At 55.0% G+C, this 57,671-nt stretch carries 48 protein-coding genes (2 of these 48 cut by a window edge); 7 read left to right on the top strand and 41 right to left on the bottom strand.

What is annotated here, in order from left to right; all coding sequences use genetic code 11:
• From Thiofri_RS23615 to Thiofri_RS23440, 37 genes are all read right to left on the bottom strand, one after another.
• On the bottom strand, nt 1-1,776 hold the 5' portion of the coding sequence (locus Thiofri_RS23615; RefSeq protein ID WP_009149062.1) for a B12-binding domain-containing radical SAM protein. Its footprint begins 63 nt before the window's first position; the window shows 1,776 of its 1,839 coding nt (coding positions 1-1,776); it begins with the start codon at nt 1,774-1,776; the stop codon falls past the left edge of the window.
• Complete coding sequence (locus Thiofri_RS23610) at nt 1,773-2,771, bottom strand: NAD-dependent epimerase/dehydratase family protein (RefSeq protein WP_009149061.1); 999 nt, start codon at nt 2,769-2,771, stop codon at nt 1,773-1,775. Before Thiofri_RS23610 ends, Thiofri_RS23615 begins: the two co-directional genes overlap by 4 nt.
• Nucleotides 2,768-4,102, bottom strand: coding sequence for a nucleotide sugar dehydrogenase (locus tag Thiofri_RS23605; RefSeq protein ID WP_009149059.1), 1,335 nt, complete (start codon nt 4,100-4,102; stop codon nt 2,768-2,770). Before Thiofri_RS23605 ends, Thiofri_RS23610 begins: the two co-directional genes overlap by 4 nt.
• Nucleotides 4,103-4,441: 339 nt before the next feature.
• Nucleotides 4,442-4,819: a nucleoside-diphosphate sugar epimerase/dehydratase gene (locus Thiofri_RS23600; RefSeq protein ID WP_009149058.1), complete on the bottom strand. Its 378-nt coding sequence runs from the start codon at nt 4,817-4,819 to the stop codon at nt 4,442-4,444.
• Nucleotides 4,820-4,990: 171 nt separating this feature from the next.
• Nucleotides 4,991-5,893 (bottom strand): glycosyltransferase, encoded by a 903-nt coding sequence (locus Thiofri_RS24905; RefSeq protein WP_009149056.1) that lies wholly within the window; start codon nt 5,891-5,893, stop codon nt 4,991-4,993.
• A gap of 83 nt (nt 5,894-5,976) precedes the next feature.
• Nucleotides 5,977-7,983 (bottom strand): TIGR04326 family surface carbohydrate biosynthesis protein, encoded by a 2,007-nt coding sequence (locus Thiofri_RS23595; RefSeq protein WP_190275813.1) that lies wholly within the window; start codon nt 7,981-7,983, stop codon nt 5,977-5,979.
• 226 nt (nt 7,984-8,209) lie between these two features.
• Nucleotides 8,210-8,959 (bottom strand): 3-deoxy-manno-octulosonate cytidylyltransferase, encoded by a 750-nt coding sequence (locus Thiofri_RS23590; protein ID WP_009149050.1) that lies wholly within the window; start codon nt 8,957-8,959, stop codon nt 8,210-8,212.
• On the bottom strand, nt 8,956-9,933 hold the full coding sequence (locus Thiofri_RS23585) for a class I SAM-dependent methyltransferase (protein WP_009149048.1): 978 nt from the start codon (nt 9,931-9,933) through the stop codon (nt 8,956-8,958). Before Thiofri_RS23585 ends, Thiofri_RS23590 begins: the two co-directional genes overlap by 4 nt.
• Nucleotides 9,930-10,709 (bottom strand): HpcH/HpaI aldolase family protein, encoded by a 780-nt coding sequence (locus Thiofri_RS23580; protein ID WP_009149047.1) that lies wholly within the window; start codon nt 10,707-10,709, stop codon nt 9,930-9,932. Before Thiofri_RS23580 ends, Thiofri_RS23585 begins: the two co-directional genes overlap by 4 nt.
• A 3-nt stretch (nt 10,710-10,712) precedes the next feature.
• On the bottom strand, nt 10,713-11,342 hold the full coding sequence (locus tag Thiofri_RS23575; protein ID WP_051023865.1) for an HAD family hydrolase: 630 nt from the start codon (nt 11,340-11,342) through the stop codon (nt 10,713-10,715).
• A 57-nt stretch (nt 11,343-11,399) separates the two neighbouring features.
• Entirely contained in the window at nt 11,400-12,149 is a 750-nt protein-coding gene (locus Thiofri_RS23570; protein WP_009149043.1) for a class I SAM-dependent methyltransferase, read from the bottom strand.
• Nucleotides 12,150-12,177: 28 nt separating this feature from the next.
• Nucleotides 12,178-13,059: an NAD-dependent epimerase/dehydratase family protein gene (locus Thiofri_RS23565; RefSeq protein ID WP_009149040.1), complete on the bottom strand. Its 882-nt coding sequence runs from the start codon at nt 13,057-13,059 to the stop codon at nt 12,178-12,180.
• Entirely contained in the window at nt 13,060-13,980 is a 921-nt protein-coding gene (locus Thiofri_RS23560; protein WP_255324722.1) for a phosphoglycerate dehydrogenase, read from the bottom strand. It abuts the gene before it with no gap.
• A gap of 179 nt (nt 13,981-14,159) precedes the next feature.
• Nucleotides 14,160-15,824, bottom strand: coding sequence for an LIC12162 family transferase (locus Thiofri_RS23555; protein ID WP_009149038.1), 1,665 nt, complete (start codon nt 15,822-15,824; stop codon nt 14,160-14,162).
• Between the two features lie 356 nt (nt 15,825-16,180).
• Nucleotides 16,181-17,254, bottom strand: coding sequence for a radical SAM/SPASM domain-containing protein (locus Thiofri_RS23550; protein WP_009149037.1), 1,074 nt, complete (start codon nt 17,252-17,254; stop codon nt 16,181-16,183).
• Nucleotides 17,251-17,910, bottom strand: a complete 660-nt coding sequence (locus Thiofri_RS23545) for a class I SAM-dependent methyltransferase (RefSeq protein WP_323705743.1) — start codon at nt 17,908-17,910, stop codon at nt 17,251-17,253. The genes Thiofri_RS23550 and Thiofri_RS23545 overlap by 4 nt, the downstream gene beginning before the upstream one ends.
• Nucleotides 17,900-18,886 carry a hypothetical protein gene (locus Thiofri_RS23540; protein WP_009149035.1) on the bottom strand — a complete coding sequence of 329 codons (987 nt, stop codon included), beginning with the start codon at nt 18,884-18,886 and terminating at the stop codon, nt 17,900-17,902. Before Thiofri_RS23540 ends, Thiofri_RS23545 begins: the two co-directional genes overlap by 11 nt.
• Nucleotides 18,883-20,190 carry a DUF4910 domain-containing protein gene (locus tag Thiofri_RS23535; protein WP_009149034.1) on the bottom strand — a complete coding sequence of 436 codons (1,308 nt, stop codon included), beginning with the start codon at nt 20,188-20,190 and terminating at the stop codon, nt 18,883-18,885. Before Thiofri_RS23535 ends, Thiofri_RS23540 begins: the two co-directional genes overlap by 4 nt.
• Nucleotides 20,183-21,244, bottom strand: a complete 1,062-nt coding sequence (locus Thiofri_RS23530) for an N-acetylneuraminate synthase family protein (protein WP_009149033.1) — start codon at nt 21,242-21,244, stop codon at nt 20,183-20,185. The genes Thiofri_RS23535 and Thiofri_RS23530 overlap by 8 nt, the downstream gene beginning before the upstream one ends.
• Before the next feature lie 65 nt (nt 21,245-21,309).
• On the bottom strand, nt 21,310-22,029 hold the full coding sequence (locus Thiofri_RS23525; RefSeq protein ID WP_009149032.1) for a cytidylyltransferase domain-containing protein: 720 nt from the start codon (nt 22,027-22,029) through the stop codon (nt 21,310-21,312).
• Nucleotides 22,026-23,072: a hypothetical protein gene (locus tag Thiofri_RS23520; protein WP_009149031.1), complete on the bottom strand. Its 1,047-nt coding sequence runs from the start codon at nt 23,070-23,072 to the stop codon at nt 22,026-22,028. The genes Thiofri_RS23525 and Thiofri_RS23520 overlap by 4 nt, the downstream gene beginning before the upstream one ends.
• Nucleotides 23,069-24,766: a hypothetical protein gene (locus Thiofri_RS23515; RefSeq protein WP_143741892.1), complete on the bottom strand. Its 1,698-nt coding sequence runs from the start codon at nt 24,764-24,766 to the stop codon at nt 23,069-23,071. The genes Thiofri_RS23520 and Thiofri_RS23515 overlap by 4 nt, the downstream gene beginning before the upstream one ends.
• Nucleotides 24,720-25,901: a DegT/DnrJ/EryC1/StrS family aminotransferase gene (locus Thiofri_RS23510; protein WP_009149029.1), complete on the bottom strand. Its 1,182-nt coding sequence runs from the start codon at nt 25,899-25,901 to the stop codon at nt 24,720-24,722. The genes Thiofri_RS23515 and Thiofri_RS23510 overlap by 47 nt, the downstream gene beginning before the upstream one ends.
• Nucleotides 25,902-27,008 carry an iron-containing alcohol dehydrogenase family protein gene (locus Thiofri_RS23505; protein ID WP_009149021.1) on the bottom strand — a complete coding sequence of 369 codons (1,107 nt, stop codon included), beginning with the start codon at nt 27,006-27,008 and terminating at the stop codon, nt 25,902-25,904. It lies immediately after the preceding gene.
• The gene (locus Thiofri_RS23500; RefSeq protein ID WP_009149019.1) at nt 27,005-27,502 is read right to left on the bottom strand and encodes a hypothetical protein; all 498 of its coding nucleotides are present in this window, start codon (nt 27,500-27,502) and stop codon (nt 27,005-27,007) included. Before Thiofri_RS23500 ends, Thiofri_RS23505 begins: the two co-directional genes overlap by 4 nt.
• Nucleotides 27,499-29,892, bottom strand: coding sequence for a tetratricopeptide repeat protein (locus tag Thiofri_RS23495; protein WP_009149017.1), 2,394 nt, complete (start codon nt 29,890-29,892; stop codon nt 27,499-27,501). The genes Thiofri_RS23500 and Thiofri_RS23495 overlap by 4 nt, the downstream gene beginning before the upstream one ends.
• A 393-nt stretch (nt 29,893-30,285) precedes the next feature.
• The gene (locus Thiofri_RS23490) at nt 30,286-31,248 is read right to left on the bottom strand and encodes an Rpn family recombination-promoting nuclease/putative transposase (protein ID WP_223296738.1); all 963 of its coding nucleotides are present in this window, start codon (nt 31,246-31,248) and stop codon (nt 30,286-30,288) included.
• A gap of 294 nt (nt 31,249-31,542) precedes the next feature.
• On the bottom strand, nt 31,543-31,857 hold the full coding sequence (locus Thiofri_RS23485) for a DUF4351 domain-containing protein (protein WP_223296737.1): 315 nt from the start codon (nt 31,855-31,857) through the stop codon (nt 31,543-31,545).
• 69 nt (nt 31,858-31,926) lie between these two features.
• Complete coding sequence (locus Thiofri_RS23480) at nt 31,927-32,325, bottom strand: DUF2887 domain-containing protein (protein ID WP_009149009.1); 399 nt, start codon at nt 32,323-32,325, stop codon at nt 31,927-31,929.
• Nucleotides 32,326-32,373: 48 nt separating this feature from the next.
• Nucleotides 32,374-33,042, bottom strand: a complete 669-nt coding sequence (locus Thiofri_RS23475) for a PD-(D/E)XK nuclease family transposase (protein WP_323705740.1) — start codon at nt 33,040-33,042, stop codon at nt 32,374-32,376.
• A 237-nt stretch (nt 33,043-33,279) separates the two neighbouring features.
• Nucleotides 33,280-34,179, bottom strand: coding sequence for a DUF2887 domain-containing protein (locus tag Thiofri_RS23470; protein ID WP_323705739.1), 900 nt, complete (start codon nt 34,177-34,179; stop codon nt 33,280-33,282).
• 343 nt (nt 34,180-34,522) lie between these two features.
• On the bottom strand, nt 34,523-34,843 hold the full coding sequence (locus Thiofri_RS23465; protein WP_009149008.1) for a DUF4351 domain-containing protein: 321 nt from the start codon (nt 34,841-34,843) through the stop codon (nt 34,523-34,525).
• Between the two features lie 69 nt (nt 34,844-34,912).
• Nucleotides 34,913-35,146: a hypothetical protein gene (locus tag Thiofri_RS23460; RefSeq protein WP_009149000.1), complete on the bottom strand. Its 234-nt coding sequence runs from the start codon at nt 35,144-35,146 to the stop codon at nt 34,913-34,915.
• A gap of 156 nt (nt 35,147-35,302) precedes the next feature.
• Complete coding sequence (locus Thiofri_RS23455; protein WP_009148993.1) at nt 35,303-36,241, bottom strand: hypothetical protein; 939 nt, start codon at nt 36,239-36,241, stop codon at nt 35,303-35,305.
• 178 nt (nt 36,242-36,419) lie between these two features.
• Nucleotides 36,420-38,477 (bottom strand): tetratricopeptide repeat protein, encoded by a 2,058-nt coding sequence (locus tag Thiofri_RS23450; RefSeq protein ID WP_009148992.1) that lies wholly within the window; start codon nt 38,475-38,477, stop codon nt 36,420-36,422.
• Nucleotides 38,478-38,503: 26 nt separating this feature from the next.
• The gene (locus Thiofri_RS23445; protein WP_407702953.1) at nt 38,504-39,061 is read right to left on the bottom strand and encodes a DUF4351 domain-containing protein; all 558 of its coding nucleotides are present in this window, start codon (nt 39,059-39,061) and stop codon (nt 38,504-38,506) included.
• A 28-nt stretch (nt 39,062-39,089) separates the two neighbouring features.
• Nucleotides 39,090-40,046, bottom strand: coding sequence for a UDP-glucuronic acid decarboxylase family protein (locus Thiofri_RS23440; protein WP_040855857.1), 957 nt, complete (start codon nt 40,044-40,046; stop codon nt 39,090-39,092).
• A gap of 147 nt (nt 40,047-40,193) precedes the next feature.
• On the opposite strand from Thiofri_RS23440, the gene Thiofri_RS23435 reads away from it, so the two are divergent.
• Nucleotides 40,194-40,871, top strand: a complete 678-nt coding sequence (locus tag Thiofri_RS23435; RefSeq protein ID WP_009148989.1) for a DNA-J related domain-containing protein — start codon at nt 40,194-40,196, stop codon at nt 40,869-40,871.
• Here Thiofri_RS23435 and modD read toward each other — a convergent pair.
• On the bottom strand, nt 40,847-41,713 hold the full coding sequence (gene modD / locus Thiofri_RS23430) for a ModD protein (protein WP_009148988.1): 867 nt from the start codon (nt 41,711-41,713) through the stop codon (nt 40,847-40,849). The genes Thiofri_RS23435 and modD overlap by 25 nt on opposite strands.
• Nucleotides 41,714-42,299: 586 nt before the next feature.
• Between modD and Thiofri_RS23425 the strand changes: the two genes are divergently transcribed.
• Nucleotides 42,300-42,680: an H-NS histone family protein gene (locus Thiofri_RS23425; protein WP_009148987.1), complete on the top strand. Its 381-nt coding sequence runs from the start codon at nt 42,300-42,302 to the stop codon at nt 42,678-42,680.
• A 317-nt stretch (nt 42,681-42,997) separates the two neighbouring features.
• Nucleotides 42,998-44,761 (top strand): chloride channel protein, encoded by a 1,764-nt coding sequence (locus tag Thiofri_RS23420; RefSeq protein ID WP_009148986.1) that lies wholly within the window; start codon nt 42,998-43,000, stop codon nt 44,759-44,761.
• A gap of 124 nt (nt 44,762-44,885) precedes the next feature.
• On the opposite strand, the gene Thiofri_RS23415 is transcribed toward Thiofri_RS23420, so the two are convergent.
• Nucleotides 44,886-46,490 carry a sensor domain-containing diguanylate cyclase gene (locus Thiofri_RS23415; protein ID WP_223296736.1) on the bottom strand — a complete coding sequence of 535 codons (1,605 nt, stop codon included), beginning with the start codon at nt 46,488-46,490 and terminating at the stop codon, nt 44,886-44,888.
• Nucleotides 46,491-46,617: 127 nt separating this feature from the next.
• On the opposite strand from Thiofri_RS23415, the gene Thiofri_RS23410 reads away from it, so the two are divergent.
• From Thiofri_RS23410 to pgeF, 4 genes are all read left to right on the top strand, one after another.
• Entirely contained in the window at nt 46,618-48,219 is a 1,602-nt protein-coding gene (locus Thiofri_RS23410; protein WP_009148982.1) for a toll/interleukin-1 receptor domain-containing protein, read from the top strand.
• 133 nt (nt 48,220-48,352) lie between these two features.
• Complete coding sequence (locus Thiofri_RS23405) at nt 48,353-50,689, top strand: STY4199 family HEPN domain-containing protein (RefSeq protein ID WP_009148980.1); 2,337 nt, start codon at nt 48,353-48,355, stop codon at nt 50,687-50,689.
• Nucleotides 50,690-50,741: 52 nt separating this feature from the next.
• On the top strand, nt 50,742-51,695 hold the full coding sequence (gene rluD, locus Thiofri_RS23400) for a 23S rRNA pseudouridine(1911/1915/1917) synthase RluD (RefSeq protein ID WP_009148979.1): 954 nt from the start codon (nt 50,742-50,744) through the stop codon (nt 51,693-51,695).
• Entirely contained in the window at nt 51,692-52,471 is a 780-nt protein-coding gene (gene pgeF / locus Thiofri_RS23395) for a peptidoglycan editing factor PgeF (protein WP_009148977.1), read from the top strand. Before rluD ends, pgeF begins: the two co-directional genes overlap by 4 nt.
• 207 nt (nt 52,472-52,678) lie before the next feature.
• On the opposite strand, the gene Thiofri_RS23390 is transcribed toward pgeF, so the two are convergent.
• On the bottom strand, nt 52,679-55,699 hold the full coding sequence (locus tag Thiofri_RS23390) for a response regulator (RefSeq protein WP_009148976.1): 3,021 nt from the start codon (nt 55,697-55,699) through the stop codon (nt 52,679-52,681).
• Nucleotides 55,700-55,989: 290 nt separating this feature from the next.
• Nucleotides 55,990-57,671, bottom strand: partial view of a PAS domain-containing hybrid sensor histidine kinase/response regulator gene (locus tag Thiofri_RS23385; RefSeq protein WP_323705737.1) — the 3' portion only. The gene runs 2,080 nt beyond the window's last position; only the last 1,682 of its 3,762 coding nucleotides appear in the window; its start codon lies beyond the right edge, outside the window — the gene reads right to left on this strand; it ends in the stop codon at nt 55,990-55,992.

Genomic DNA, 57,671 nt, shown 5'->3' with positions numbered 1-57,671 from the left:
GGCGACTTCGATCACATGCTCATAGCCGGTGCCCAGAGCGTTGTTGAACGGGATCAGCGCCCCCACCGGGCGATGCGCGTCGCGCACCCCCTGCGCCAGCTCGCGCAGCGGCTCCAGCCGGAAATCGCCGGTGTTGTCGAACAGATGCAGCTGCGCGCTGGCGGCCCCATCTAGTTCATCGGCAAAGCGCCGGTGCGCGAGCAGATGCACCCGGTAGCCCGTCTCGGTCACCACCTGAGCCAGCGCGCGGGTCAGTTCCGCCGGGGCGCTTTGGAGCACCAGAACCGCTGATCCGGCGGGAAATGCCTGCGTCATCCGCTCCCGCAGCGCGGCGCGGAATGCGTCCGACTCTAAAATCCGCTCGCGCGCCCGCGCGACCAGCCGGTCGCGGTAGCCGCGTCGCACATAGGCTTCGAGCTGGTCTTGCGTCAGGCTATCGGTGCGCGCCACCGCTTTGCCGGCGCCATCAAAGCGTTCCCAGTCGCCCGGCTTGAGCCAACCCTTCGCCACAAAGTGGTCGTACATCTTGGTGCCGGGAAAGGGCGTGGCGATGGAGAACTGCACGCTGTCCGCCGGCAGGCGCGTCGCGAGCGCGATGGTCTTTTCGATGCTCTCAGCGGTGTCGCTCGGGTGGCCGAAGGTGAAGGTCAGATGCACCCGAATACCCAGCGCCTTGGTCAGCTCGACCTGCTCGATCACCTGCTCAATGCGGATGCGTTTGTCGATGGCATCCAGCACCGCCTGATCAGCCGACTCCACCCCATATTTGACCGTGTGCAGCCCGGCCGTCTTCAGTTCCGTCAGCACCTCTTCATCCATGTGGTCGGCGCGGCACATGGCGCCCCAGGGCAGATCGGTGATGCCGCGTGCCTGCAACTCCCGCGCGAAGGCCAGCACATGGCGGCGATCAATATTGAAGGTGTCGTCATCGACATAGAAGCTGCGATACGCGACCTTGGCCAGATTGGCCTCAATCTCATCGACCACGTCTTTCGGATCACGGCGGCGGTAGGAGTGCCCCTTGTAGACCATCTGCGGCCACACGCAGAAAATGCAGCCATAGGGACAGCCGCGCGAGGTCAGGATTTGCAACTGCGGCCGCTCCAGTCCACCGGCCTGGTCGAAATAATGCTCGGCCGGCAGCCTGTCCCGCTCCGGCCAGGGCAACTCATCCAGCGGCGGCAACGCGACATCCGGCGTCTTGACGATGCGTTCCTGCCCATCCTCGCCGCAGTCGCGATAGAGCAGATGACCAATGTGATTGAAACGACCGCGCGCGGCTTGAGGCTGGCCGTCCCTGATTGCGTGCAGCAGGTTGACACAGCTGCGTTCATACTCGCCGATCAGAATGAAATCAATCGCTTGTTCGCGGCGCAGAAACCCCGGCTGTTCCAACTCGCCATGCACGCCGGTTAACACCAGGTACCGGCCGGGTCGCGCCAATTGGCGGGCGATGGTCAAGTCATTCTCAATGCTCGGCGTCGCGGTTTCCAGCACCAGCACATCCGGCGCAATGTCCTCCACCGCAGCAAAAAAGGCTGCATAGGACTCCCCCAGAGCGACCGAATCACGCGCCCGCGCGTCAAAGCCTTCGCGCGCCGCCAGCGCGCAAGCCGTGGCGAGAAAAAACGGAAAAGGCAGATAGTTCCCGACCAGATCGCCGCCATGGTAGGGCGTGGTATGCGGCCAGCGCGAGCCGGCGCGAATGCCACGAAAGCCCGGCTCGCCCTTCTCCGGCTGCCGATGCCATGGCGGGTTGCAGAAGAGAACCTTCATTTGATGAGCAACTGATCCCGATGCAGCCGAACATACTCAATGCAGTCATCCAAAATGGCCTCGACACCAAAGCGCGGCTGCCAGCCAAGCTGCTCTCGTGCTTTATGCGAATAGCCAACCCGAAAGCGCACATCCGCCGCCGGCGCTTCCAGATGTCGGAACCTCGGCATCGCCTTATCGGGGTTGACTTTCTGCCAAATGCGCACCGCCAAGTCGCGTATCTTGAACGGCTCCGCGCCGCAGAAATTAAAATTTTCTCCCGCCGTGGCCTTTTCCAACGCAAGCACCGTGGCCTCGGCAATGTCCCGGGCATGGGTAAAGGTACGCACCTGCTCGCCATCGCCGAGGATTTCAAACGGATCCTGTCCGATCAGCGCCTTATAGACAAAGTCCGGAATCACATGCGCCATGCCAAAAGCCACCTGCCCTTGGCGATCAAGCATCGGCAACTCACCGCTGCCAACCGCGTTGAATGGCCGAATAACCAAATCTCGCAGACCCAACTCCCGAGCCGCCCCAGTCACCAGATACTCGCCATACAGCTTCTGCATGCCGTAATTGGTAAAAGGCACCAACTGATTGCGCGCGCCCGCCTCGGTCACCGGCTCCTGCACCCGCTCATACACCATGGAGGAGGAGAAATAAACAAACAACGCCTCCGGACAGGCCGCCAAGGTGCAATCAATCGCGTGGGTCAGGATTTCGTTATTGTCCCGCGCGATGCGATAAGGAATGCGATGAAAATACTGAATCCCGCCAATCAAAGCCGCCAGACAGAGCACGATGTCATAGCCCTTGAAATCCACCGGATAAAGAGCCCTCACATCCTTGATTTCAAGCCTCACAACCGGATGCTTGAAAAAATCATGCTCCAAATACCCATACTTGGAAAAATTATCGACGATGGTGAGCGTATACCCATGCCCCAGCAACTCCCGTACCAGATAAGAGCCAATAAAGCCAGCACCCCCCAACACCAACACCCGCTTGCTCATGCGTCCTCCCTGTCCTGATGTCCGTTCGGCTCGCAGTTAGGCTCCGAACCCGCCGCACCCTCAATCTCCCGATCTGGCTCATGGCGGTAAAACATTCGCTTCCGCCCGGTCATGTTCCAAACATCCGCGATCAGCACACCCGGCCGCAACCCCACGACCAATTCGGGCCAATCGCGGCGAAAAACGCTGTGCATGTTCGCGATCACCACCACATCGGCATCCCGCAGCGCCGCCTCCACCGACAGGTTCTCAAACTGCTCATCGCCGACATCCAGTCCCCGACCCAGCGGCAAATTCGGCTCCGCCACCCGCACTGAAAGCGGCACCTCGCGCAGCAAATAACGCAGCAGCTTCGGAATCAAGCTATCGCGAATGTCGTCACTGTCCGCCTTAAAGGTAAAACCCAAGACCGCCACCCGACTGCGCCGCAGATCCGCGCGCTCGTGCAGCTCATCGACAATCACCTTCGGCATGGACTCATTGATCCGCCAGGCCGCCGTGAACAAATCCGTCTGCGGGAACAGCTCCGAGATCATCGCGAAATCCTTGCGCAGGCAAGGCCCCGCGGAAAACCCGGGGGAATACAGGATCGGGCGCGGATAATCCCGATTCGTCACATCCAGCAGCTCATGAATATCCTCATCAAACTGCCGCGCCACCATGAAAAAATAATTCACCAAGGCAAAATAGACATACCGGCTGGTATTGCAAAACAACTTCACCAACTCAGCACCGCGAAAGGTCACGCGAAAAGTCTCGTGCGTCAGCTGCTTAAACAGCCGATCAGCCCGTTCCCAACTCCCGTCGTCCATCGCCCCAATCGGTTGCGGCAGCCGACTCATCTCCTCAAGCGCCCGCCCCTCCAAAATCCGCTCCGGCGCATAGGCCAGAAAAAACTCCCGCCCCACCTGCCAGCCACGCTCCACCTCAATCCGGCGCTGGACAAACTCAGTCGTCCCCACAACGACAGTAGAGCGAAGAATCACCAACTGCCCTTCCCTCAGCCGAGGAATCAGAACCTTCAGCACCGCATTGAGATGACCAAGATTCATCTCGAAGTGCTCAACAAAGGGCGTCCCGACGGTGATGATAACCGCTGCCGCATCAGCAGCATCAGCGACTGAATCGGTGGTAAAAAATTCCAAGCCAGACGCTAGCAATTCCTGACAACCCGTCTCCATGAACGGCATCTTACCAGCCCTAGCCCCTTCGATGATGCCAAGATCCCTATCGATGCCAAGAACTCGCAACCCCCGCGACGCAAAAAGCAACGCCAGCGGCAAGCCAACCCGGCCTATACCGACGACAGCTAACTCATAGAGCGCGGTCATCACGCCCGTCCCAGTATTTGCTGAAACGCCGGAATAGGTTTATTATCGAAGCGGTTCATTTACATGAGGGCAGTGCGCAATATTAAATCCGAGTGCAGAAATTTAGGCGACAGATCACCGACCTGTAGCGCCAAAAAAAGAAACCACCAATCGAATCGCTCTTAAAAAAAGCGAAAATCAAAATCCAAAACAACATCGACTCGCAGTGTAATTTAGCTATACCCATGGCTACCCAGGGTGATTAAAGACAACCAGACGAGACGGTAAAGAAAAATTTATTCGAACAACTTTCTGCTGATTCCATGCACATGTAATAAAACGATACCGCAACCCTTCTCATTAAAAAAAAATAACTTTGATTCCCCACCCGATCATAAAAAGCATAACAGCCACCAACACGAGACAGCCGAGCGGAACTTCATCTTCTCCGCTCAAAATTTCTGCGGGAACAACAACAATTTTCGATTTCAAAATACCATACTCCCGCAGTAACTGATACATAATTTCAGGAGCATAAACACTTGCGATGAAAATTTTATCAACATCGCGATTAACAATTTCAGCGGGCGGCCATACAAACCTCCCCATGAAATCCTGCCCGTGCTTGCTCCGGTCATTATCCACAAAACCAACGATGTCATATTCCTTTCGCAAGCTTTTTAAAGCGCGACGGCCCCCTAAACTCGCCCCAAAAATTATGCCTTTTTCCTTATTCATTGCAACCTCAGATATAACTCCGAACCACACAAAACCCGATTCGACTACACCAAAATACGTCGATAGTTTTTGCAACGACTTCCTTCCGCACGCGGATTCTCGGAAAGCCGACCCGACAAGCTCGGTATTTCTAAACTCTTGGCCAGTCGAAAAGAGGGATATTAGCTCTTCCTAGAATAAGTAGTGCTGATAGGCTCTTCCCCAACAAAATCCAAATGCTCGAATAACGCCGCAAGTCAACTCTGTGATCCTTTCAGCAAGAGAGAGGCTAGGCCTAAATGCCCCATAAAATGCCATTGTCAAATGACGCCAGGAACATCCACATAATAACCGTATAATAGCTTTTCGGCCTCGCCACGACCTTACTCCCCAACTCGAAGGCGTACTAAAAAAAATGCTGCCCCTTCCATAGCAAAAAAATGTCCTAAACAACCCTCTAAAGGAGTCTCGATGCTCATGCCTTACCCTGCTTCCTGAACAAATTCCCAAACGCCCCCCGGCCAAACGGATTCTCAATGCCAACTCAGGATCTTCTCCGCCAGGCCATCCGATCTGCTCATTAAATCCCCCAACTTCTTCAAACGCTCGCCGGCGAAAAACAGCGTTCGCTGTTACCAAATACGATGTTGCGCCACCGCAGTATAACGGATGTCCCATAATTCCAGACCGATCAACCCAACGGCTCATCACATTATCATGAAGTCGCACGATCATCCCACCGATACCCGCAAGCGAAGCATCTCTATCTGCACAAATGACCATCTCCGAAAGCCAGTTCGAGTCAGGCACGCAGTCATCGTCGATAAAGGCAAACAAATCTCCGCGAGCCACCCGTGCACCAAAATTTCGCGCACTCGCTGGCCCACGGTTGTTTTGTGAAAGAACCCGAATTTGCAACCTTGTGTCGTTGTGTAAGGTTCTCAAATAGCCCCCTGTTCCGTCGGTAGACCCATCGTCAACAAGGATAACCTCAAACCGTTTAGAAGGAAAATCCTGAACACGGAGAGCGTCGACTAACCGTCTCAGCCGGAACTCTCGATTGAAGGTTGCGACGATTACAGATACACTCAACATACCTTCTCCCGGTTAGCTTCGCCAACTGTTTATTAGTAGGCGCTCGATCTGCTCCCCGACTGCTAAAGCATCAACATTTGGCTCTAAAGATCGGGGGGTGCACTGAGTATTCTGCGCCACCTTGGTAACCTGTCATTTAGCAAAAAAAAGTCTTGTCTATCGGCCTTCAATGACATAACTTTCAATTCCGCGTTTTTGAAAATTTTTATTAGGTCGTTACTCGTGGAGAAAAAAAATACTCCCGGAAAACCTCTAAGCGGACTCGTATTAAATTCATCAGGCCCAAGCCAAACAAGGACTTTTAAACCGGAACAATAGGCATCAACCGCAGCAGATGTGGCTCCCGCAGCAATCGCGATATCAAACTCAGAAATCAACTTGCCGACCGGTTGATTCGCTTTTGCCATTGCGAACTGTTCATTTTTTGGACAGCGCAGAGGACACGCTGGATGGAATCTCAATGTCACCGTGATATCTGGAAATGAATTAATAGTTGATTCAACCACTTGCAAAGAAGTGCGCGTAGAGACTGCGGAAATATCGCCCAAAAAAAGCGCACTTCGGATGGTGCGATGCCAACTTCCAGTCTTACTCTCATCTGGCACCTCTCTATGCAACGTTATACTTGTTTCCCCTTTTCCAGTAAGGTATCCGTATCGTAAGGCCTCTACATCATGCAGCTTTTTTTTCGGGGCGCCGCTTCCCTCGAGCAAAATTTTCCCGCTTGGAGATCCTATAGCGAAAATTGACGGCAACGGCATACTCAAGACATCCGCTTGCAAATATTCACGGTAATCATGAAAGTAACGAAGATCCCAATATCTGATTGTTGAATGGCAAAAACCTATAAGACGCCCGTGACCGTTGCTTAACCACGCTGAAATTAGCGCCTTTTCCCAGCCATAATTTTCAAGCAAGAAGATCCCCGTATGTTGCCGATCGATTCCATCTAGGGCAGCCTCAAAAAGGTTTAAGCTCAGACAATTCTGCCCCGCCCGGCCGAAGAGAAAACCGATTCTGAAATCCCGCTTAAGTATTGGCCATAAATTGATCTTCGAATGTTCTGGCCGGAATAGATGGCGCACTGATCCCATTCTTAAAAACGCTAGGCACAAAGCGCACCAATCTCTAGCTGTCCTTCGCAAAACTTTCGCCGAAACGAACGCGTCTAGCAGTACATGCAACTCAGTACCTTCCGACCTTTTGTTGAGCATCGCAATAATTTCTTTTGCAGCATCAACCGTTGGAACGGTCGAACACGGGACAAAAATATGTAACCAGCGAGTTGGCCTCTTTTCGGCACGCAAATGCCAAGGCAAAGCTCCCCAATAAGCACTCTCAAACTTACCGTCTTTGAGCCGATTATGATTAACCTCACCAAGATATGAAACCGCAAGTATCCCTGACTTTTGGTTTTTCCAGCTCTTGAGTTCACACCCACGGACACCGAGAAAATGAAAAATTCTATACCACACGCTGCCACCATAAAGATCAAAAAGCGTCGGCACCTTTCGGCGAACATAATACGTATATGCGCGCCCAATCTTTCTTAAACAATCTTTATACCAGCGTACACCAATAATGAAAAACGTTTTCCTCTTTTTTGCAAATTGCTTACCCTCTTTTAGCCATTGAAATTGAACGCCGACCTCTTTGCACCAACCACTTAAACATTCAGCAACGTCCGCCTGCCCGCCGTCATAGGTAAGAGAACCTAAGTTCAACTCCGGTAAAACAATTAGTTCTAGCGCTAATAATCGGATGACCTGATTAATGTATTTGCTACCTAGTAAATTGTCTTTTTCTGCTATTGGCAAAAGCCACCACGCACTTAGAAAATCTCGAAGCCTAAGATGCTCTATAACTTTCATACCCCGTACTTGACTACGCCCAAGCAAAAAAACAAAAGCAAGGTACGCCTGCCGGACCTCATCTGAATTCTCTTCTACAATATTGTTAATACACCTCGCGCCAGTTATATCTTTCCATGCATCTGATTTCCACAACAAGTCCGGCTCCAAGGCTGGAGCTCTCAGGCCTGTACTATCAAAAATCACAAATGCTCTTTTTTTTGACTTTTTGTATGACAACAAATTAACCCTAATTATTTGATTTTACGATCAAGTTAACATTTTTTCTAAATTGCGATTGCTTTGTCAAGCGTATTTTACAACAAACCACAAGATTCTTTAAACGAGGCATTTTTCTATTTACATAGCTCATCAAAACTCGCCAAAACACGCCTCCGCCTAATAAGCGAAGTGCCTTATCTTGCATAACCAGCAAAACGATTAATATTAACGATTCCACCACCAGTTAGTCTGACTCAGAGTTCAAAAGCTTTTCTACATTAACAAGATCGTTTCTTGTATCAACCGAGAATGTTTGGTGCTTAGTCGGAATCATCCGCACGCTCATCCCATGCTCAAGCACTCGCATCATATCGATAGACTCCGCAGTCTCGAGAGGGGTCGGCTGCATTTCCGTGTATTTTAGAAGAAACTCGCGCCGGAACGGCATGACACAAACCTGCTTCAACATCGTCGCATGTTCTACAATTCCTCTCGTAGGGATGGGTTCACGGGAAAAATAAAGAGCATTTCCGCGCAGATCGCAAACGACTTTAATACAATTGCGATCTTCGAACTCGCTAACTGAATTAATATCTCCGAGAAGATTCGCAACGAGGATATCAGGATCGTCCATCATAGCTTGCACGGCTTCCGCAATCATTGCCGGACTCGTCATAGGTTCGTCACCCTGCACCATAACGACAATATCGTAGGTAATTTGGTCGCGATTTTCCATGAGCAACAGGGCCTCCGCGCAGCGATCAGATGCGCGTTCGTGATGCCGGCCTGTTAGGATCGTCTCACCGCCAATAGAATGGATATATTGCACAATCTCCTGATCACAGGTGGCTACCACGGTTTTGGATAATAACGGACAGCGGGACACGCGCTCATAGACGTGTCGGATCATCGGTTTCCCGGCCAATAGTGCCATGGGTTTACCAGGAAAACGACTGCTGCCCATGCGTGCGGGAATGATGGCAATGATGTTCATGGCTGACGACAAATGACCTGCATGTGCGAACTGTAACCGGTTTTAGCGAGTATCTCTTGGCAGCGTTCCCGCTCTTGTTCAGTTGTGTGAGCGAGAAATGTTTGCCAAAACCGATCCTGTACCAGTGTTTGATTGTTGAAAAGAATATCAAGATCCAGTTTTCCCGGCGTTGAAACATCGAGGATTTCAAATCCGCTGTTTGCCAAAAGAATTTGCACTGAATGCGGATTGAAAAAATTCAGATGATGCGGTGGCGATATTGCATGGGATTGTTCCCATAAAACTCGAATATCCAACCCTGTACCGGACAGCGTTGTAAAAAGAAACAGATCGCCAGGATGCATCAGCTTTTTTAACTGTACGAGAAAATGTACCGGATCATGCAAATGTTCAAAAAGCTCGAAGCTGACAAAAACACGCCTACCTTGCGGTAAATCGGTTTCCGTAACTTGTTCCAAAAATTTCTCAATCACCGGTAAGCCTTTGCTCAGACAAATCTGAGCTAACTGCGGACCCGGTTCAACAATAGTTACGGGTTGGGCAACAAAAGGCTGCATTTCCTCGGCAAAAATACCGTAACCGCCGCCAACATCAATAATGTGACAGGAAACCGATGCAAAACGCTCTAAAACGGAAGCCATCATGCGTGCTTTGGGACGCCATAAGTTAATTCGGCGTGCTTCTGCGGTTTCTTTATAAAATGTCGTTGCCCAATAACGCACTGAAGCCGCTTCCGTATAATAGCGCGCAAATGCGGTAGTCGACGGTCTTGGGGAAACATAAAGCGTCGCACAATGACGACATTCTTCGTAATCGAAACCATTTTTGCGGAAAGCTGGCGTGCCATCGGTACCGCAAGCTGGACAACAATACTGAAAACGCGGTTCATCAGAAAAATAGAGGTCGATGTCCTGCTCGGCTAATCGCAGGTATTCAGCAAAGAGTTTGGCCGGTCTGATCTCTTCTTCTTTCAAGGCATTGCCGCTCCCATCGGACAAGGGCAACGAGCACCTTGATTTAAAAACACCGCATCAATTGAATACGCCAAAAAACGATCACCGTCTCGCCAATACAGTTCCAGCCGATCAGGGGCAGGTTGTACCAGATGCACACCACGGGGTACGCCGTGTAAATCAGCAACCCGACGAATATGCTGAATCGCTTCCAGAAATCGAGGCGCCTTGAAATCAGCGGTCAGTCCCAGGGAAGCAGCCAGATCGTAAGGGCCGATTAGCAGGGCATCCAAGCCCGGTACTTGTAATATGTCTTCTAAATGATCAAGCGCGCGCGCTTGTTCGATCATTGCCACCACGAGCGGCGCTTGGGCTTCGAGTGCATATTCGTCGAAACGCTGACCATATAAATTGGCACGGGAAAAGCTTACACCCCGGTTACCTGCGGGAGGCCAGCGGCATGCTTGGCAAACGGCTTGTAATTGCTCGGCACTTTCGATCATCGGGACGATGACTCCACCCGCGCCTGCATCCAGAGCCAGTTTGCAATCCTTGGGGTGCCCCCGCGCCAAGCGTGCCATCGGCAGGGTACCGCCAAGCTCCAAGGCGCGGAAGAGATTCGGTAATTGCGATATGCCGATACTGCCATGTTCCAGATCAACGGCAATCCAATCGTAACCGCCCGCACCCATGATTTCAGCAATGGACGGGTGCCCAATTTGCATCCAGCTACCAATGGATCGCCCGCCATTAGCTAGACGTTGACGTATGTGTTCAATCAATGTGCGTCGGTTCATGAGCTATAAATGATCAAAGGCCAAACAACCGCTGCTTTCTTGAAGTTCCCTGTTCCATGGCGTTCGGCGTAATAAAAAGGGCACTTGATGATCCATTGCAGCCTGCCAATCGGTCATCGAATCGCCGACCAAAAGCGTCTTGTCGGGTGACACTTGCCAGCGTTGCAAGACATCTTGCACCACGTCGCTTTTCTTTTTTGGGGCACCATGCACTTCATGAAAACATTTCCTTATTTTCAGTACGTTAAGAATCTCGATTATTTCTTTTTCCGGCGTTGCCGTAACCAATATTCGAGTTTGTTGGGGCTGCTCTCGCTCCAAGTACTCACGCATCCCCTTAACCCAAGGCGAAGCCAGAACCTTTGCCCGCGCCAGTTGCGCGAATTGATTGCTGCATTCGTGTATTTTCTCTGGCGTCGGCTGCACACCGGCCCAAGAAAGATAAAGAGGCAGTTTCTCGAAACGGGACATGCCGCCATGTGTTTCGTGATGGTCTCGCACTTTCACGGCAAGGCGAGGATCATATCCGGAAAACAATTCAGCGAAAGCATCAGACTTTGCTGAAATGGAATCTTTGATCACGCCGTCAAAATCAAAAAAAACCAAATTGGCTTGAACAAAAATGCTATGCACGGATTTTGGTGACGAACATTGATCTTGGTTTATAGTAATCAAAATATAGCGCCAAAATTATGCCAACACTTTGCTGGCAATGTAAATTGATTTCTTCAATGCTCTTACACGTTTTAGCTTATAACCGTATTTAAAAAACATGACCCGATAATGCAAATCGGTATAATAATGATCGCCCAAGACTGGATCCAGAGGAAATAAGCTGGAAAACTGAAACTTTAAATGGCCTTTCTTGAGGCTCCCAATCATTTTCAAAAAAACTTTTTTTAAAGGAATGCAATGCTCCCCAACAAGAATAATAAGCCCTTTTTTCTTTAAGATTCGGTCACACTCTTGCAGTAATTGCAATGGATGTTGCGCATGGTGAAATGCTTGAGATAGATAAACGATATCCATGCTGGCATCGCGAAACTTTAAATCATAAAAACTACCAAGATACCGGTAAACTTTATCGATTTGACCATCAAACATCCTAAAAGAATGTTCGAAAAGATCCAATCGATGTTTAGAAATTTCAACTGCATGTATTTCTGAGATATTGCCCAACTTCGATAATAAAGCGCAAGTCCAGCCTGTGCCTGCAGCTAAATCAGCAACTTTTAGCGGTTTGCTTTTTGGAATATATTGTTCTGATTTTGAATATTCCGCCATCAACCCAGAACGCTGCAAATAATCAAATAATTTTTCATAATTACCATCGGTGATCCACCATTCTTTCGTTTTCTCGATCTCCAAATCATTCCAATACTTTTGCGTATCTATTTGCGAAAGTGCACTTTTATCAAGCCATTTAATAGTGTCACGCATCAATTAACCTATAAACTGAAAAAGGAATTTAAGCCATCCCTTTCTCATGGCGAATATATTCCATTAGCTGAATCAACCCCTGCCCGAGATCCACATGCAAAGGGGGAATATATTTCCGACCCAGCTTCGGCTGATAAGCATAAGGGGTACGTACATAATGCCCCGTCTGCTCTCCCGCGACAAATTCAACACCATCGACAATTCCAAGAATTTCAGCAAGCATTTTCAGCATATCAAGCACGCGCATAGGCTCATGCCCTGTCAGCACGACACTTTGATTGATAAATGCATCATCGCCAAGGGCCGTTACGCTGGCGCGTGCGGCATCCTCGACATGAATATATTCGCGCGTACTCTCCGGACTGCCGGTATAACAAAGCTTCCCTGTTTCCAGGGCATCCTTAACCATTCGGTAAAGACCGTTATTGGTACCGGAGCGAGGGCCATAGAGTGAGCCATAACGTAAAATCGTGTAGTTCAAACCATAAGCACGCTGATACTCCTCAACATAATGCTCCGATGCTTGCTTACTGCAACGGTAAAAGCCGCCTTGACGGCTAAATACATACACTGAACTAGCATAGAAGAATCGTTGTACGTCATGATGCCGACAGGCCTCCATGACATGCGCATTGCCAAGGATATTGATGCGGATCGTTTCGAGCGGGTCGTTTAAGCCTGCATCCAGATCAGCCAAGGCAGCAAAATTGTAAACGACTTGACACCCGGCTACAGCAGCAGTTACCGCTTTTTTGTCTAATAAATCGCCGATCACTACATCTTGATCATCGCGCCGCCAGCGCGAATCCTGGCGATCAAAAATCCGCACCGCATAGCCTTTATCGCTCAAGGCATCGGCAACATGGCTGCCAAGAAACCCGGCACCGCCAAAAACGCAGACTTTGATCATTCAGAGTCCTTGCCGCTGAACAGCATATTCTTCCTCTGGTACCCGTTTCATCAGCGGCTGTCCTGTGAACAGGCGTACCACTTCCTCGGTAGCCTCAATTTCCATTTTGGTGCGGCAATCGACAGACATCGATCCCATGTGTGCGGTCAAGAGACAACGCTCGATACCCGCCAGTTCGCCGGCGTAAGGTTCCTGTTCAAACACATCGATCGCCGCACCCGCGAGATGTCCTGCGCTGAGGACCCGCGCCAGATCCTGCTCGTTGACAATGCCGCCGCGGGCAGTATTGAGGATAACGGCATCCGGCTTCATTTGTTGAAGTTGCGCGTTGCGAATCATATTTTTTGTTTGTGCGGTCAAGGGCAAGTGCAGACTGATGACATCGGCCTCCCGGTAAATGGTTTCCTTATCGACCCATTCCAACTTGAGTTGATCTGCCACATGCGGTTTTGGCGTAAGATCGTTGACCAGTATCCGGGGTGTCCCGAATGCCGCCAAACGCCGCAGCACGCGACCGCCGATCCGTCCAACGCCGATCACCCCGATCGTTAACTCCGGAATGCGGCGTCCAAAATACCGCTGCCATTCGCCCCGGTGCAGTTGGGCATTTGCAACATGCACATGCCGCAAGAGCGCCAGCATCAGGCCGATGGTCAGTTCCGCCACCGCCGGCCCAGGGGCTTCCGGGCTGTAGCTGACCTGGATACCGCGTCGCTCCGCCGCAAGCAGATCGACGCTATCGAGACCGATCCCCACACGCGAAATCAGTTTCAGTTTTGGCGCGGCGGCCATAACCCGATCCGTAATCGGTTCGGTGCCGGCAATCAGGGCATCGACATCGGCCACCATCCCGGCCAGTTCGGCTTCCTTGAGCTTGCGCCCCAACGGGTTGAACGTATAGGCAATACCGGCGGCTTCCAATAGTTCCAGCGGCAGCCGGTTTTTTTCGGCGAAGGGGATCGTGGTGATGAGGGCTTGGGGTATCATTCGAATATTAAAAACTATTTGTTTAGGATTCTTCTGAAAAACTTGGCCGCATCGCTAATCAGCCTAATGCGTCCGTTTACACGGCCATCAAACCATCGCCTATTGAAGCGCATCTAGTCACCCAACATCTTGTGAAAAAAATCAGGCCATTCCTGTTTCCATTCCATCGAAAAGTTCGCGTAATTTTCAATAAAAGCCTGTCGCGCTGATTGTACCTCGCTGCTTTGCCACCAGGACTCCGGCGCACGAGCGATGTCGTTGACCATATTAGCTGCTGATCTTCCGGAGCGATGAAGAATACCAACCGCTTCTAACGCATCCATATAGGGTATTGCGGCATCGCGGAAACAATAAATGTTATCGTCGTAAAAACAGATGGTTGGAATATTCAAGGCTAATGTTTCCAGATAACTCGTGCCAAGATAATTGTGAATGACCAAGCGACTTTGCGCGAATCGCACGAAACTCGATACAGATCGATCATCAAAGTCGGCATTTGGTGCTGCTTTGCGCATCGCATTCGCAAAGCCCCAGCCATAATCATTAAAATAGGGACGCACCAACAAATTTTTCAAATACTTAATCTGAGCGAGTAAATCCAGGGTTTGGCGATGCATATTTTCGATTGTGCCAGGCATTGGCTGATATTGAATACGATACACGCTTTTCGGATAATTTACGCAATTTAATAATACAACATTTCGTTTTCTTTGAGGTGCATGAGGCATCGGGGGCCGAAGCGGGCTTACCTTCTTTTCATCCCGAGACCAGCCCCATGTGAAGAACCGACTCGCGACCCTCACTTCAACTTCTTCTGGTATATTTATCTGATCGATGCCATAACCACCACCGTGCTGGTGGTAGAATAATCGCGTCCCTTCTCGACACCACTCTGCTGCCAATAGATTGAATGACAGGTTGTTATGCAATGCATTTGCACTATAAAGCACCTTTGGACGCACCATCGCAACTGGCAGCTTAAAAAGCGTATTGCGATACTCGCTTAATCCTTCAAGCAAGACAATCGGAATGTAGAGAGGCAATAACACTTTAACAATATCGATGATACTCGCTGCCGGTAAGGCGTGACTCGCTTTTTCCTTCCGCCAACGCGAATCAATTACCGTTGCCACTTGAATGGAATAGCGTAAATCATCAAAACGCGCCCAGTGTCGCCATCGATTTTTGACATCGTCAATATCGTTTGGAGCCGCTTTAAAGTAGGGTTGAACGAACAAAACGGCAGGAGAACCAGGACGCCTTTCTATTATGCGAAAATTTCGTTTAGAAAGTTGATGTGCGGATTGCGCAATTTTTTTAGCATCTGATTTCAAGCGATGTACTATTCTATCGATTTTGGCAGGCCTAACTGTTTTCGCTATTGGTTCTTTTGCCGCCGCTTTTACTGGGCAAAAAATCCAAGCGTTAATTGCTGCATTGCGCGTTTGCAGTGCTCTGATATTTTTCCCCAGCGAGATGTGAAACGTCTCATCGGTTAGTTGGTTTAAAAACGAATCATGGTTAATGCAAATTGGAACCGAGCACGTTCCATTTTCTCGCTCAGCCGCGTCTGCATCCGCTAAAGCAGATGCATAGACAACATGTACAAAATGTTCAAGCCAACTGCCAGCAATCATATCATAATATTCTATCGACTGATTAACTCCCTGGAACTCATTCAAAATTTCCTTAAAATAAATTAAAGCGCGACAACGAATTGACTCAATATCTGAGAGAGCTTCAGATACTTTAGCTTTATCCCAATACGCCCCCGGCATCACCACCTCTTTCTTCTACCAACAAATTTAAACAGACTGATTTCAAATAGCATGTTGTTTCAACAAAAATTCAAAAAGCTGCGATCGTTTTTCACCGGATTTGACTTTTCGTACTTCCTTCCAAAACTGAATATTTCTTAATTTTCATTAACCCACACAACAACGAGCCGGACGCCACAGCTCGAACCCTAACGGTTTCTTTGGCTCGCCAACATCATCGCGCTAGATATTTTGCTTCGTATTATTGTTGGCGCAACCTCTACTTTATGACTTAGAACTTATCCAAGATATTCCAAGCCTATCAAGAGGGCAATTGGTTTCAGTTAGATTCATTCCTACCTTTTTAGCCACGGTGATTATCGAATTATCTGGACACGATTGATGTAATTTTCTATTTTGATCCTTCGACCGGACACTTCGGCAATCTCATTTGGCTTAGCCGTTCGCGGGTAATAACATTGGCGACAAGCTTTCATTTTCTTAAATTCATTGGTAATTTTGTGTACTTCACGAATTGAATTAAGCTTGTCGCCATGCCAAACCTGATGGATTGTTTGTCGATTCGCATTGCCGACAACGTGATCGTTATCTTCATCATTAGAACACATCAACACTTGCCCATCGCTGCCAACAACGATTCGCTGATAAAGCTGTGGGCAGGAAAACTTGTCTTCGTAAAGAATGTCGGCATCTTCTCGCAAATAGTCGATTAGTGGATTATAGGCGACAAGGTCTGTGACCGGCGCTAAGGTTTCATAATATTGCGTTGGGTTTGGACGTATCGCTGGCCAAACGCCTTGTACTTTTATTACAGGTTTCGTTAAGTCATGCCGTTGCTTGAAGTCGTGGATTTCCTCGATTCGACGCAAGGTATCGGCAAAAGTGAGTGGGTAGCGGATCCGGTTATATTCCTCATCTGTCCCATCGACAGAAATGGTAATCCAGTCCATCCCGGCATGAGCCATTTCTTGAAAAAAATCGGCTTCAAGAAAAGCGCCGTTCGTCAACATGGACACTTCACGGATCCCGCGTTGCTTGGCATACCGCAGGCAGTCGAGAAATCGTTTATGGAGTGTTGGTTCACCGCGAAAACTTAAGCGAAGAGCATAAATATGATCGGCAATTTCATCGACAATTTCGGTAAACAAGGCATAATCCATAAACCCCTTTTTCACTGTGTTTTTAAATGCCGGGGTGATGGTATAACACATCGGACATTTTAAGTTGCATGCGGAGGCCAGTTCCAAATCCACCAACAACGGATAATCGCGAATCACTTGCTTTTGGGGCAGTTCCTTCCATAACTGCCGGTAGTCTGCATAGTCATTTTCCCAGCCGCTGGCAAGTTTGCGATGGAATTCGCCAATCCGCTCCGGAGTATCTAGGTCAAAATGCCCTTTATTGATTGGAATATAACGAGGAGTTATCATTTGGCTGAATGCTTTTGGGCAAAACAATGTAAGAGTTCCCTTCCCCCAAACTGGGCATCACGTTCAATCGTGATGTGCAGCGTCTCAAATCGCTGGGATAAAAATTTTTCCAGTGCGATCGCGTTCGGAAATCGATCGCTGCCAAAAAAGGATGAAGATTCCGGAAAGGATTGCGAAAAATACAGATATTGATGCGAAAGACTGGCCATGTTGGCACAACATTGCTCAACATCGGCAAGGAAATACCAGAAAATTTCTTTGGCGATGACCAAGTCAAATGTTCGGGCGTTGGTGAGCATATTGACACCAAGCAGATCGACAACCTGAAATTCAATTTCAGGAAACAGGGATTTTGCCTTGTCAACCGCAGTTGCCGAGATATCCATACCGACTATTTGTACCCCCCCCCCCCCCCCAAGTTTACGGTGCAACCGCTCGGCGAAATAGCCGAGTCCACATCCCACTTCAAGTATCGTCATTAATCCGAAACGGCGCTGAAAGTGTGCCAAAATCGCGAGATCAATCTCCGAAAAAATCGCGTGCGCTGTGCGATCCTGATGCCAGGGAATGTCGGCGGCATGCTGGTACATGGCATCAAATGCGCCGATCAGCTTGCCATTTTTGATAACATAATCGTGATAGTCGCTACTTGGCATGTTTATCAACTTGATAATAGGGGCGAAGATCGCCGCCAAAGCTTAACTTGAACCAACCTCGTTGCGGACTGTTTGCGCCTTCGAGATCGACGATTCGTATCCCTTGATGGGCAAGCCAGCAAAACGCATCCCAAAACGCAATGGTGCCCATGAAGCGGCTGCTGGCACCTGGGGCCGGGGCGCCGAAGAGATAGTAGGCACGCTTGCGATCCCAGGCGAAAACGGTTGAGTAGATGGGCTGCTGATCCGGCGGAATGCCAGTTTGGAACATCATTGCACAGCCGTCATTCAGAAGTTGGTCAATGAGGTGCGCCATGCGTCTGAGCTTGCCGTTCTCTTGCGGTTGCCCCTGGTGCTGCATCAGGACAGCATAATCGTGGCAAAATTGCGTTCCATTCCCTTCTAACATCGTGCTCGCGCCGATCTTGATTGCTTCGCGAATGTTGCGCTGACGAATCGCTTCTAATTGAACAAACAATGCGCTGGTAAGGGGATCTCGGGAATTGGCGAGTGTATAAATATCCAGATAGCTGGTGTAGCGCAGATCCAAGTGAAATTTATCAGCATCCCGATCCGAATGATAACGATGCCAAAGAAAGGGGCGCATATCCTCAAATTGCGGCGCCAATGCCAGTGCAATATCACAGTAGTGCTCAGTGAGCCAGGCGATGACAAATTCCGTGATCGCAAACCGCTCCAATCGCGCCTTGGCGGCTTTTTGTTCGCCATCGGGGGCAAAAAGCAGGCCATTATAGATAACTAAGTCATCCAGAATCACCGATGTTTCTAATTCGTGAAGCACCAAACAAAGACCAGCTTTTACCTGCTGCCCTTTGCAAATCCAGTACATTTGCCAGTGAGAGACCGCGGCATCCAGATAATAAGTCTTGGAGAACAGCGTCCCTTGCGGGGAGGCATCGACAAAGGAATTCCATGCTTTACTGTCTTTTACTGGTTCAATCGTGTATTTACTCATTCGGCAACCCGTTCCAACAAGCCTTTGGCCAAGAGCCTTTCCACCGCAGGCAGGAGAACACGCATGGGCACTTCCAGTTGTTGGGCGATTTGGTGCAGAGAACGTTGACCGTCGCACCAAAACAAGAGCCAGAGTATCCAATTTAGTTCGGTGCGATCCAATTGCCGGGGTAGCAGGCAGCCGCCGATTGTGGGATAAAGCGCGTGCTTGGAGAGCATTGTCTCGCAGTTTGGATAACGATTACGATAACACTGGTTGGCATCGAGATGCTGAATTAACGACATATACAATGTCAGAGATTGTCCAACTGCGTCTGCGGAGATGAACGCGAGATTATCCAGGGAGCTATGGTAAACATCGTATTCGTAGTACTTATCTTTGGTAATTGTTGCCACATTGATGCGAAAGCCTTGCGAAGAATATTGGCGCTCGTCGCTGCCGTGAATGTCAAATGGATAGCGAATAAACTCTGTATCGGTCGCATGAAAGGTTTCTTCAATCAGGGCATTGATCGGATGATCGGGATCGAAGCTTTGCTTGTAACCAAAAGCACCGGGACCGCCAACGGTGGTGACGACCAGACCGGTGTCAATGCGCTTCATGGCAGCTTCGTTCATGGCGCAATAAGCGATGGCGCCAATGGTTTCGGGAACGAAAATGATTCGGTAACTGTGCTGTAATTTGCGTGATTCCAGCAACGCCTGGGCGAGAAATGCCGTTAGCACCATGCCGCTGAGGTTGTCATTAGCCAGCGACGGATGACAGATGTAAGTGGAGATCAAAATTTCTTGCTTCAGTTCGCCAGGGATCAGCAGTTCACCCACAGTCAGGCTACCCTGGGCATCAACGGCACTGTCGATGCGCACATGCAGATCCGTGCCTGCCTCTTCAAGCTGCCGGTATTGATCCTGGGTGAGACAAAATCCCCAATCGCGTTGATAGTAACTGGTTCGATATGGAATTGCGGTAGGCAGGCTGGGGTGAACATGCAGATGCGGTGTCAGTTCGGCAAAATCGAGGGTGGCGTCGATTGCTTCGCTGTAGCTGACCAGGTGGAGGTTGCTGGCTTGGAAGTCCACTATACGCTGACCATGCCGATTCGTGATATAAGCATCCCGCACCTGCCATTCGGGGGGAATGATCCAGTCATAGACGGGAGTTCCCGAGGGATATTCCTTGATGGCAAGCGGCGCGATTTCCTGCAAAATGCGCAGCGTCTCGCGATTTCCCGGCCCGGTGAGACTGCGGGTAATGGGAAAGAGCCGCTTTAGATAGCGGTCGATCAACGCTGTGCGATCAGTCACGAAACAGGTTCCATTGGAGAATGTGGTCGGCGGCGATCTCCACGGCGGCCATTTGCCCGAGGAGTTGATCATAGTCGCGCGGGTCGATACCGGTGGCAGGGCGCTTCCAGGTCAGATCGGCGGGATCGATACGCTTTCCCGCCGGAATGGCACGGGCGGCGACCAGGCTGCGGCGCGCGTAGGCGCGCGCGGGTGCTTCGCTGGGAAGTGGTTGTTTACGCGGATTGCCGAGCAGCGGTAACAGGCGATTCATTCGACCATGAAAGCGTTGAAGATCGGCCTTGTCCATCGCATGGTAGTGATCGTTGCCGGGTCGGGTTTTATCATAGGTGAAGTGCTTTTCCAGAATTTGGGCGCCCAGCAATGTGGCGACTTCCAGGGTTTTCATGTCCTTGGGCAGCGTGTGATCGGAATAGCCGATGACCCGTTCGGGGAATTTGCGAGCTAATGTTGGAATCATCGCGAGATTGGCATTGCTATCCTCGGTTGGGTAGTTCAGGATGCAGTGGAGCAATGCGACCGGGTTTCCTTGTGTATCAATCCAACTCAACGTCTGCTCGATTTCCCACAGGTGGGCAGCACCAGTGGAGAGCAATATCGGTTTGCCATAACTGCATAGCGCGTCGATCAGGGGTTTGTTGTTGAGATCAGAGGAGGCGATCTTAAAAACACTCATCAGGTCGTTGAGAAAGCGCGCCGAGGCCAGATCGAATGGGGTGCTCAAGAATTCGATGCCGACGGTTTGGCAATGCCGAGCCAGTGCCTCGTATTCGGTTTTCCAGAATTTATCGTATTTTTGAAACAATTCGTATTGGCTGGGGGTCGGCTCCTGGGTAAGATCCCAATATGCGGGCGACTCTTTCGCGGCCAGGGTTTCGGCCTTGTAGGTTTGAAATTTGATGGCGTCGGCGCCGCCTTCCTTGGCTTCGTTAATCAGACGGTAAGCCAGATCCATGTTGCCCTCGTGATTGACGCCGGCTTCGGCGATCAGATAAGGGGGGGTTGGAAAGGGTGTTTTCGCATTTGGGGATACAATGATTTCGGTAAGTTTCACTGAAATTACCCTTTTATCCTTAATCTGTCTATTTTTTGCGCCACAGAACCTCGTATCCTAAATAATCAGCTAAACTTGGTTCCATTGAGCGTACCGTGCTTTATATGCAGGGCAGCATTAACAATTTCGATTGCTGACATCTCTGGATACAGATCAAGCGCCAGCAACCGCCGATAATCATCCATTGTGTCAAGATCCAATGACAATTCCGGATGAGCTAAACGTTTGTCGGAAGGATCGATGGTACCGGGTGGATGATCGCCTTTTTCGAGTTGATCCCATAAATAAGAAAATATGTGTTCGCGATGCTTTGTCGAGGTTGCCTCGCGATGCAGCCCATCCAATAATTCCATGGAAGCAATTTCGGCACCAAGACCATTGGGATAACTGTTACCTTTTGGGATATGATTGTAAGCATAGCGATGGCCACCTTGCCGATAAAACCCAACTAATCGGTCAATTTCCGTGGCGGAAACAAGCGGGTTATCCGCGCAGACGCGCACCACGGCTGTCGCCTCTGCCGCGTTGGCAGCGCTGTGAAAACGGCTGAGGACATCCGTCTCCGAACCACGGGCAACCGTTGCTCCCAGTCCTGTTAAATAATCGGCGAGCAGATCGTCGGCAGCGGTCGTGGGCAGCGCAAAGATGAGTGCATCAAGCGTTGATGCCTGACTCACCCGTTTAAATACCCATTCCACTACCGGATAGCCATGCAAGCAAAGCATCATTTTATTTGGCAGACGGGTTGCTCCCATGCGAGCCTGGACGATGCCGACAATTTTCATGGTGTTTCTTGCGTGGCGTAACCAAGCGCCCCTAAATCTCTGTTTAATTTCCTTGCCGTGCGCGTGTTGGATTCACAATATAAAGCACGAATCGCCTTGCGTTGGTGTTCGTTCATTTTTATCGCACCCTTTATTACTGGTTGCTGGAGATGTTGCATTATTGGCTGGTTTTGAAGACGCCTTAGCTCTTTTGCAACCATCCTTTGCGTCCTTCCGGGCAGGTAGCGCGTATAATAATGAGTATGCAAAAATAATTTTCTGATCAATGAAGTATCACGCAGATAATTATAATCTCTTGTGTCACGGTTGACATTTTCCTTCGGTGCAGAAGCCAAACTTGATATTTGCTCAATGCTGACATATTCTCCAATTGCTTGGACTAGAAAGCCTTTTGGATCGATTTTTAACCATTCGTAGGGAAGAAAGCAAATTTGATCATGGGGTAATAAATCTTCGATCAGCTCCATAATTTCATCAACCCATAGCTGACCAAAGACATCTTCATGATGGTGTATCAGCCCATATTCAATAAACCGATCAATGTTTCGATGCTGATATTTTTGGTGGGCATAATCGTAGGCATAGTAACTTTGTAAAAATGAAACCTGCTCGCGAAAAACAACGAGAACCTGAACTTCCGGGGCATCATCCGCAAGCCTCTCCTTGATTTTTTTGACGACACGATACAGGAGTAGCAAATTGAGTTCGGCATTGTAACCACCATAGCCGAGAATGCTTTCGTTGGATATTACGACAGTACCTGAGGAGGGTAAGAAGAAACGTTTCCGAATCAATTGTTCCATGGCGGCAACATAATTTTCCACCAGGCTTTCGGAATTGCGGCTGCGATAGCGTTTTAAGCTATGCAGCGGTTCGAACAGACGATAATGTAAATGATGAAATTCCCGGCTGTACATCAGGTCGTTAAAGCCCTTTTTGCCAAGATACAGACAGTTTTCCAAATTTGGGAAAATTTGGCGCTGAAGCCATGTTGTTGCCGTTTTGCCGAAGCCAACATGAAATAATAGCTTGAGCTTTTTCACGATGGTTGATGTTTATTGAATTCGAGGAGCGTTAAAATTATTTTTATGACCTGATGTTTATTGGTGCAGAATTGGTGCGGCAAAACGCACTCGAACAACGTGCGCCGATATTCGCAATCCTCAACAAGGCGTGCGAGCGCCTGGCAAAGCCGCTTCGCATCACCTTCACCGCCATCGAGGTCAATAGGGATAAAACCATTGGCTGGACAGGCAAAGCCATGGGTTTTTTCTCGCTGATGGTGCGGAATGACGAGCGCTGGGATGTTCATGTGCGCCAGTTCGTAAACCGTTCTGCCATTCGAGACGATCGCAAGCTGACAGCGTTCCATAATCTGAGTGATCACCCCTGTCCCATGAGTACAAACGATTTCGGCTTGTGGGTAAGACGCGATTTGAGCTTGCAGGGCATCAAGCGCATCGTAGCCTTCGCCCGTCACGATATCAATGGCAATCCCCTGTTGGATGCAGTATGGCGCTACCCTGTTTAATATGATTTGAGTGAAATGGTTGGGATCGGTACCTCCGAAGGCAATGAGCAACCGACTGACCTGTTCGGCAAATTTTTGCGGCTGAGCGTCGTTGAATTCATCGCGCACAAAAAAATATTTATGTCCCCAAAGGATGTTTGCGCCTAGGCATTGCGGTTTATCGTAAAGATCGTTGATGGTTAGATCGGCTATGGCTGCACCCGAGCCAAGATCCTCGAAATTAAGGACAAGAATTTTATGCGCTTGCAGGCGTCGAATAGCACTGGCTTGCGTGTTAAGAATGTCGTTGATCACCAAGTCTGGCTGTAAGTCGATGATAGCTTGTTCAATCTTTTCGGGTGCATAAACGCCCAGCCAATAGTCGTAGCCTGCCAATTTATTGGCGGCGATGCTGCTATCCGTATCGCAGACAAAACGAATTTCATGATCGGTAATTTCGTGTGCCAGCGTTAGGGCACGGAAAATATGTCCCATGCCAACTGCTTTATTGCCAATTACGCGAAAGACGATGCGACGGCGATTCAGCAGTTTTTCGCACAGCCACCAATCTTCATAGCCACGAATTTCCAGAAGACGGCCTTCCATGGGATAGGCCGTCGGCAGTGCCTGGCGTTTGTTGGGTTGATCGAGCAAATTCCTTGCAGCGATAACAAAGGCGCGCGACTCGCAGACAAGCGTATGCTCGACATTGGAATGCAATGTTTGCGCCATGGTGCGCGGCCAAGGCGAATAAAGCTGTTGCGTGGCGCGTAACACGGGCACCAACATTTCAGCATGGATAGTCACATAATAACAATAGGCTTGTTGGAGTTGTTCGATACCGATGAGTGGTACATAAGGAGATAAAATTAAAAAATCGCGCTTCGTGGCGGGAATTTGATCTAATAGTAATAATCGACTGGTTTGATTGAACGTATCGAAATGCAGCGTCGGTTCATACAGGCAAGCGGCCCCGTTGCGATCAGCAATCAAACGAATTTCTTCGGAATCGGTCAACACCCATAAGGATTCCAGGGAGAAAGCGGTTACAGCTTTGTCGATGGCGCGTTGAATCAGCGATACGCCTGCCAATTTTTTGACCAAGTCGTCCGCAAATGCGACGTTTTTCTTAATGGCCGGAATGAGAATGGCTAGATCAGATGACGCGGACATTGGTGGATTATTGAGTGCGCAGCGTTTCGATGGTGCCGCGTGTTGCGCTGACAATGGTTTCCAGATCCTGGGGTAAAAGCGCATGGTGAAAGGGGAAGGAAACCATGTTATCGAAAAAGTCATCGGTATTGGGGCAGGTGGCGGCACCAAAGCCGAGTTTTCGGTAAAGCGGATAGCGGTAGAGTGGGCAATATTGCACAATGCATTGGATGCGATGTTGATTCGCCATCGTGCGGATAAAAGCGTCGCGCCAACCATGAGCGATACGCGCAACGAGCAAATGGTAGTTATGGCGCTCGTTTGTTACGCAATGAAAGGTTAGTTCGGGAATGTCGGACAGTGCTGCGATAACAGCCAGCGCCCGTTCGCGTTTTTCGCGATTGATCCGATCGGCACGTTCGAGCAATTTGGCGCCGAGCGCACATTCGACCTCTCCCAGGCAAACATTGTTGGGCATAAGAGAGTATCCACGCCATTCGGGAAGATCAACATTGCCCATGGCGGGAATCCAATAATCCTCGCGTTGATCAGCAAAACCGCAATGACCATTGTGGCGCAGCATGGGAATCAGGGCAGCAATGCCGTCTTCCTGAACGGTGAGCATGCCACCCTCGCCAAGCGTGGAGAGGTTTTTGTGCGAATGGAAAGAAAAAGCACCAAAGTCGCCAAACGTACCCGCATGATGTTCTTGAATGCGAACGCCAAGTGCTTGCGCGGCATCCTCAATAACAAGCAATCCATGTTGACGGGCAAGCGCCATGATCGCGGGCATGTCAGCCCCGTAGCCATAGAGATGCACCACGACAATGGCTTTGGTTCGCGCTGTTAGGCAAGCCGCGATGGTGTCGGCGGTGATAACGCGGGTAGCCGGGTGGAAGTCCGCCCAAACAATGCGAGCGCCTTGTTTCACAAACGGATAGGCTGAAGCGGTGAACGTATGTGCGGGAACGATGACCTCGTCGCCGGGTTGGAACAGACAAAGTTGGGCGGCCATCTCCAGCGCTGCAGTGGCGTTGGAAACGGCAAAGGCATGCTTGGCACCGGTATATATCTTGAACGCGGACTCGAAGGCATTCAAGTAATAGCCTTGTGTTAGCGGCACGGATTCCCGCGCCGTGGCGGCAACGAGCGCGATCTCTTCATCCGTGTAGAGATGTGCGCGACCGCTAAAAGGAATTGAAAATTGCATCTACATCTGGCTAAAGATGTTGGTCACGCATTCTGGAGTCAGGATATCGCGAAAGTGCTCGCCCAGCGCGTTTGTGAGTGGTTTTTCGTGGATCATGGTTGCTTCGTAGAGCGCTTGATATTGATCTGGTGTCAAATCGCGACCAATGCCCGTTGGTATCTCGATGCCTTGATGTTCTGCCATGCGCCAGAACTCCTCGTATTCGCGCGGATACCAGGGTTCCATCGCGTGCATGACAAGGCAGTTGGCGAGACAGTGCCGAATTCCGAGCACTACGCTCAATCCGGCGGAGAAGGGATGCACGAGACCGACATAACTGGTTGCGATTGCACAGCCACCCAGGTAAGAGGCCACCATAAGCTGTTCGCGATGGGCGGCGCTCATCATATCTTCCTGCAAAAAGACTTGACGACAGAGATTGAGCGTCTCGCGCGAGAAGGCGTCGCCAATAGCGTTACGGTAATGGCCGGCCAATGCCTCGAAGCAGTGGATATAGGCATCAATTCCCGTGTAAAAATACTGGTCGCGCGGGGCGCTGGCTGGAAGATCAGGATCCAGCACGATCTCGTCATAAACGGTATAATCGCTGTTCATACCCAGCTTTAACCCGTTGCGCGCGTTCGTCATGACGCAGGTACGGGTGGCCTCCGCACCCGTGCCCGAGAGAGTAGGGACAGCGATTTTATAGATTCCAGGCACTTTCACCAAATCCCAGCCCTGGTAATCCTCGGCGCGTCCGCCATTTGTGAGCAAATTTGCCACAGCTTTGGCGGTATCCATGGTACTGCCGCCCCCCATCCCAACAATAGCGCACGGGTTTTGTGTTAACTGACCGCGTAGATCAGCGACAATACCGTCAATACCGTCGGTGCTGGGTTCCTCTTTTTTGCTAGCAACGAAGATAAGTTGATCTGCCGGCTGTATGGCGAGTCGGTCGATCAGCTGTTGCGACGTCCTGAAAAATTCATCAATAAAGTAAACAACGGAACCCGTTGCTTGAGCGCGACGGTTTGCCAGTACCTTTGGTAAATCAGCCAACGCTCCCGCACCTATGCTATAGCGAGTCGCGTTACGAACATTTTTGATGCCGGTTTCAAGTATGTTCACGATGACGAACGTTCCTTGTCGTTGGCATTCGCAAGCCATGCCGCGATCAACCATTGGATGTAACGCATGCTGTTTTCCTGGTATTTTTGGCCGGCGCGCCAACGCGCACGCAGGATGCGCAAACGCAGGTAAATACGTTCAATCCAGAAAGCCTCGGTATTTAGTTGCGCAGACCAGTTCTGAAATTGTGGTTGCGGTTCTCTGGACTGCGGCGGCTGCGGGCAAGCAAACAGGATAGCAAGCGGAATCATCGATTGTTCAATCCGCTCCATGGCAGTAAACGATAGCTCGTCGGCAAGTTTGCATGCAACTTGCCCATCGCCATCGGCTCTTTCAAGAAATTCGTCGATTAAAGCGCGATTGCTGCGCAGTTCGCGGTTGACCGCTTCGCGAATCGCAAGCTGTGCATTTTGAAACTCGATGGAGTTCTGACGCTGGTCGGTGCCCTTTTGCAGTATCCACGGAAGAATGGCGCTGAAAAGGCTTTCAATCATGGATGTTCTGATTCGCTGATATGAGTGTTCAGCCAGGTACGCAGTTCGGCGACCGTCAGGCGGGCTTTGGGTTTGACGCACTCGCCAATCAAAATCATATCTTTCGGTGAGTGGTGGGCTTCGATGGCGTCGATTACTGTATTCGCCTGTTCGTTTTGTTGAGCCGATTGCAGGATAAGCGCATAGGTTGGCCACCATACCGGCGCCATCTCCCCTTGATCGTATTTTAAAGCCATGAGCCGCGCGGCTAATTCAATATACCCTTGAGCAAAAATCAGATACCCGATAGCGATGAGATGACTATGATGAGATGCGTATTTCTGGTATGACTCCCAAGAAAGCACCTTCCCACTCGCAGTTTCCATTAAACTGTCAAAAAGATCCTGGTTTGGCGGTTCTCGCTTTAACGTCTGATCGCGCTGATATTGTTCGCGGCAAAAAGGTAAGCCACGGCCCAATCGATACCCCCACCAACCAAGGGACGTATAGCCGCCTGTCAGATTGGGATCCTCGGCATAAGCGGTTGCAATCAATGCGAAGGCTTCATCCCATTGATCCAAACTGGCCTTGATACGGGCAAACACGCTCTTCCAATTCACGCTCAATCGCCCCTGATTCATGTCGCGCAAAAACCAATCGTGTGCTGACTCCCAATCCGCCATTTGCGCTCCTTTTTCCCACCCCAAACGGGCAAACCAGTCTTTCGCTTTGTGATTTTCAGCATAGACCGACTCCACCAACGCAATCGCCTGCTCGGTTTCTCCGCATCGTTCATACAACTCAGCCAGTTGCCACTGTCCCTCCAACGACAACCGTCCGGCTTCTAGATCGCGTCGCGCCAGCGCGATGGCGCCTTCATAATCCCGCGTTGCCATTTTTATCCACCACAAATCCACCCAATCTTTTTCCTGGCACAGATTTTCTGCTTGGGCGCGTGCCATCCAATGGTGCGCTCGTTCATTTTCACCGTTACGCACCAAGACTTGTGCATAACTGAGACCGTAGTTTAGTGAGAGCCGACCGGCTGCCGCATCCTGATCAAGCAAATACTGAGCCTTGCGCCAGTCCCGGAGCCGGATTGCCTCCTGTGACAGCATGGCAAAACCGTCTTGCAACCTGGGATCTTTGGTATAAGCTTGACGAACACAATCAAGGGCATCGCTTTCGCGTCCCATGCGTTGCAGCCATTGCGCGCTGCGCAATTCGGCATGCGGTGTGAGGCGTTCGAGTTGGCGATCCTTCGCGATCAGATCGAAGGCGGCGGGCCAGTTTTTAAGCTGAGCGAACCCTTCGGCGAGACGGGCGAAGCAGTCTGTTACTTCTGGGTTTTCTGCGTAGCGTTTGCGGAAATGCTCGTCGAGAGCTTGGCGGCTCTCTGCGGACATGTAGGGATAGCCGAAGGAGCGCAGTTGCGCGAAGAGTTCATCTGGGCCGATTAGATCTTCGCGGCCGAGCATCATGTCGACGAAGCCTTCCTGGGCTGCCGTGATGGGCTGGTATGGGGTTGGGGCTTCAGCGGGGTCTTGTTCTGGCTGGAAGAGACTTTCCCAATGATTTAACCGCGCGGAGAGGTCAGGGCTGCGCTGGCTGCCGAGGACGTTTTTGAATTCGGTGGAGATTTCGGCGACGGCTTTGGCGGGTTCCCAGGCGATGAAGGGGACGCCGGCGACGAGGGAGGCGAAGACGTGGCCGCCGGGGAAGGCGCCGAGGGTGAGGTTGCTCAGGCGCAGCAAGTGGAGCAGGCGGAAGATGAAGTCTGGGTCGCTGAGGTGGCCGGCGCTGATGACGGGGAGGCCGGCCCTTTTAAAGGGTAGGTGTTTGCCACGCTGGGTGTCTTGCCAGTGGATGCAGACGGACAGCGGCAGCAGGTGGTTGTGGCCGGCTTTTTGTTGTTGCTGGCAATATTGCTTGAGCTTGGTGATGACCTGGTCGAGGTCGATCTCGCGTTTGATGTGGCCGGTGGAGTGCGGCAGGAAGTAGATGGTGCCGCTGCGGGCTTCTGGCATCGGGGGGCCGAAGTGCTGGTCCATCAGCCGTTGCGCATAGAGCAGTGGCGAGGCAGATGGGATGACGCGCAGGTCGGTCTTCTCCCGCCAGAGCTTCGTGCGAAAGTCCGGGTAGCTCATGACGCCGGGCAGGCCGCATTGGCGTTCCATGTCGTAGAGGCGCTGGTCGTCGAAGTAGACGCCGTGGGTGAGCAGCACGGGGAGCGGTTTGTCGAATGGGTGGCCGCTGTAGGCCTTGAGGATGGTGGCAAAGCCGTAGTTGTCGTTGGCGTGGTATTTCTCCCACGGCGGCATGATGCGCGGGGCGCACAGGGCTTCCAGCTGCTTTTGGTCCCAGAGCGTTTGCTGTAGGGAGATGGGCTGAAAGTTGAGGGGTTGCGCCATGGGTTGGTTTTGCGTTTACGTTCTGCGGGGTCGCTTTAGGGTTATCGACGCGAGCGGCCCTTGCTTTAGGGGGGGGGCGGGGCGCGAGCTCCGGGGCTGAAGGCCGCACCCAGGCTGCGCGATTTGGTCGCGGTGGTTGTCTTGTCTAAGCATAGCGCGGATTGTCGGGCTGGCTAGATGCGGAAAATCAAATTGATGGACGATTTTTGTGGATTTCAGGTGAAGTTTTGTCGCGCGGATCTCCGTCTTTTTTGGGTGCGCGATACTGGATGGCGGAAGAAGTGGCTCCGTCCGCTCATCGTCACGGCCAACCCAGCGCATCAAGCCTTGTTTTTCAAGGTGACCGCCGAGGAGGCGGCGCTCTCCGGCTGGTCCCAGAGGCGTCGCCCGGCCTTAATGCGGATCGAAGACCGCGCCGAGGGTGGGGGCGTCGAGGATGCGGTCACTCCAGTGCTCGAGTTGTTCCTGGGTGGCTTGTTTTAGGCGCGCTTCGATGCTGTCGTCGAGCGGGCCGAACCGTTTGGTGAGTTGGCGCTTAAGGACCGCGGCTTGGCCTTCGCGCTGGCCTTCGCGCCGGCCTTCGCGCTGGCCTTCACGCCGACCTTCGCGCAGGGCGAAGTTGCGTTCAGTGACGGCATCACTGAGGGCGCGTTCGCGTGCCAGGGCTTTGTAGCGTTCTTCTTCATCGGCGCTGATGCGTTGGAGGTCGCTCCAGGCCTGTTGGACGGGGGCGGAGTCGAGGACGCTCATGGTGGTTTGCTCCTTCCAATGTTTGAAGAATTTGACCCAGGCATGGAGGTCGCTTTCCTGACGCTCAGTCAGGCCAAGCCGGTCAGCCTTGGGCAGTTCGATGATGTGCAGGATGAGTTGCTCGCTCAAGCGGACAGTTGGCTGGTGGCGATCGCGGAACTCGAACCGCCAGTGGGCTTGTTGGCGTTGGTGTTGGGTCTGTGTGAAAAGTTCAAAGTCGACCAGGTGGATGCCGATGACGGGCCGCGCTTGGCTGTAATCTTCACCGATCTTCAGTTGTTGCGCATAGACCTTGGCAAGGTAGAACAGGTTACGCACGCTCAGGGCGGGATGCAGGCGAACCTGCATTTCGATGTCGTAGCGCCGGCCGTGCTCGTCTTCCGCGAGGATATCGAGAGCAATACTTTTGTTGCCCAGTTCCTCACCGTCGATGGCGGAGTTACGGATGATCACGCGGGAAATGGGCGCGCCTTCGCCGACGCGGACGGCGTTGATGAGGGCGACCAAAAGCTCTGGAGCGCGGACGAACAGCCGTTTGAAGACGTAGTCGTTCTTCGGGTCAAGCAGGTCGGGGGCGGTATCCGAAGGCGGCATAACGGTTGGCAAGTTTGGGCTCTTGGATCAGCTGTTGTTCTAGGAGCGTTTGCTGTAGGGAGATGGGCTGAAAGTTGAGGGGTTCTGCCATGGGTGGGTTGGGTGTTTACGCTTGACGGGGTTGTTTTAGGGTTATCGACGCAGGCGGCTCTTGCTTGAGGGGGGCTGCGATCTCCAAGTCTTTAAGCAGGATATCCAAAGCGCGCGACTTGGGCACGCTCGATTTGATTTGCGAGCTGCTGTTTGAACTCGGCATGGCTTGATAACGTCGCTCCAGTCTCGCATGGTCGATTGACGAAGAGGCGCTTAGGCGTGTTGTAGTGCTTCATCCAGCCAGGTGTCCAGGTCGGCGGCATCGGTGAAGTCCAGCAGGGCTTCGCCGAGGGCTTCTAGTTGTGCCAAGGTCAGGGCTTCAAGACGCTTGTGCTGTGCGGCGGATAGCCTGCCAAGACGGCGAGCGAGCAGGCGCCGGATCAAGCCGCTGGCTTCTTCTTGGCGGCCTTCATCGCGGCCTTCTTTGCAGCCTTCGTCGCGACCCTCCTTGATCCAGATTGGTCGATTTCTCGCGACGATATCCTGGTACGCGCGGGTTTGTTCCAAGGGGGTGAGTTCGCCGAGCATGATGAGTATCTCCTCGATGGTCAGGGTCGGGAAACGGGCCATTATCCAGGATTGAAATACATCCCGGCATTATCGCCGGACAGGTTCCGGGAGTGGGGCTTGTTGGATGATACGATAGGCCGCTGGGGCTTGTGTGCGCAGTTGTGCTTGGTCTTCGATCAAAAAGGGCAGAAAGGTTGCCAGCAGCGGGTGGTCAGGATCGGTTTGCCGCAGGTCGTGCAGGACATCAATCAGGTAAACCCGCCGGATGGGCGGATCGGGATCACGCTCGATCAGGTCCGGCCAGGGCGGGGTTTGGGGATCGTGCTCGGGGATGAGGAAGAGCAGCAGTCCGCGCACCTCGCGCTTGGGATGGGCTTCCATCAGCAGGCCCATGTCGATGAGCATTCTGGCGTATATGCCCGGGTCGCACCAGCCTTGGACTTCGATGGCATGAATCGGTTCTTGTTGGTTGGCGGGCAGGACCACGCAGTCGAGGCGGCGTTATACGGTTGGTCCCTGAGTCGTCGCCCCGCCTTAATGCGGATCGAAGACCGCGCTTAGGGTGGGGGCGTCGAGGATGCGGTCACTCCAGTGCTCGAGTTGTTCTTGGGTGGCGTGTTGCAGGCGCGCTTGGGTGCTTTCGTCGAGTGGGCCGAAGCGTTTGGTGAGTTGGCGTCGGAGCATGGCGGCTTGGCCCTTGTGCTCTCCTTCGCGCAAGGCAAAGTTGCGTTCGGTGACGGCATCGCTCAGGGCGCGTTCGCGTGCCAGGGCTTTGTAGCGTTCTTCCTCATCGGCGCTGATGCGTTGGAGGTCGTTCCAGGCTTGTTGGACGGGGGCGGAGTCGAGGGCGCTCATGGTGGTGTGCTCCTTCCAGTGTTTGAAGAATTTGATCCAGGCTTGGAGGTCAGTCTCCTGGCGGTCGGTCTGGCCGAGCCGGTCGGCTTTGGGCAATTCGATGATGTACAGGATGAGTTGGTCGCTCAAGCGGACGCTTGGCTGGCGGCGGTCGCGAAACTCGAACCGCCAGTGGGCTTGTTGGCGCTGGTTTTTGGTCTCTGTGAAGAGTTCAAAGTCGACCAGGTGGATGCCGATGACGGGCCGCGCTTGGCTATAATCTTCGCCGACATTCAGTTGCTGCGCATAGACCTTGGCAAGGTAGAACAGGTTTCGGACGCTCAGGGCGGACGGCGTTGATGAGGGCAACTAGCAGTTCTGGCGCGCGGACGAACAGCCGTTTGAAGACGTAGTCGTTCTTCGGGTCAAGTAGGTCGGGGCTGGTATCCACGGGTCTCACCGCTGTTGGCCAGTTTGACGTGTTTGATCAGCTGCTGGTCAAAGATTGGATTAGCACTGCCGGTAGGCGTGGGCCGCCCGACGGGAAATCTCGACCGGTGATCTCGCGGTTCCAGGCTCACATCGCCGATTACCGCAAGATACCGATTAGGCGCGCCGCAGTTCTTGATCCAGCCAGGCGTCCAGGTCGGCGGCATCGGTAAAGTCCAGCAGGGCTTCGCCGAGTGCTTCGAGTTGTGTCAAGGTCAGTGCTTCGAGTCCTTTCTCCTGTGCGGCGGATAGACTGCCAAGCCGGCGAGCGAGCTGACGCCGGATCAAGCCGTTGGCTTCCTCCTGGCAGCCTTCTTTGCGGCCTTCCTTGATCCATATTGGCCGATTTCTTGCAATGATATCCTGGTAAGCGCGGGTTTGTTCCAAGGGAGTGAGTTCGCCGAGCATGGTGAGTATCTCCTCGATAGTCAGGGTCGGGAAACGGGCCATTATCCAGGATTGAAACACGCCCCGGCATTGTCGCCGCACAGGTTCCGGAAGCGGGGCTTGTTGGATGATGCGATAAGCTGCTGGGGCTTGCGTGCGCAGTTGAGCTTGGTCCTCGATCAAAAAGGGAAGAAAGGTTGCCAGCAGCGGGTGGTCGGGATCGGTTTGCCGCAGCTCGTCCAGGACATCAATCAGGTAAACCCGCCGGATGGGCGGGTCGGGATCACGCTCGATCAGGTCCGGCCAGGGCAGGGTTTGGGGATCGTGCTCAGGGATGAGGAAGAGCAGCAATCCGCGCACCTCGCGCTTGGGATGGGCTTCCATGAGCAGGCCCATATCGATGAGCATTCTGGCGTATATGCCCGGGTCGCACCAGCCTTGGACTTCAATAGCGTAAATCGGTTCTTGTTGGTTGGCGGGCAGGACCACGCCGTCGAGGCGGCGTTCCAATGCCTTGAAGTCGATGGCGTCAAATTGATAAGGGCCGGCTACGGTCAGGCCACCGCATAGGATGCGCAGAAATTGGTCGTCGGTGCGCAGGAGCAGGTAAATTTCCTTGTCTGTTTGCATGGGCGGCCGGTGTGGAGTGCTGGAGGAAGTAGATGGCGCCACTGCGGGCTTCTGGCATCGGGGGGGCCGAAGTGCTGGTCCATCAGCGGTTGCGCATAGATAGCATAGCGCGGATTCTTGGGGTGCCTAGATGCATTGAATCAATTTGATGGGGGAGGTTTTTCGATTTCGGATAAAGTTTGGTCGCGCGGATCGTCACTTTTTTGGGCGCTCGCATGCATCGCGGAAGAAGTTGCTCCGTACGCTAATCGTCACAGCCACCCCAGCGCAGCAGGCCTGTTTTTCCACGGTGACCGCCGAGGAGGCGGCGTTCTACGGTTGGTCCCTGAGTCGTCGCCCCGCCTTAATGCGGATCGAAGACCGCGCTTAGGGTGGGGGCGTCGAGGATGCGGTCACTCCAGTGCTCGAGTTGTTCTTGGGTAGCGTGTTGCAGGCGCGCTTGGGTGCTTTCGTCGAGTGGGCCGAAGCGTTTGGTGAGTTGGCGTCGGAGCATGGCGGCTTGGCCCTTGTGCTCTCCTTCGCGCAAGGCAAAGTTGCGTTCGGTGACGGCATCGCTCAGGGCGCGTTCGCGTGCCAGGGCTTTGTAGCGTTCTTCCTCATCGGCGCTGATGCGTTGGAGGTCGTTCCAGGCTTGTTGGACGGGGGCGGAGTCGAGGTCGCTCATGGTGGTGTGCTCCTTCCAGTGTTTGAAGAATTTGATCCAGGCTTGGACAGTTCTTGGTGATATGAGAGTTCAATGACTGGAATCGTCGATAATGCTGGCAAGCGGTTCCGTCCGCCCGTTATCGATCTCGGCCAGCACCTGTTGAACCATTGCATCCCATTGCGCATCGCTTGTGTGGTCGAAGACCTCTTGCCAATGGGCGTTATCCCGCAGTTCATCGAGGACCAGTGTGGCAATGGCATCTTGAACCATGGCAGGGCGCTTCGCGACCTCGGCCATGGCCTGTTCAAACAGTTGGGTCATCGTTGGTCTTCAACCAGCCACATAGTCAAGATAACGTTATGCCTTGCATGAGCTTGACGAGTGGTTCCGTTCGCTTGTCATCAATCTCGGCCTGAGCCTTTCGAACAATGGGCACCCAATTCTCATTGCTCGTGTGGGCGTGCGGGGTGCTTCCCGTTAGTGATCCCGGCGCTGTTTGGCGAGCCAGGCTTCAATCACCTTGGGATCAAGACCTTTGAGCCGATCCTCGGGATCAAGTCCCTTGAGCCGTTGCTCGGGGTCGAGTCCCTTGAGCCGAGCTTCGGGATCGAGTCCCTTGAGCAGTTGCTCGGGATCGAAGTGTTTGAGGATCGCTTCGGGATCCTGCTGGATGACGTCCTCGATTACCATCTGATGTGTTTCGCGGATGAACTGTTCCATGGTGTAGGCCATTGTTGGTGCCTCGCGTCGGTAGAGTAGGTAAAGACGTTCGAGCAGCTCCCAGTGGCCGCGTTGCGGCGTGCCGCGATGGTGTGCGCGGTAGTGCTCCAGCCCCTGGCGCATCCGATCCCGTTCACTGGCAAAGAGTTCCCAGGCGGCATTGCGGGGGTGTTGTTCGATCCGGTTGAGCACGATGATTCGCACCCGATGAGCGCCCCAAGGCAGATCATAAACGCCTTTCCAGGCGGTGGGTTGCAGATCATAGTCGCGCGCGAGCCCCTCGGGATAGCGTGTGGCGACCGCATAAAGGCCGAAGGCGGCGAGCGGGTGGCGGGCGTTCTCGGCATTCAGGTTGACCTTCCGGTAGAGCACGAAGTAACTGATCAATTCGTCCAGCGACCAGGCATCCAGCGGCTCGTGGCGGGATTTGTAGCTCAGCAGGTTGATGGCGCGCAGATTCTCCAGCCCATCAGGTAGCGGATCGGGCAGGCGCGGCCGTTTCCGTCTCGATGGAGCAGCGGCTTCGACTTCTTCGATAATGGCCACATCGAGCTCTTGGCTGATCAGCGCCAGTTCTTGCTCGAGTTCCACCCGCCAAGGTGCGCCGGCAAAGACGTCGACCAGCGCGATGCCAAAGGCCCGGTGCCAATCGCGTAGCCGCTCTTCGTCAGGATTGTTGCGAGATTCGGAGGTCATGGGCGAAGTTTAGCCGACATCACCGTAAGCCCTTGTTTCTATATTTTCTCAAAAAAAATTAGCCCACCAAAACTGTTGTTTAGAAATCGCGACTCGAACGCGGTGCCATGACGGAACTTTGTGTACACCCATCTGTTGGGTTCCGAAAAAGTTTAAATCTGTGTATTTCTAACTTGGGTTAGACAGCCGACACTTTGTGAAATTGCAGCCAGGCCAGGCGGGCGAAGCCGTCTTGGACGGTTTCATCAATGGCATAGGCTTGCTCGATGAGCTTCTCGGCTTGCGTTAGGTCGTCGAGGTAGCCGTGCAGCAATGCGAGTAGGATCAGGCCCTCCCCTGTTTTGGCGTGCTGATCGGCCTTGGTCATGGCTTGCAGGAAGGCTCGGGAGCAGAGCCATTGCGGCTTGTAATGAGCAATCGCATGGCCGATACCTTCGCAATGATGGGCTGTTTGGCTGAAGAGCTTGGCGAGTTTGCCCCAGTAGTGAATGGTCGGTGGCTCCGGGGTCTGTGGTGCTGGAACCGGCGGCTTTGGCGCATCCAGTTCGGCGAGTTTGATCGCGAGCAGCAGGCTGCGTTGGGCGCTGGGTTGGGTGCAGGCGGCTTGGAGTGGCTCATTGATGGCGACTAGCCCGGGATACCAGGGCGGGTTGGGCTGGGCATGTCTGATCCAGCCGCCGCCGAGCATCCAGACGTTGGCGCCTGTTGCTCCCGCCAGTGAGGTGACGGCGGTGTTGGGGCCGATGATCAAGTCGAGCGCCTGGTAGAGGGCGGCGCAGTCATCGAGGTCGTCTTTCAGGTCAAGCTCCTGTCCGCCGAAATTGACAATGTCGACACCGAAGCTGTCTTGCGCGTGGGCGAGCTCGTCGGCGCATTCGCCGTATTGCAGGTTGATGAATTTGTTGCCGGGGAGGGAGAGAATCGGACCCCAGTCGTCGATGTCGGTGTAGCCGACGTCGCGGCGCGCGCTGCGCAGACCGCTGCGCCACGCGAAGCCGATTTTGCGGCCTTCGCCAAGCTCGGCGAGGCGGGCTCTCCAGTGGGCGACGCGCTCCGGGTCCGGCTTGAGGTAGCCCTGGTGTTGCCCTTGTCCGGGAAAGTCGGCGAGGCTTTTGCGGTAGATGCCGGGGAGGCTGCCAGCAGCGATCTGGTAGTCGACCTCTTGGCCGGCTGGCAGCTTGGGCTTCGGGCCGGTTTTGTTTCTGGCGCGGTCGACCGGGTGGATGGTGGCCTCGGGGAAGGAGCGGGCGAAAAGCGCGGCGAGGCGCGGGTCGCAGTCGATGATGACCTGCCCCGCGTCGCGGATCAGATCGGGGATGCAGTTGACGAAGAGGATTTCGTCACCGACGCCCTGCTCGGCGTAGACCAGGATGGTTTTGTCGCTGATGTCGCCCGGCCCTGCGGGCGGATCGGGGCTGTCTGCGTTGCTTGGGGCCTGTCCGTTGGCTTGGAGCCCATTGGGTTGCGGCCCATCGGGCGGGAGCAAATGCGGATACGGATAGCGGGCATGGGCGAGGGGCGTCAGCCGCTTGCGCGTCTCATACGCAGACCAGCCGTTGGCGAGGTCGCCGCCGGCGAGCCGCTCGATGGACTGGTTGTAGGCAGCGGCAGGCTCGTCCGGGTTGAGCTCGAGCGCGCGTTGGTAGCAGCGGCTGCCCTCTTGCGGCTGATTGCAGGCGGAGAGGACGTCGCCCAGATTGGTCCAGGCGCAAGCGTTGTTGGGGTCGAGCTCGACGGTTTTTTCGAGGATGGGGCGGGCTTCTTCGAGCTTGCCCTGTTCCCGCAGCGCGGAGCCGAGGTTGCTGTAGTAGTGGCTGTTGCCGGGTTGCAGCTGCGCGGCGCGAACAAAGGCGTTGGTGGCCTGCTCGTACTCGCGCAGCCGGATGTGCATGGCGCCGAGGTTATTCCAGGCGTCGGCGTGGCCGGGGTTGCGCGCGATGGTCTGCTCGAAGGCGGCGGCGGATTCGCGAATGCGACCGATGGGCTCGAGCGCCAGGCCGAGCATGAAGTGCAGCTCGGCGCGCTCAGGGGCCTCAATCAGCGCTTGGCGCAAGTACTTGGCGGCCTGTTCGTGCTGGCCTTGATCGAGCAGCGCGGTGGCGAGCTCGGCCAGCGCCTGGGGGTCGTAGGGGTTGTCGGCTAGGCGGGCGCGTGCGGTGGCTTCCGCCTGGGTTGAGAACGCGGGCGATGGCGAATGGGCGGCGGGTGCCTCGGGCTCGGCGAGGGTGGCGGTCATGGGTGGCTGTTTCAGGGGGATCCCCTTTAATGCTGGTCGAAAACGGCGCTGAGCGTGGGTGCGTCGAGGATGCGTTCGCTCCAGTGTTCGAGTTGCTCTTGGGTTGCTGTTTGTAAGCGCGATTGGGTGCTGTCGTCGAGAGGACCGAAGCGCTTGGCTAATAGGCGCTGCAATAAGGCGGCTTGCCCTTGCTTTCGGCCTTCCTGTCGGCCTTCGCGCAACGCGAAGTTGCGTTCGGTTACCGCGTCGCTCAGCGCGCGTTCGCGGGCTAGTGCGCGGTAGCGTTCATCCTCGTCGGCGCTGATGCGTTTGAGGTCGGCCCAGGCATCTTGGACGGGGGCGGAGTCAATGGCACTCATGGTGGTGTCCTCTTGCCAGTGTTTGAAGAATTTGATCCAGGCTTGTAGGTCGGCTTCCTGTCGGCTCGTTAGTCTGAGCCGGTCGGCTTTGGGAAGTTCGATGATGTGCATGATCAGTTGATCGCTTAAGCGCACATCGGGCAAGCGCCGGTCGCGGAATTCAAACCGCCAATGCGTTTGTTGGCGTTGCTCTTTATTCTCTGTGAACGGCTCGAAGTCGAGCAGGTGAATGCCGATGACGGCCCGGGCCTGGCTAACCCAGCCGCAGCAATTGCTCGAAGTAGTCGATGGTCGGCTTTAATCCTTCCCGAAGCGCTACCCTTGGCTCCCAGTCGAGCGCCGAGCGTGCGAGGGCAATGTCTGGCTGCCGCTGTCTTGGGTCATCTGTTGGCAGGGCCTCATGTACCAGTGGCGATTGCGAGCCGGTTAGGTCGCGAATTGTCTCGGCCAGTTCGATCATGGTGAATTCCCCCGGATTGCCAAGATTGATCGGACCAGCGAGTGCATCGGGACTGTCCATCAGCCTGATGAATCCCTCGATCAAATCGTCGACATAGCAGAATGATCGCGTCTGGGTGCCATTGCCGTAGAGCGTGATCGGCTCGCCACGCAGCGCCTGGACGATGAAGTTTGACACCACGCGACCATCGTTGGGGTGCATTCGGGGGCCATAGGTGTTAAAGATGCGCGCCAACTTGACCCGTAAACCATGCTGGCGGCGGTAGTCGAAAAACAGCGTTTCGGCGCAGCGCTTGCCTTCGTCATAGCAGGAGCGCGGGCCGTTGGGGTTGACGTTGCCCCAATAGCTCTCAGGCTGCGGGTGGATTGTGGGGTCGCCGTAGACCTCACTGGTCGATGCCTGGAATATCTTGGCCTTTAAGCGCTTCGCCAAGCCGAGCATGTTAATCGCCCCATGCACGCTGGTTTTGGTGGTCTGCACGGGGTCAAACTGATAATGGATCGGCGATGCCGGACAGGCGAGATTGTAGATCTCATCGACCTCCAAATAGAGCGGGAAGGTCACATCGTGGCGCATCAACTCGAAGTAAGGGTTATCGAGCAGCTGGGCGATGTTGTCCTTGGTGCCGGTGAAGAAATTATCGACACAGATCACGTCATGGCCCTCGGCAAGCAGGCGCTGGCAGAGGTGGCTGCCGAGAAAGCCGGCGCCGCCGGTGACGAGGATGCGTTTGCGCAGGGAGTATGTCATAGATGCAAGATCAGTCGAATCGGGGTCAGGTCTTCGGCAGGTTGCGCGAGGCGTTTTGGTCTCGGCTTGATGAGTATAGCGCTTGCGGAGCAACTCGTATTGCCGAACCGGCCGCAAAGGGGACTCCTGATCTGGTCGCGAAATATTATGAATGAAACCATGGCGTCTTTTGAGTTACAATATGAAGATGAACAGCTAAGTGCCCGTCAGGACTGCGCCGAGCTGGCGGATGAGACGCTAACCCTGCTGCTCAATATTCTCAAGAAACATCCCGAGGGTATCAGTGAGTACGATCTTCTGCGGGTGCTTGCACAAAAGCACCAGGCATCTTTCGCGAGCGCGCCCTTTCGCAGTGAATTGGCACTTTTTCACGCGCATTTTCTGTTGTTCAATGCGCTCTATCGCTTGCGTGACCGGCTGGCAGAGGCTGGTGTCGCCTGGCTTGAAATCGATACGCTCTGCATTGCGCTGCGACCTGGCGGCGCGGGCGGCTCATCGCAGTCACGGGCATTGGCGCGTCCCGATCCATTACGCGCCTATTATCTCGACATTCACCAACTGGCAACCACGGATGCGCAGCAGGTTGCCGACTGGCTGGGGGATTTCTGGATGCGCTATTTTGCGTTAGAAAGTCGTGCGGCCGCTTTGGCCGTGCTCGGGTTGGCTGATCCCGTCGATGCACAGGCGGTGCGACGGCGTTATCGGGAGCTGGCCATGCGCCTGCACCCCGATCGCGGCGGCGATGCAGACTCCTTTAGCCGCCTGATGTCGGCCAAGCAGGTGCTTGAGCGCAGCGCCGGTTACGGCGCCTCGAAACGCACCTGAACATCGCGCGGCGGCGCCAGATGCGGCGCCGTGGTCACCAGCAAATGCGCCCCGGCACGGGCGTAGTCTTCGGCATTGGCTGCATGAATGCCGCCGGCGGCAGCAACCAGGGCTGGGGCCCCGCGCTCGCGCAAAGCGGCGCGGGTTTGGGCAACCAACTCAGGCGGAAATTTCTCGAGTTGCAGCACGTCCGCCTCGCACCAGCGCAGAGCCTCTTCCAGGCTGCTCACCTCCACCACCACGCGCTTCTCTGGGCAGTGGTGGCGCAGGCGCTCAAGCGTCTGTGCCGGGCGCTCATCTCCAAGAAAAGCGCGATGCTCGGCAAAGACCAGCAAGGTCTCCGACAGGCCCAGGCGGTGCATCACCGCGCCACCTGATACAAATGCCTTGGCCGCAAGGCGCCGATTACCCGGGACATTCTTGCGCGTGCCGGCTACCAGCGCCTGTGGGTGCCCGCGGCGCGCAGCGGCAGTGATCTCAGCGGCGCTAGTGCTGATGCCCGAGCACCATTCCACCAGGGTTTGGGCGGCTTTCCAGCCTCGGTGCAGAGCGCCGGCCTTGCCCTCGGCTTCAAGCAACAGGGTGCCGGCAGCGCCCTGCTGGCCGGAGGCTGTGACCAGGCGGCTGCGGGCTCCGCACAACTCGAACATGCGCGCGGCCTCCTCGGTGCCGCAAACCCGCATTGGGTCGCGCACAAAGAAGCGGATACAACCGGATGCGCTACCAATGCCGAGGGACTCGGTGGTGAGATCGCCATAGGGCGCGTCTTCTTCCAATAAGGAATGAAGCGCCGCATCGCCCAACACAGGCTGCGCGGCGGGTGGGATGGATAATGCTGGCATGGAGGTTTATGGGTCTGTTGTGCGGTATTGAGTTGAAGAAAGAAGCAGGTGGCCGGACGGAGTATGGCGTGCGTCGACAGGGTTTTTGCCAGCGCGTTGCTAGTGTTCATGCTCCGGGCCACCCTGGAGAGTGAATCTGCGGCTTCACCGTAACGCTCCTGGTCCCGGCCGCCATGGAGAATGAAGCGGCTGTTTTAGGGTGAGCTGGCCGTGATGATGAAAGAGTCTCTGAGTCATGGGGCGGGATGCGCAATGATAATCCGCACCAGGGTGGATGCCTGCTGATTTGCTCTGTACTTAGTGGCAGGCAAAAGAGGGGGAGAAAACCGCGAAAAGCAGATAATGCGGAAGTGTTGGAGCCGGTGCCATGGGTTTGGTATCCATGCTCAACTGATGGTTAATTTGCCTATTTTCATTTCATTTTGCCAATCAACCCTTGCCAATCAACCATAGGTGCCGGCTATAATAGCGACCTAACGGCAAAGCGCTGCGCAATTGGGTTATCTCCCTTAGGTTGTCCCCTGGCGCTTCGCTAGCCCGAAAAGACTTATTTTTCGCGGACTCACACAAGAGAGAGCAAGCAATAATGGACGAAATGGAATATACCGAACTCAGGGCCAAACTAGAATCCCTTGAGGCCGAGCAGAAAGAAGTCGAGCGCGTCATCGCCGCCAAACGCGATCAGCGCAAGGCGGAGCTTATTTCCGAATTCAAGCAAAAAATCAAGGAAGAAGGGTTTAACATTGGCGAGATTGCGGATGCCTTCGCCGGCCGTCGCACGACCCGTCGTGCGGGTGGGGCGCGATCCTATCCGCGCTATGTCGATAATGCGGATTCAAGCTTTGTTTATGTGCGCGGGCCCCTGCCGAGCTGGATGAAAGAGCGCATGGCCGCTGTTGGCCTAAATCCGGCAGAAAAAGGTGATCGGGAGCGCTACAAGCAAGATTACATGCATGCGGATTCCTGACCAACCAGGTTGATCAGCTCAAGCTGATTATTTGACCGGGATCGACCCGCCGCGGCCGATTGCACGGCGGATGATAGCACTCCAAAAGGCGCGCCTGGATTTGATCCGTTTCCGGGCGCGCCGCATGCTATTTGTTCCACTCCTACCTTATCCCGGCCTGATTCCAGCCTGCCCAGGCTTGATTCTGAGTCAATCTCGGGCAGTGCCTCTTCGTGACAAGGCATCTTAGTGATAAGGCCTCCTGGCGATACGGTGAGTGACCAGGGTTTTCAGGCAGCCTGGCTGCTAGCCGCCTGAGCGGCTATTATCCCTCATTCATGTCCAGCTCCCATCTGGCCCAATTCTGGCGTCGTCTTCGCCCCGCTCCCGATGCGCTGCTTGATCGCATGCGGCTGCAAATTGCCCGTCCGGACGCCCTTCTCTGGCATGCTCTTTTCGGTATTCTGACCGGTCTGACTACGGGTGTGGTCATCATTGGTTTTCGCCTTGCGGTCGAAGGTACGCAGGCGCTGATGCTGCCCCACCATGGCGAGAACTACGAGGCCCTGTCGATCGCTGCGCGCTTGCTGCTGCCTCTCGGCGGGGCTCTGCTTATCGCCGCCGTATTCTTGCGCTTTTCCAATGGCATCCGGGTGCTTGGCGTGGCCCGGGTGCTTGAGCGCATGGAATACCACCAGGGCCACCTGACTCTGCGGGGCTTTGTGCTGCAATTCGTCGGTGCCGCGGTGGCGATTGTCAGCGGGCATTCCGTCGGGCGCGAAGGGCCGCATGTCTATCTGGGGGCGAGCGGCGGCAGCCTGCTGGGGCAGTTGCTGGAACTACCAAATAACAGTATCCGCATCATGGTGGCCTGCGGTACTGCGGCCGGCATTGCGGCCTCTTTCAATACGCCATTGGCCGGGGTGATTTTTGCGCTCGAGGTGCTGGCGCTCGAATACAGCATCGCGACTTTCATTCCGATTATTCTCGCCGCTGCCAGCGCCGACTGGCTGTTTGTCTCGGTCTTTGGAGCCAACCCGTTCTTTGAGGTGCCGCCAGCGGTCGTTGGCTCAGTGGCGGATCTGATGCCCGTCATTCTGCTGGGGATTGCGGCCGGCATGGTATCGGCGGCTTATACCCAGGCTGTGCAGAGTATTGCCGGCGCGGCGAAAGCTTTGCCGTTTTTCTGGCGCCTGATGCTTGCGGGTGTGATTGCCGGGCTGTGCGGTGCCTTGATGCCAGAGGTGATGGGGCTGGGGTTCGACTCTTTGGGCCAATTACTGAAGGAGCATCTCGCCTGGGAATTCTTGCTGATGTTGTTGGCAATGAAATTAATGGCCACCTCGGCCAGTATCGGGTTGGGTATTCCGGGTGGCACTATCGGTCCGGCGCTTTTTATGGGGGCGGTGATCGGGAATCTCACAGCCCTGGTGGCGGCGCCATTTCTGGATGCTAGCGCGGTGCCGGCGAGTTTTTATGTGCTGCTCGGCATGGGTGCCATGATGGGTGCCAGTCTGCTGGCGCCGCTGGCGGGATTGACCGCCATTGTGGAGCTGACGCATAGCCCAGGCGTCATCATGCCAGGCATGCTGGCAATTATTATTGCGGCCCTGGTGAGCTACAAGGGCTTTGGTAAGGATTCGCTCTTCATTACCATGCTGCGTGCCAATGGTCTGGATTATCGCATCAATCCGCTAATCCGGGAGTTGCGCCGCCAAGCTGTCGGTGGCGTGATGAACCGCCGTTTCGTCCATCAGCTGGCCGAGTTGGACCGCGCCAAGGCCGAGCGACTGGTGGTCGACAGCCCTGACTGGATCATTGTGAACAAGGCCGACAAGCCCACCTATCTGATGCCGGGTATCGCGGTTGCTACCTTTCTGTCGCAGAACCCGGACGCGGCCAGTGTCGACCTGCTGGAGATTCCTGGCGAGCGCCTGGAACTGGCCCCTATTCATTTACAGGCAAGCCTGCAAGAGGCCGTGGTGGCTCTGGAAGCAACCGGTGCTCAGGCGCTCTATGTGCGCCGGCCGCTGGCGCCGGGCATTGATCATATCTACGGCGTTTTGACGCGCTCGCGTATCGATACGGCTTACAAGTATTGACTGATTGCGCGATCCTGTCCGGAGGATGAGCTGCATGACTTGTACGGTGGTAACCGCCTGCATGGTCATAGCAGCGCGACCTGGCCAGCAGGTTGGCGAGCTGGTGCGACCCCGGCGGGCCTGATCAGGCGTTGGCCAGCCTGATCCGGTTCTTGCCGTCGGATTTGGCATGGTACATGGCCTCATCGGCCAGGTGCAGCAGAAGGCTGGGGCCTGGGCTTTGATCCGGGCTTTGATCCGGGCAGTGGTCGGGCCAGAGGGCAATGCCAATGCTGGCACCCACGCCCAAGCCGTCCCAAGACAACTGCCCGATGGCCAAGCGGATCTTCTCCGCGACGGCTGTGGCCGCATTCGCATCGGCCACCTCGGCGAGCATTAGCGCGAACTCGTCTCCACCATGGCGTGCGGCCAGGTCGGTGGCGCGGCAGCAGGTCTTAAGTACCTGCGCGACCTCTATCAGGACCTCATCACCCCTCTTGTGCCCCTGAGTGTCGTTGATCTCCTTAAAGCCGTCGAGATCCAGATAAAGCACCGCCAGGCGGCGCTGGTGACGCTCGCTGCGCTGGAGTTCCTCGCGCAGAGCCTCTTCGAAGGTGGCGCGATTTGCCAGGCCCGTGAGTGCGTCGAAGCGCGCAAGGGCTTCGAGGTGTTCGCGGTGACGGCGGCGCTCGGCGACGACGAGCAATGTGGAGCGGGTGCCGATTGCCAGCAGCACCAGCACCGGAACGCCAATGAGCACCGCACGCACAATCAGCGCGTGGCGCCAGCCGTTGATCACCGATTGCGGCAAGTGCGAGACCAGCACCCAGGGATAGCCGGTGGTCGAGATGGCGCCGTCGAGGCCATCGGGACGCTCCGAGCAACCGTCAATATGGTCCAGCGGATTATAGTGGTCGTAAGTAAAAATGCCCTGCGCTGAATGAATCATGCCGCTGTGGTTCTGGTTCATGTGCGCCCAGACCTCGGGGTAAAGTTCTGGCATCCGAATCTTGGCGCGCTCGGGGAACATGAACCCCCAGCCCGGCGGCGGATTGGGCGTAATCAGCCAGTAGCCTTGGTCGTTGAGCATCATGACCTGGCCCGGGCTCAAGTCCCCGGCGGCTTGCACCTGATCGAGTATGCCCTGAGCCAGCAAATTGATCACAATGACACCGCGTTTTCGCCCGGCGCTATCCTCGACCGGAGTGGCCAGGCGGATCATAGGTTTGTAGGGGGTTTCGATCTGGCCGTGCTCGATGTTGAGATCGAGCGGTGAAAGGTAGACTTGCCCTGACTGTAGCGGCAGAGATTCGGTGAAATAGGGGCGGCCAGATTTGTTTTGCAAATCCGGTCCGCTGACAATTAGAGATTCGCTAGCACCCTGGTTAACCCGCACGATCTCCTGGCCGCTTTCGTCCAGATAGCGGATTTGATCGTAGTTGTGGGAATTGCGCGCCAGCGCCAGATACTCCGAGGCCATCGCCAGGCGGGCTTCGGTGGTGGCGCCAAGCAGCAAAGTGGCAAGCTCGTTTTGTTGTGCGAGTACGCAGACGTCTTTGGCCACCGGTTGGAGTTGGGCGGTTACGGCTTCGCGCTCCAGATCGACGGCAATGCGCTCGCTGCGCTTGACCGCCTCCAGGCGGTCGGTGAATGACCACAGGCTATAACCGGTCACAATGGCAACAGGAACCAGCGCCAGAAGCGGGTAGAGAAGAAAAAACGACCGCCAGGTTGTACCGTGCTTGCCCATGTCCGCCATGCTAGTCGAAAACCGCAACGGACGCTGAAAGGATTTCGCGTCCTTTGATTTAAAGTCATGCCAAAATGGCACTGAACTTGATGCCTAGCTATCGCCACATCCGTGCCGGGGAGTCAGCATGCTCGCGCTCGAAGAACTGGGAGTCGCCTACCGTTGGAAATTTCGGTTTCTGCAACCCGGTTCGACGGTCGCAGCGGAAATTGGAACCGTCTTTGCCGATGTTGGCAACCACCTCTCCCCAGGTGTGATCGACCACCACCACGAAGAGAACGGCGAAACGGATTCAAGCGTCAGCGCCATGATTCGTGAGCCATCGCTTGTCAGCCATCATCTGCTGGGGCCGCTCAATCAGGCCTACTATTCCGGCCAGACGCTCGCACAAAGGGAGTACGTCTTTACCTTTGGCACTCACATTCATCCTGACTGGGATGCCATGGTGAGCTTCTATCTGGCCGATCATCTACTGCGCACGGCTGAGCTTCCATCGCAAGCCGTTTGCAATGCGCTTCGGGACGCAGCTGACAGCGTGGATCAGGGGCGGGCCAAAGCGGGTGACGATGCGTTTCGTCCTTTCCTGATTTATCTCTACTGGCAAAGCCAGCGGATGGATTGGGAGTCCCTGCTCCTACAGGGAAAAGCGCTGATTGAGCAAGTGATTGTCCGCACCGCCGAGCGTCAGCGCCTTGCTCGCGAGAACAACCAGCCGGTGCCGATACTGGATTTTACCGCACCGCTGGACCCTGCCATTGGCTACGTGCAAGAACGGACAGCTCTTCAGGCCGACTACAAAGATTTTCTGCAAGACCTGAAGGCAACCATCAGCGAGGAAATTTTCTTACCCTACCGAAGCAACGAAGAACGCCTGGCGAATGCCGCGCGACCCTGTACCATGCTGGCATTTCAGCAGTATCCCCAATCGCTGCTGTTTAAGTATTGGGTGCGCGAGGGGAACCATGGCGACCTGATGGTCGTGCCGAGCTTCTCCGAGGATGGGACCCTGCAAAGGGTGGTTCTGTCAGTGCGCGGTGATGGTGGTTATCATCTGCCCTATCTTGGCTATGCACTGGAACAAGCAGAAGAACAGAAACGTAAACTGCTGGGCCGCGCGCGCGGAGGCAAGCCCCGGTATCCTGACAACTACTGTACCAACGATGATCCCTGGTACGACGGCCGCGGGCACCACTTCACCATCATCGACGCTCCCCGCAGCGGAACCCTGCTGACATACGATGAAGTACTGGCCGTTGTGCGCCACATTTACGACAAGCCCAAGCAATTTTTACACAAAAAGGGTGAGCTTGATGTTTTCATCAGTTACCGGCGCGATAAAGGCAGCGAGATGGCCAGTCTGCTGCGCATTTTTCTCGCCCAACAGGGGTATTCGGCATTCCTGGATGTAGAATCCCTGCGTGAAGGTGCCTTTGATGACCAGTTAAGGTCACATGTGCAGCACTGTAGTCAGTTTATTTTGATTCTGTCTCCAGGAATTCGGGATGGTTTTGGCAGAACAGAAGACTGGGTGCGCGAGGAGATTATTACCGCTCACCGGACTGGAAAAACCATCATTCCCATCGCACTGCCTGGTTATGAATTTCCTACGAGTGCAGAAGAACTTCCGCAAGAGCTTGAGTTTATGTACAGCCTCAATGTCTTTCACTATCAGCATATTCACCAGAACTCCTGTTTTCAGAAAATACTGCAAGCCATCAAGGGCGCTTAGCTTTTCTGTATCGCTGTAGGAAATGCGTTTTCGGTTCCGGGCCGAGTAGCGGTCCAACACAATAGCCGAAAGTCCATGTCCGCTCGATATAAAAACAGAGTCGTGTTCCTATTCTCACCTGGAGGGCTTGCGTGTGACACCAGAACAGTTACAACCCCTGGTCATTAAGCTGGTTAACCAGCTGTTGAAGTTGCTTGACGTGGCAGAGCCGCCTGATTCATTAGCGGGCGGGCTGCGTTTGTTCAAGAAGAAAAAAGGGGAGTTGAGCAACCAGATCGTCGCTGAGCGGTTGCAGCTCAATAGCAACGAACTTGCCGATTTTTCCAAGGTTTTGCGCGATCTGGAGCGCAGTGGGAGCGAGACAAAAGCCCGCGACCAACTGCTAACGCAGCTACGCTTCATCTCTTGGATGGAGCTGCTGGCGGCCAGACTGCCGGAAATCGGCTTTGATGACTCGGTCGAAGCACTGGTGTCCGAGGAGCTGGGCCGCAAACAGGTGCGGGCGCTGGAGTTAATCCTGCGCAGCCTGATCAACGAACACTACGGCGACCAGCAAAAGCTTGAGCAGAACCTTGGCGAGTTGCTTAGCACGCAGGTGGTCGCCAAATGGAAGCAATCAGCCGATGCGGGGGATTTGCTCAGTGGCACCACCTTTAGTGAACTGGCCAGTCTGTTTGTCAATAACAGCGAGTACCCAAGGTACTCCCCGCTGTTTGAGGACACGCCCTTTCTTACCTACCTGCGCGACAAACGCAAAACCATCCAGAACTTTCTCGATGATATTCGTCGCATCCGAAATGCACTGGCCCACAACAAACGCATTACCAACACCCAGCTCAGCCTGCTCGACCTGTATTACGAGGAGCTGATCTCCCCGGTACAGGAAGCCCATGATCAGGGGCAGACCAAAGTCGACCCCGAGACCTACCTGGATGTCTCCAAAGAAGACCTTGAGCAGTACTTTGGCTCAATCACCGAAGATCTAGCCGAGGTTAAGGACGATATCGCGCAGTTTCGGGCGTCGGTAGAGGCTTCGCTTGGCTCCATCGCCGAGGATACCGGCAGTATCCGTCAAACCACCGGCACCATCGGTCGGCGCCAGCTTTGGATCGGTCTGGGTGTCGGGGTGACCATTCTCGGCATCCTGGCAGTGTTCGTGCTGACCAAGGCGACGCGGGACGATACCTCGGTTGTGCGCGAGACCACGGGCCGCATTGAAGAGCAGGGCGCGCAAACGCAGCGTTTGGTGGCCGATGCGACTGAGGCGATGAGCGCATCGGTTAGCGCCATTCAGGACGGGTTCACTTCGCTCAGTAAACTCGGTGGGATCATCGACCAACCCGAGCGTCCGGAGCAGTTCTATCATAATGCCCGCGTATACGAATTGCGTGGAGATTTTCTCAATGCCCGCAAGAGCTACCAAGGCTTTCTGACCTTCGGGCTAGATGTCATCGACCCCTATCTGCGCTACATCACCATCCTCAAGGCGCAGGACGGACTTCAGGGTGCGCTCACAGCCTATGCTGCCAGCCAGCCTGAGGAACCAGTGGCTGCCTACGATGTGGCTCGCACGCAACTGCTGCAGGGAGATGAGCGTAGTCAAGGGTTGGAGGAACTGGCGGCAGAGCACCCGGATTACGGTCCCCTGTACTACCTGATCGCCGGGCAGCACTCGCTTAAGCAACTCGGCCAGCAGTCCCTGCACAACAAACGCGAGGAGAAAAAGGCACTGACGCGCTTTCTGGAGCTGACTGAGCAGGGTGAACTGCTGAAATATTTCATCGACAAAGAGATGGCGACCGAATGGGTCGATGATGCCGAAGCGCGCATGAAGGCGTTGAGCGTGGTCGAGACGGTCGCGACCAAACCCAATTTCATTTACAAAGCGACACGCAGCAATAGCGGGTGGCAGCTTTATTTTAATTTTCCTGAAGTTGTCCGTCACTTCTCTTACCGGCTGGGTGACACTGGGGACTTCATCGATACCGGCGTCTCAGACTTTATCGACCCACGGCTGGGAGAACCACCAGCAGTGACCTGGTTTCAATTGCCGGCCACCCAGAAAGATGGCGCCATCTATGTGAAGTATGTCGATATACAGGGGCGCGAGAACGGTCCTTTCAAGGTGGATTTCACCACCACCGACGAGCTGGTGAGCAGCCAGAAAAAAATCCTGGAAATGACCAAAGGAAGCTGGCTTGCCTTTAATGCTGGCAACCCAGGTATGCTCTATTTCACCCACCTACAATCCTATCGCTGTGCGATCAGCGAGGTGCAATTTGGCCTGGATACGCCGGAGCCGGATACAGTCTGGACAGGCCTGGGCGAGTGCGACCCCGATGATCCTCACAGCATCGGTTCGGGGATGGAAATCTATCGATCCATCCCTGTGCCAACCCAGTACGTTAGCGTCCAACTGACCTACAAGGATGGCTCGCGCTCGGAGGTGCAAAGAATTGATCGGCGCTAGTGCGTGGTCGTATTGTGCCACGGTGCCATAGCAGAGGACTGGACCTACAGGAATGGAATCAATAGAACTCAAGCTCCCACTAAGTGCTGCTGGGCGTCGGCTTGATCAGACGCTCGCGGAGTTGCTGCCAGATTACTCGCGCGGGCGCATCCAGCACTGGCTTGAGACCGGCCAGTTGCGGGTGGATGGCGAGGCTCGCCGCCGGCGCGACAAGGTGCGCGGTGGCGAGCAGATCTGTCTGCACACCAATCCGGCTTTGGAGGTGCAAACCGCCGCTCCGGCGCAGGAGATTGATTTCGCTCTGGTGCATGAGGACGCGCATCTGCTGGTCATCAACAAGCCCGCCGGGCTGGTAGTGCATCCAGGCGCCGGTCAGCCCGACGGAACCCTGCTCAACGCGCTGTTGCATCACAATCCCGAGCTGGCCGCGCTGCCGCGTGCCGGCATCGTGCACCGGCTCGATAAGGACACCAGCGGACTCATGGTGGTGGCCAAGTCCCTTATCGCCCATCAGTCCTTGGTCACCCAGTTGCAGGCACGCCTGGTGCATCGCGACTACCGTGCCCTGGTGCGCGGCGACCTGATCAGCGGCGGCAGCGTCGATCAGCCCATCGGCCGGCATCCGCAAGCGCGCACCAAAATGGCCGTGGTCGCCTCCGGGCGCCCGGCCATTAGCCACTACCGGGTTCTCAAGCGCTTTGGCCATTGCACCCTGCTTGGCGTGCGCTTGGAGACCGGTCGCACCCATCAGATTCGCGTCCACATGGCACACCTGCGCCACCCGCTGGTAGGCGATCCAGTCTATGCGCGCGCGCGCCAGCCCTTCCCCGCCCATGCGCCGGCGGCCGAGGCGTTGCGTAACTTTCCGCGCCAGGCCCTGCATGCCATCGGCCTAGCACTGGAACATCCCGCAAGCGGCGAAACCCTGAGTTGGGAGATCCCGATGGCCCCCGATTTTGCGCAGCTACTAACCGAACTCGACCAGCCGCCGGAGGTGCGTGAATGATTGCCGCATCAATGGCTAGCGATTTAGCGCCTTCAAGTCTTGAACTAATCTACCCCAATTGGTCAGTCTCCCCCCGGGTGCATGCTTGCACCACCATTCGCAGCGGCGGCACGAGTACCGGCCCCTTTGCCGGCCTGAACCTGGCGACCCATGTCTGCGATGATCCGGCCCGGGTTGCAGCCAACCGCCAGCAGCTGGTGGCGGCCCTGAAGCTGCCGACCGAGCCTCTGTGGCTCGAGCAGGTGCATGGCACCGAGGTGGTGGAGATTGGCGATGGTGCGGGGAACGGGAGTCCTTGCGCGGACGCCAGCCTGACCCATCAGCCAGGCTTTGTCTGCGCGGTGCTGACCGCCGACTGTCTGCCAGTCTTGCTGTGCGAGCGCCATGGTCGCGCAGTGGCCGCCGTGCATGCCGGCTGGCGTGGCCTGCTTGCCGGTGTCATCGAGGGCGCGGTCGCGCGCCTGGCACAACCGCCCGAGCGCATCGCCGCATGGCTGGGGCCAGCCATCGGCCCGCGCGCCTTCGAGGTCGGCCCGGAGGTGCGCGAGGCTTTCCTGAGTGCCGACGCGGGGGCTGCCGGAGCCTTTAAACCCTCAGTTGGCGAGCGCTGGCTGGCAGACCTTTACACCCTGGCGCGTCAGCGACTGCGGCAAGCCGGTGTCAACGATATCAGTGGTGGCGATTACTGCACCTTCAGCGACCAGGCGCGCTTCTATTCCTACCGCCGCGACGCGCGCACCGGCCGTATGGCGAGCCTGATTTGGTTCGATCCGTGAGTTTTAGACCGAGACCCAGGGCGTTGCCCTGGGTTGGCATCGATCGCGCCCTTGGCGCTCGCGCTTGACGCTGTATTGAGGTGGGTAGCCTGGTCCGGGGCAGTGTCCATAGGGAAGATGCGTTAAGAGACGGTGGGAACGACCGTTCTGTCAGGGCCTTCTTGTTCATGCCCGGCTTTGTTGATCAGGCAGGGCGTCACGCAGCGTCTACTCGCGCAATAGGAGGTGCACATCAATCCGCAAGCGCAGCACTGACGGGTCGATGGGTTTCGGGATGAAATCCGTCGCGCCAGCCTGCAATGCCTGAGTCTCATTCTTGATGTCCTGGCTGGCCGTCACGAAAATGATCGGAATGTCCTGCCATCGTGGGTCTTTCTGAAGAGAACGACATAATTCATAGCCGTCCATCTCCGGCATCATGAGGTCGAGCAGGATTAGCGCAGGCGCTGCTGCTGTCTTCAGCCGTTGTAGCGCCTGTGCTCCGGACAAGGCAAATTCGCATTGATACTCGGGCATCAGTGCCTCCCCCATCATTTTGACGCTGGCGGGGTCGTCATCGACAATGAGTATCCGAACCTTCTCGTCTTTGGATGGCAGCCAGGGTTTGAGCGCGGTCAGGAGTGCGGCGAGCTGCTCCTCGAACGCATCGATTAAGTCCTCAAGATCGGTGCGCCCTTCCAGCAGGCGTTGCTCTAAGGTTGCGGCTGTTTGGATCAAATCCTGCGTGCCAAGATAGCCCGCGCGACCTCTTAAGGAATGGAGCCGCTGGGCGGCGGCGTTAACCGCGCCACGCGCTAGGTCATCGCGCGTATGCTGTGCCGCATCGTGAAAATCATTGGTTAGGGATGCCAGCGATTTCAGAAAACGTGACCAATCGTTGTCAAAATATCGCGCCGCTCGACGGGTATCGAGTCCGGGAATGTCGGGAAAGTCCGTTTTCGGCGCATTGGATGGCAGTTGTGTCGGGGCGCTGCTGGGCGGCGATGCGTCCGCCGCGGGCGTTGCGCACCAACGCCGCAGGATCGACACGAGATCCTCCAGGTCGACGGGCTTCGCCAGGAAATCGCTGAACCCGGCCTCCTCGGCCTGCTGGCGATGTTCAGTCAGCACGCCGGCGGAGAAGGCGATGACCGGCAAATCGGTCAGGCCAAAGTCCCGACGGAGCGCACGGGTCGCGGCAAGCCCGTCCATCACAGGCATCCGGATGTCCATTAGCAAAGCATCAACACCCTGGGGGTGGGCGTGCAGCCAGTCCAGCGCTTGCTGACCATCGGTGACCAGCGTCACACGAGCGCCCTCGCGCCGCAGTGCGCGTTCGACCATTTCTCGATTCATCGGGCAGTCATCCGCGACCAGACAATGCAAGCCGGTCAGGCGCGGTCCGCTCGGTTGCTGGGTGTCTTTGATCTTTTCCGCTGGCGCCTCCTCCGGGCTGACCCGCTCGAATGGGAGCTCGAACCAGAAGTGACTGCCGACTCCGAGGGTGCTGTCAACGTCGAGGGTGCCGTCCATTTGCTCCACCAACTGTTTGCTGATGGCCAGGCCCAGCCCGGTGCCACCGAACCGGCGAGTGATGCTCTCGTCGGCTTGGGTAAAGGCGGTGCCCAAGGTGGCCAGATGCTCGGGGCTGATCCCGATCCCCGTGTCCTGGACATCCAGGCGCAACCGCACCGTCCTGGTGTCGATATCCTCTTGGCTAACCTTTACGCATACCTCGCCGCGCTCGGTGAATTTCACCGCATTGCTGACCAGGTTGACGAGGATCTGCTCCAGCCGCAACGCGTCGCCGCGCAGCCAGGCGGCGAGCCCTGACGGCGTATCAAGCTGGAAGGCGAGCCCCTTAGCTCTAGCCTGCTGACCCATGAGGCTTGCGACCTGTGCTAGCAGGACCACTGGTGAGAAGGTTCTTGCGGTCAGCCGTAACTGGCCGGCTTCGAGCTTGGAGAGATCGAGGATGTCGTTGACGAGCGCGTTCAGGGATCGTCCGGCCGTGCGCATCTGCTGGACCTGGTGGTGTTGCTCTGCGGACAACGCCTCGCCTTCCAGCAGTTGCGCCAGGCCCAGCATGGCGCTGAGTGGTGTGCGGATCTCATGGCTCATGTTAGCCAGGAACTGGGACTTAATCTGGGCCGCTTGCCGGGCCTCCTCGCGGGCTTGATTGAGTTCGGTGACGTCCGAGAAGGTATTCAGATACAGGATCTCAGGCGTGGTTTTGAGTGGCGTGGCAAAGGCCGTCAGCGTCCGACGCTGGCCATCCTTGCAGCAGACCATCAGTTCGCCCGGTTTGCTAGAGTCCCCATTGTTCGTCACACTTTGCAGTGCCTCTCGCCGCATGTTTACGACTCGTTGGCGATAATCCGGGTCGGGAAACGCCTTGACCCGCCAATCCGACCAGGTGGGAATGTCTTCGAGCGTATAGCCGAAACACTCGGTAAAGGCGCGGTTCAGGTAGGTGACAGCTCCGGTCTCATAAGCGATGGCCAAGGGCATTGGCGAGGCATTGATGATGGCGCGGGTAAGCGATTCGCTCGCCTGCAAGTTCGTCGTGATCTGCTTTTCTCGCGTGATGTCGTCCGATATCGCCAGAATGCAGGTTTTGCCGTGCATGACGAGGGCGCTCAAATGCACCCATTCCCACTGCAACTTGCCCTCGGCATGGCGATAGCACCACTCAAATTGCTGTGGGCCTTCCTGAATCGTCTTGGCGGCCCACTTCAACAAGTCTTCTCGGGAGTAAGGCGGCTTAGTCCACATCCTGTCGTGGTTGGCCTTGAGTGCCTCGAACGAATCGTACCCATACTGCACGCAGGCGGTCGGGTTGGCTGCCAGCATCTCACCGCTATCTTTGTTGTGGATCAAAAAGGAGCTCGGCGCGGTCATGAAGATCGCGCGGAAAAGCTTCTCGCTGTGCGACAGGGCGCTGGGTAGTGCCCGCTTTTGGCAAACGAGGCAACGGGCCTGCATGGTCGAAATTTGCGCCTTCGCGCGTTGCAGTTCTTTGTCTTGAAGCTCTAGCTCAATCTGCTTTACACGAGCCTCATGAAGCGTCCGCTGAATATCTTTTGGTGACATTTCAGCGATCGCGTTCGACGATTGTGCTGAGGTATCGCCAGCTATTTGCTCGGCCCGCTGCCGCAGCGTCCCCCCAACCCCATGGTCCGGTTTTGAGGACACCGGAGAATCTGTCGGGGAGACGATTTGGGCGGGCTGGATATTCGTGTCCGTCATCAGTCCCTCCGCGAGAAATTTCGCCCTTCAGGGTGGGAATAGGGCCGAGACAAAAACAGTGGCGCAAACGACAATAAGCGTCGCGCTGAGTTTACGCGAACCCGGGGCAATTCTAAACCCACAAGGGATGAAAATACCCTGAAACTCAAAATATTTATGTGATGAAGAACACGATACATGCCGATAAGAAAAACAAGCGCATAAAGGAATGGAGCGATCCACCAACTTGCGTGTGGGAACTCAAATTGGCCAGATCGCTGCAAGCGCGCGCGGCGAAGAAATCGACCGCCTCACGCGCCTGCGCTATGAGGTCCGGCTTGTTCCGGTTCGGCGTTGGCGGGCTCTAGCAGCGCCAGTGCTTCGGTGAAGCGCAGTTTGCTGATCTCGCGCCCAAGCGCCTCGGTGCGCGTCTCGCCCAGTATCTTGTTTAGCTCCGGGCGCAGTCGGTCGAAATGGGCCAGGGCGTCGAGGTTATTGGCGTGCAAGATGGCTTTCAGGGCGGGTAGCGTTTTGAGTTTTGCGTCTGGAGCTTCCGACGCTTCTTGCGGGGCTGCTTTGGCCTGTGTTGCGCTGGCGGTTTGGGCCGGATACGCGGCTGTGCTGGCCGCGATTAGCGGGGCCATTTGTTTGGCCAGCTCCTCCAGTGGTCGCGCTAGGTCGGTCTCCTCCGCCTCGATAGCGTCTTCCAACACTTTGGCGGTATCCATGATTTCAGACGCTCCGAGAATGCTCGCATTGCCGCGCAGGCTGTGCATCAGGCGGCTTGCAAGCGCGCGGTCGCCGATCTTTAGGGCTTCGCGGGTGTTCGTCAAGATGGACGGGCATTCGTCGGCGAAGAGTGATAGCAGTTTCTCAAATAGAGCCGGGTTTCCGCCGGTGATCCGGATGGCTTGGACAGGGTCGATTCCGGGGATTGCGGGTAATGGTTCGGCAGCCTTGGTCGAGGGGGGCGGAGAGCTGGGGCCAGGGGTTGGTTCGAGCCTCATGCATTGGCGCAGGGTGGCAACCATCTGCTCCGTATCCAGCGGTTTGATCAAGACCGCGTTCATTCCTGCTCGGCGCGCGGCGGCTTGCTGCGCCGGCAGCACGCCCGCAGTCAAGGCGACGATGGGCAGTTCGGTCAGCCCAAGCTCGCTGCGGATGCGTCGGGTTGCGGTGAGGCCGTCCATTTCTGGCATTTGCACATCCATCAGCACCAGGTCGAAGTCGCCTGGGCCCGAAGAGAGCAACTCCAATGCGTTGCGGCCATCGGTAGCCAGGGTGACGCTAGCCCCCTCCAGGGCGAGCAGGCGCTGGCCGACCTCCTGATTCATGGCGCTGTCGTCCACCAGTAGCACCCGCGCTGAAGCCAGACGCGGTTCGCCGGTATAGACGGGTGCGGTCGGCGCAAATACCTCCGGCTTCTCGCTCGTGCGCTCAAAGGTGAGATCGAACCAGAACAGGCTGCCGATGCCCGGCAGGCTTTCCGCACCAATAGAGCCGCCCATGGCCTCGACCAGATATTTGCAGATCGCCAGTCCAAGTCCGGTGCCACCAAAACGACGCGTCACGCCAACGCTACCCTGGACGAAGGGCTCGAACAGATGTTCCAGGATCTCAGGTGGGATGCCGATGCCGGTGTCGACCACTTCGAAGCGCAGACTGACCTTTTTGGTGGACTCTTCAAGCAGCGTGATCTCAACCCGCACCCCACCGTGCTTGGTGAACTTGATGGCATTGCCCACGAGATTGATCAGGATCTGCTTCAGTCGCCGCGCGTCGCCCAGCAGTGCGCTTTCGACTGGGGGTGGCGCGCTGATTGCAAGCCCGATCTTTTTCTGGCGAGCGGCACTCGATAGCAGCGCTGCGAGCGGTTCCAGCACCGAGGACAGTGCGAAAGGACGCTGTTCGGTCTGCATAGCTCCAGCCTCGATGCGCGAAATATCGAGGATGTCGTTCAGAATCTCCAGCAGCGAGCGTCCGGCCATGCGCA

This window comes from Thiorhodovibrio frisius, assembly GCF_033954835.1.
GTDB lineage: Bacteria > Pseudomonadota > Gammaproteobacteria > Chromatiales > Chromatiaceae > Thiorhodovibrio > Thiorhodovibrio frisius.
The sequence above is the reverse complement of the archived record's forward strand: the minus strand, read 5'-3'. Positions and strand labels throughout refer to the sequence as shown.

Coding starts and splice junctions, on each gene's coding strand:
- Thiofri_RS23610 (WP_009149061.1), bottom strand. CDS start 2,771: ATGAGCAAGCGGGTGTTGGTGTTGGGGGGTGCTGGCTTTATTGGCTCT.
- Thiofri_RS23605 (WP_009149059.1), bottom strand. CDS start 4,102: ATGACCGCGCTCTATGAGTTAGCTGTCGTCGGTATAGGCCGGGTTGGC.
- Thiofri_RS23600 (WP_009149058.1), bottom strand. CDS start 4,819: ATGAATAAGGAAAAAGGCATAATTTTTGGGGCGAGTTTAGGGGGCCGT.
- Thiofri_RS24905 (WP_009149056.1), bottom strand. CDS start 5,893: ATGTTGAGTGTATCTGTAATCGTCGCAACCTTCAATCGAGAGTTCCGG.
- Thiofri_RS23590 (WP_009149050.1), bottom strand. CDS start 8,959: ATGAACATCATTGCCATCATTCCCGCACGCATGGGCAGCAGTCGTTTT.
- Thiofri_RS23580 (WP_009149047.1), bottom strand. CDS start 10,709: ATGAACCGACGCACATTGATTGAACACATACGTCAACGTCTAGCTAAT.
- Thiofri_RS23570 (WP_009149043.1), bottom strand. CDS start 12,149: ATGCGTGACACTATTAAATGGCTTGATAAAAGTGCACTTTCGCAAATA.
- Thiofri_RS23565 (WP_009149040.1), bottom strand. CDS start 13,059: ATGATCAAAGTCTGCGTTTTTGGCGGTGCCGGGTTTCTTGGCAGCCAT.
- Thiofri_RS23555 (WP_009149038.1), bottom strand. CDS start 15,824: ATGCCGGGGGCGTATTGGGATAAAGCTAAAGTATCTGAAGCTCTCTCA.
- Thiofri_RS23550 (WP_009149037.1), bottom strand. CDS start 17,254: ATGATAACTCCTCGTTATATTCCAATCAATAAAGGGCATTTTGACCTA.
- Thiofri_RS23545 (WP_323705743.1), bottom strand. CDS start 17,910: ATGCCAAGTAGCGACTATCACGATTATGTTATCAAAAATGGCAAGCTG.
- Thiofri_RS23540 (WP_009149035.1), bottom strand. CDS start 18,886: ATGAGTAAATACACGATTGAACCAGTAAAAGACAGTAAAGCATGGAAT.
- Thiofri_RS23525 (WP_009149032.1), bottom strand. CDS start 22,029: ATGAAAATTGTCGGCATCGTCCAGGCTCGCATGGGAGCAACCCGTCTG.
- Thiofri_RS23510 (WP_009149029.1), bottom strand. CDS start 25,901: ATGCAATTTTCAATTCCTTTTAGCGGTCGCGCACATCTCTACACGGAT.
- Thiofri_RS23500 (WP_009149019.1), bottom strand. CDS start 27,502: ATGATTGAAAGCCTTTTCAGCGCCATTCTTCCGTGGATACTGCAAAAG.
- Thiofri_RS23495 (WP_009149017.1), bottom strand. CDS start 29,892: ATGGCGCAACCCCTCAACTTTCAGCCCATCTCCCTACAGCAAACGCTC.
- Thiofri_RS23485 (WP_223296737.1), bottom strand. CDS start 31,857: ATGCTCGGCGAACTCACCCCCTTGGAACAAACCCGCGCGTACCAGGAT.
- Thiofri_RS23470 (WP_323705739.1), bottom strand. CDS start 34,179: ATGCAAACAGACAAGGAAATTTACCTGCTCCTGCGCACCGACGACCAA.
- Thiofri_RS23465 (WP_009149008.1), bottom strand. CDS start 34,843: ATGAGCGACCTCGACTCCGCCCCCGTCCAACAAGCCTGGAACGACCTC.
- Thiofri_RS23460 (WP_009149000.1), bottom strand. CDS start 35,146: ATGACCCAACTGTTTGAACAGGCCATGGCCGAGGTCGCGAAGCGCCCT.
- Thiofri_RS23455 (WP_009148993.1), bottom strand. CDS start 36,241: ATGACCTCCGAATCTCGCAACAATCCTGACGAAGAGCGGCTACGCGAT.
- Thiofri_RS23450 (WP_009148992.1), bottom strand. CDS start 38,477: ATGACCGCCACCCTCGCCGAGCCCGAGGCACCCGCCGCCCATTCGCCA.
- Thiofri_RS23440 (WP_040855857.1), bottom strand. CDS start 40,046: ATGACATACTCCCTGCGCAAACGCATCCTCGTCACCGGCGGCGCCGGC.
- Thiofri_RS23435 (WP_009148989.1), top strand. CDS start 40,194: ATGAATGAAACCATGGCGTCTTTTGAGTTACAATATGAAGATGAACAG.
- modD (WP_009148988.1), bottom strand. CDS start 41,713: ATGCCAGCATTATCCATCCCACCCGCCGCGCAGCCTGTGTTGGGCGAT.
- Thiofri_RS23425 (WP_009148987.1), top strand. CDS start 42,300: ATGGACGAAATGGAATATACCGAACTCAGGGCCAAACTAGAATCCCTT.
- Thiofri_RS23420 (WP_009148986.1), top strand. CDS start 42,998: ATGTCCAGCTCCCATCTGGCCCAATTCTGGCGTCGTCTTCGCCCCGCT.
- Thiofri_RS23415 (WP_223296736.1), bottom strand. CDS start 46,490: ATGGGCAAGCACGGTACAACCTGGCGGTCGTTTTTTCTTCTCTACCCG.
- Thiofri_RS23410 (WP_009148982.1), top strand. CDS start 46,618: ATGCTCGCGCTCGAAGAACTGGGAGTCGCCTACCGTTGGAAATTTCGG.
- rluD (WP_009148979.1), top strand. CDS start 50,742: ATGGAATCAATAGAACTCAAGCTCCCACTAAGTGCTGCTGGGCGTCGG.
- pgeF (WP_009148977.1), top strand. CDS start 51,692: ATGATTGCCGCATCAATGGCTAGCGATTTAGCGCCTTCAAGTCTTGAA.
- Thiofri_RS23390 (WP_009148976.1), bottom strand. CDS start 55,699: ATGACGGACACGAATATCCAGCCCGCCCAAATCGTCTCCCCGACAGAT.